38 protein-coding genes (2 of these 38 cut by a window edge) are annotated in these 57671 nt (G+C 68.7%); 20 read left to right on the forward strand and 18 right to left on the reverse strand.

Annotated elements, in window-relative coordinates; all coding sequences use genetic code 11:
• The 4 genes from ACAH41_RS12550 to ACAH41_RS12565 form a co-directional block, all read left to right on the forward strand.
• Nucleotides 1-562, forward strand: the 3' portion of a protein-coding gene (locus ACAH41_RS12550) for a heavy metal response regulator transcription factor (RefSeq protein ID WP_325651175.1). The gene continues 143 nt to the left of window position 1, outside the view; the window shows 562 of its 705 coding nt (coding positions 144-705); its start codon lies beyond the left edge, outside the window; the stop codon is at nt 560-562.
• Complete coding sequence (locus ACAH41_RS12555) at nt 559-1926, forward strand: heavy metal sensor histidine kinase (RefSeq protein WP_325651177.1); 1368 nt, start codon at nt 559-561, stop codon at nt 1924-1926. Before ACAH41_RS12550 ends, ACAH41_RS12555 begins: the two co-directional genes overlap by 4 nt.
• Before the next feature lie 233 nt (nt 1927-2159).
• Nucleotides 2160-2498: a DUF4148 domain-containing protein gene (locus ACAH41_RS12560; protein WP_325651179.1), complete on the forward strand. Its 339-nt coding sequence runs from the start codon at nt 2160-2162 to the stop codon at nt 2496-2498.
• 229 nt (nt 2499-2727) lie between these two features.
• Nucleotides 2728-3798, forward strand: a complete 1071-nt coding sequence (locus ACAH41_RS12565; protein ID WP_325651181.1) for a glycosyltransferase family 4 protein — start codon at nt 2728-2730, stop codon at nt 3796-3798.
• Nucleotides 3799-3805: 7 nt separating this feature from the next.
• Here the strand turns inward: ACAH41_RS12565 and ribA are convergent, their stop codons facing one another.
• The 3 genes from ribA to ACAH41_RS12580 form a co-directional block, all read right to left on the reverse strand.
• Entirely contained in the window at nt 3806-4444 is a 639-nt protein-coding gene (ribA, locus tag ACAH41_RS12570) for a GTP cyclohydrolase II (RefSeq protein WP_325651183.1), read from the reverse strand.
• 385 nt (nt 4445-4829) lie between these two features.
• Complete coding sequence (locus tag ACAH41_RS12575; protein WP_325651185.1) at nt 4830-5759, reverse strand: Gfo/Idh/MocA family oxidoreductase; 930 nt, start codon at nt 5757-5759, stop codon at nt 4830-4832.
• Nucleotides 5760-5849: 90 nt separating this feature from the next.
• A complete protein-coding gene (locus ACAH41_RS12580) occupies nt 5850-8666 on the reverse strand; it encodes a hypothetical protein (RefSeq protein ID WP_325651187.1) in 2817 nt (938 codons plus the stop codon).
• 195 nt (nt 8667-8861) lie between these two features.
• Here ACAH41_RS12580 and ACAH41_RS12585 point away from each other — a divergent pair, with 195 nt between their 5' ends.
• Nucleotides 8862-10229, forward strand: coding sequence for an MFS transporter (locus tag ACAH41_RS12585; RefSeq protein WP_325651189.1), 1368 nt, complete (start codon nt 8862-8864; stop codon nt 10227-10229).
• 3 nt (nt 10230-10232) lie between these two features.
• Here ACAH41_RS12585 and ACAH41_RS12590 read toward each other — a convergent pair whose 3' ends face one another.
• The 3 genes from ACAH41_RS12590 to ACAH41_RS12600 form a co-directional block, all read right to left on the reverse strand.
• Nucleotides 10233-13127 carry a winged helix-turn-helix domain-containing protein gene (locus tag ACAH41_RS12590; RefSeq protein WP_325651190.1) on the reverse strand — a complete coding sequence of 965 codons (2895 nt, stop codon included), beginning with the start codon at nt 13125-13127 and terminating at the stop codon, nt 10233-10235.
• 14 nt (nt 13128-13141) lie between these two features.
• Entirely contained in the window at nt 13142-15364 is a 2223-nt protein-coding gene (locus ACAH41_RS12595; protein WP_370538315.1) for a TonB-dependent receptor, read from the reverse strand.
• Nucleotides 15365-15488: 124 nt separating this feature from the next.
• The gene (locus tag ACAH41_RS12600) at nt 15489-18332 is read right to left on the reverse strand and encodes a winged helix-turn-helix domain-containing protein (RefSeq protein ID WP_325651194.1); all 2844 of its coding nucleotides are present in this window, start codon (nt 18330-18332) and stop codon (nt 15489-15491) included.
• 251 nt (nt 18333-18583) lie between these two features.
• Between ACAH41_RS12600 and ACAH41_RS12605 the strand changes: the two genes are divergently transcribed.
• The 8 genes from ACAH41_RS12605 (at nt 18584) to ACAH41_RS12640 (ending at nt 31375) form a co-directional block, all read left to right on the forward strand.
• A complete protein-coding gene (locus tag ACAH41_RS12605; RefSeq protein ID WP_325651196.1) occupies nt 18584-21064 on the forward strand; it encodes an EAL domain-containing protein in 2481 nt (826 codons plus the stop codon).
• A gap of 160 nt (nt 21065-21224) precedes the next feature.
• Nucleotides 21225-21557: a hypothetical protein gene (locus ACAH41_RS12610; protein WP_325651198.1), complete on the forward strand. Its 333-nt coding sequence runs from the start codon at nt 21225-21227 to the stop codon at nt 21555-21557.
• A 543-nt stretch (nt 21558-22100) separates the two neighbouring features.
• The gene (locus tag ACAH41_RS12615; RefSeq protein WP_325651199.1) at nt 22101-24167 is read left to right on the forward strand and encodes an AAA family ATPase; all 2067 of its coding nucleotides are present in this window, start codon (nt 22101-22103) and stop codon (nt 24165-24167) included.
• Complete coding sequence (locus ACAH41_RS12620; RefSeq protein WP_325651200.1) at nt 24148-26058, forward strand: UvrD-helicase domain-containing protein; 1911 nt, start codon at nt 24148-24150, stop codon at nt 26056-26058. The genes ACAH41_RS12615 and ACAH41_RS12620 overlap by 20 nt, the downstream gene beginning before the upstream one ends.
• Before the next feature lie 723 nt (nt 26059-26781).
• Complete coding sequence (locus tag ACAH41_RS12625) at nt 26782-27900, forward strand: hypothetical protein (RefSeq protein WP_370538316.1); 1119 nt, start codon at nt 26782-26784, stop codon at nt 27898-27900.
• A 31-nt stretch (nt 27901-27931) separates the two neighbouring features.
• Nucleotides 27932-29158 (forward strand): toxic anion resistance protein, encoded by a 1227-nt coding sequence (locus ACAH41_RS12630; protein ID WP_325651202.1) that lies wholly within the window; start codon nt 27932-27934, stop codon nt 29156-29158.
• A gap of 107 nt (nt 29159-29265) precedes the next feature.
• Nucleotides 29266-30732, forward strand: a complete 1467-nt coding sequence (locus ACAH41_RS12635) for a VWA domain-containing protein (protein ID WP_325651203.1) — start codon at nt 29266-29268, stop codon at nt 30730-30732.
• 13 nt (nt 30733-30745) lie between these two features.
• Nucleotides 30746-31375 carry a hypothetical protein gene (locus ACAH41_RS12640; protein ID WP_325651205.1) on the forward strand — a complete coding sequence of 210 codons (630 nt, stop codon included), beginning with the start codon at nt 30746-30748 and terminating at the stop codon, nt 31373-31375.
• A gap of 2 nt (nt 31376-31377) precedes the next feature.
• Here the strand turns inward: ACAH41_RS12640 and ACAH41_RS12645 are convergent, their stop codons facing one another.
• A complete protein-coding gene (locus ACAH41_RS12645) occupies nt 31378-33423 on the reverse strand; it encodes an alpha/beta fold hydrolase (protein WP_325651207.1) in 2046 nt (681 codons plus the stop codon).
• Between the two features lie 122 nt (nt 33424-33545).
• Here ACAH41_RS12645 and ACAH41_RS12650 point away from each other — a divergent pair, with 122 nt between their 5' ends.
• The 3 genes from ACAH41_RS12650 (at nt 33546) to ACAH41_RS12660 (ending at nt 37964) form a co-directional block, all read left to right on the forward strand.
• Nucleotides 33546-34379 (forward strand): SHOCT domain-containing protein, encoded by an 834-nt coding sequence (locus ACAH41_RS12650; RefSeq protein WP_325651209.1) that lies wholly within the window; start codon nt 33546-33548, stop codon nt 34377-34379.
• A gap of 438 nt (nt 34380-34817) precedes the next feature.
• On the forward strand, nt 34818-35801 hold the full coding sequence (locus tag ACAH41_RS12655; protein WP_325651211.1) for an MBL fold metallo-hydrolase: 984 nt from the start codon (nt 34818-34820) through the stop codon (nt 35799-35801).
• A gap of 156 nt (nt 35802-35957) precedes the next feature.
• Nucleotides 35958-37964 carry a serine hydrolase domain-containing protein gene (locus tag ACAH41_RS12660; RefSeq protein WP_325651212.1) on the forward strand — a complete coding sequence of 669 codons (2007 nt, stop codon included), beginning with the start codon at nt 35958-35960 and terminating at the stop codon, nt 37962-37964.
• A 111-nt stretch (nt 37965-38075) separates the two neighbouring features.
• On the opposite strand, the gene ACAH41_RS12665 is transcribed toward ACAH41_RS12660, so the two are convergent.
• Nucleotides 38076-39311: a hypothetical protein gene (locus ACAH41_RS12665; protein ID WP_325651213.1), complete on the reverse strand. Its 1236-nt coding sequence runs from the start codon at nt 39309-39311 to the stop codon at nt 38076-38078.
• A 211-nt stretch (nt 39312-39522) separates the two neighbouring features.
• Between ACAH41_RS12665 and ACAH41_RS12670 the strand changes: the two genes are divergently transcribed.
• Nucleotides 39523-40521: a hypothetical protein gene (locus tag ACAH41_RS12670; RefSeq protein WP_325651215.1), complete on the forward strand. Its 999-nt coding sequence runs from the start codon at nt 39523-39525 to the stop codon at nt 40519-40521.
• 28 nt (nt 40522-40549) lie between these two features.
• Here the strand turns inward: ACAH41_RS12670 and ACAH41_RS12675 are convergent, their stop codons facing one another.
• The 4 genes from ACAH41_RS12675 to ACAH41_RS12690 all read right to left on the reverse strand — a co-directional run bounded on the left by ACAH41_RS12675 (nt 40550) and on the right by ACAH41_RS12690 (nt 48228).
• The gene (locus tag ACAH41_RS12675; RefSeq protein WP_325651217.1) at nt 40550-42079 is read right to left on the reverse strand and encodes a PAS domain S-box protein; all 1530 of its coding nucleotides are present in this window, start codon (nt 42077-42079) and stop codon (nt 40550-40552) included.
• 28 nt (nt 42080-42107) lie between these two features.
• Nucleotides 42108-43130, reverse strand: coding sequence for an ABC transporter substrate-binding protein (locus ACAH41_RS12680; protein ID WP_325651219.1), 1023 nt, complete (start codon nt 43128-43130; stop codon nt 42108-42110).
• 239 nt (nt 43131-43369) lie between these two features.
• Entirely contained in the window at nt 43370-46906 is a 3537-nt protein-coding gene (locus ACAH41_RS12685) for an AAA family ATPase (RefSeq protein WP_325651221.1), read from the reverse strand.
• Nucleotides 46903-48228: a DNA repair exonuclease gene (locus ACAH41_RS12690; RefSeq protein ID WP_325651223.1), complete on the reverse strand. Its 1326-nt coding sequence runs from the start codon at nt 48226-48228 to the stop codon at nt 46903-46905. The genes ACAH41_RS12685 and ACAH41_RS12690 overlap by 4 nt, the downstream gene beginning before the upstream one ends.
• A 562-nt stretch (nt 48229-48790) precedes the next feature.
• On the opposite strand from ACAH41_RS12690, the gene ACAH41_RS12695 reads away from it, so the two are divergent.
• Nucleotides 48791-48958: a hypothetical protein gene (locus tag ACAH41_RS12695; RefSeq protein ID WP_325651224.1), complete on the forward strand. Its 168-nt coding sequence runs from the start codon at nt 48791-48793 to the stop codon at nt 48956-48958.
• Nucleotides 48959-48963: 5 nt separating this feature from the next.
• Here the strand turns inward: ACAH41_RS12695 and ACAH41_RS12700 are convergent, their stop codons facing one another.
• Both ACAH41_RS12700 and ACAH41_RS12705 read right to left on the reverse strand, forming a co-directional pair.
• Complete coding sequence (locus ACAH41_RS12700) at nt 48964-49884, reverse strand: hypothetical protein (protein WP_325651226.1); 921 nt, start codon at nt 49882-49884, stop codon at nt 48964-48966.
• A gap of 240 nt (nt 49885-50124) precedes the next feature.
• A complete protein-coding gene (locus ACAH41_RS12705; RefSeq protein ID WP_370538317.1) occupies nt 50125-51144 on the reverse strand; it encodes an aliphatic sulfonate ABC transporter substrate-binding protein in 1020 nt (339 codons plus the stop codon).
• 116 nt (nt 51145-51260) lie between these two features.
• Here ACAH41_RS12705 and ACAH41_RS12710 point away from each other — a divergent pair, with 116 nt between their 5' ends.
• Both ACAH41_RS12710 and ACAH41_RS12715 read left to right on the forward strand, forming a co-directional pair.
• Nucleotides 51261-52961 (forward strand): AAA family ATPase, encoded by a 1701-nt coding sequence (locus tag ACAH41_RS12710; protein WP_325651230.1) that lies wholly within the window; start codon nt 51261-51263, stop codon nt 52959-52961.
• A 10-nt stretch (nt 52962-52971) separates the two neighbouring features.
• Nucleotides 52972-53679, forward strand: coding sequence for a general secretion pathway protein GspB (locus tag ACAH41_RS12715; RefSeq protein WP_325651232.1), 708 nt, complete (start codon nt 52972-52974; stop codon nt 53677-53679).
• A 23-nt stretch (nt 53680-53702) separates the two neighbouring features.
• Here ACAH41_RS12715 and ACAH41_RS12720 read toward each other — a convergent pair whose 3' ends face one another.
• The 4 genes from ACAH41_RS12720 to ACAH41_RS12735 all read right to left on the reverse strand — a co-directional run.
• Entirely contained in the window at nt 53703-54536 is an 834-nt protein-coding gene (locus ACAH41_RS12720) for a ThiF family adenylyltransferase (protein ID WP_325651233.1), read from the reverse strand.
• Nucleotides 54537-54552: 16 nt separating this feature from the next.
• Nucleotides 54553-55671, reverse strand: coding sequence for a porin (locus tag ACAH41_RS12725; protein ID WP_325651234.1), 1119 nt, complete (start codon nt 55669-55671; stop codon nt 54553-54555).
• 123 nt (nt 55672-55794) lie between these two features.
• The gene (locus ACAH41_RS12730) at nt 55795-56802 is read right to left on the reverse strand and encodes a TRAP transporter substrate-binding protein (protein ID WP_325651236.1); all 1008 of its coding nucleotides are present in this window, start codon (nt 56800-56802) and stop codon (nt 55795-55797) included.
• 56 nt (nt 56803-56858) lie between these two features.
• A protein-coding gene (locus ACAH41_RS12735; protein WP_325651238.1) for a TRAP transporter large permease subunit crosses the window boundary here: on the reverse strand, nt 56859-57671 show its 3' portion. Its footprint extends 468 nt past the window's final position; 813 of the gene's 1281 nt are visible here — the last part of the coding sequence; the start codon falls outside the window, past its right edge; it ends in the stop codon at nt 56859-56861.

Raw genomic sequence — 57671 nt, forward strand, 5'->3', positions numbered from 1 at the left:
GGTACTGGACGTGATGCTGCCCGGCATCGACGGCTTCCAGGTGCTGCGCGACGTGCGCCGCAGCAAGGACATGCCCATCCTGATGCTGACGGCGAGAGACAGCGTCGAAGACCGGGTGCGCGGCCTGCAGGACGGGGCCGACGACTACCTGGTCAAGCCCTTCTCCTTCCTCGAACTGAGTGCCCGGCTGCAGGCCCTGGGCCGGCGCAGCCGCCAGCAGGAGGCCAGCACGCTGGCCATCGGCGACATGGTGCTGGACTTGATGAGCCGCAAGGTGCACCGCGGCGGCGACCGCATCGACCTGACCGCCAAGGAGTTCTCGCTGCTCAGCACCTTGGCGCGGCGCAGCGGCCAGGTGCTCTCGCGCACCGAGATCGCAGAGCTGGTCTGGGACATGAATTTCGACAGCAACACCAACGTGGTGGAAGTGGCCATCAAGCGCCTGCGCGCGAAGATCGACGGGCCGTACCCGAACAAGCTGCTGCACACGCTGCGCGGCATGGGCTACGTGCTGGAGGAACGCCCGGGCCCGAGCCCGGCCGCGGCCACCGCCGCGCCATGACGCGTTCGCTGGCGGTCCGGCTGACCGCGCTGTTCGCGGCCTGCGCCTCGGTGGTGTTCGTCGTTGCCGGCGTGGTGATCTACATGGTGCTGCAGGCCGGCATCCACGACCAGCTGCGCTACGAGCTGGGGCTGCGCGGCGGCTGGGTCGAGTCCAGCGTGCTGCGCACGCAGAGCGAGTCGCAGTGGCGGCTGTGGCTCACGCCGACGATGGACGCGATGGAGGCCGAGCGCAGCGGCATGCGCGTCTGGCTGATCAGCGACCAGCCGGGCTTCCGCTACGGCACGCCGTCGGCGGACGTGATCGCGCTGTCGCGGCAAGGCGGCTTCGGCTTCCTGCAGGACCATGGCCGCGGCCCCGCCTGGATGACCTGGTCGCGCACACTGCCGGCCGATGGCGACCGGCCCGAGGTGCGGCTGGTACTGGCCAAGGACCCGGCGCGTTTCTGGGACACGCTGAACGCCTTCCGGCTGATGCTGATCGTGCTGGGCAGTGCCGGCGTGGTGGTGGTCGCGCTGCTGGGCCACGGCATGGCGCGTTTCGGGCTGCGGCCGCTGCGCCGGCTGTCGCGCCAGGCCCAGGCGCTGGACCCGAACCACAAGGGCCAGCGGCTGGCGCTCAAGCCCATGCCGGCCGAGCTGGACGACCTGACCGCCTCGTTCAACGGCGCGTTGGCCCGGTTGGAAACCGCCTACCAGCAGCTCGAAGGTTTCAATGCCGACGTGGCCCACGAGCTGCGCACGCCGCTCACCAACCTGATCGGCCAGACCCAGGTGATGCTGACCCGCCCGCGCAGCAATGCCGAGCTCGAAGAGGTGCTGCACTCTAACCTGGAAGACATGGAGCGGCTGAAGGCCATCGTCAACGACATGCTGTTCCTGGCCCGAGCCGACCAGGGCGCCGCGGCCTCGCGCCAGTTGGCCGTGTGCATGGCAGACGAGGTGCGCAAGGTGGCCGAATTCCTGGAGCCGCTGTTCGACGAGCGCGGCGTGACGCTGCGGGTCGAGGGCGACACCAAGTGCAGCGTGGAGACCGCGCTGCTGCGGCGCGCGCTCAGCAACCTGATGCGCAACGCGATCCAGCACGCCACGCCGGGCGACGAGGTGCAGGCGAGCATCCTGCGCGAAGGCGCTCAGGTGCGGCTGGCCATCACCAACCCCGGCCCGGAGATTCCTGCGCAGCACCTGCCGCATTTGTTCGACCGCTTCTACCGCGTCGACAGTGCGCGCCTGAACAGCGGCGGCAACCATGGCCTGGGCCTGGCCATCGTCAACGCCATCGCGGTGATGCACCGCGGCACGGTGTTCGTCGAGTCTGCCAACGGCCTGAACACCTTCGGCCTGCTGCTGCCCGCCGAGGGTTGAGCCCCGCCATGCAGTGCCGCCTGGGAAGGTGGCGCTGCCGCCCAGATGACAAATTTGTCATCCAGCCGTCAGCCTCCTGATGCCTCAGGGTTTCTACCATGAAGGCACTGAATCGACGACCGGCTTCCCCGCTCTGAGCCAAACCGCTGGACTGACCCAGCACCCACTGCCTCGCAGTCGGCCGCCATGTCCGTGACCCCGACGGTCACACCTGTCAAGCGAAAGGAATTTCCATGCAAGTCACTCGTTTCCTGGGCGTCGCCGCCCTGAGCCTGGCCGCCCTGTCTGGCGTGGCCCGTGCCGAAGACAACACCGGCAGCGTCAACTTCGACAACCAGCCCACCCTCAGCCGCGCCGAAGTGCAGGCCGACCTGGTGCTGTGGCGCCGCGCCGGCCTGGACATGCTGGCCATCCAGGACGACAGCTACGTCGTCTTCAGCGCCGACTACCAGCGCCGCATGGCCAACTACCAGCAATGGCGCCATGGCCCCGAATACCTGGCCGAAGTGCAGCGCCTGGGCGGCCACGTGACCACCGCGGCCTCGGGCGCCGACAAGGTCTCGCGGAACTGAGCATTCGGCACCTGCATCCAGGCGCTCGAAAGCCCTGCACCGAACCGGCCAATGGCCGGTTTTTTCATGCCTGTTTCCGGTCCGGCAGGTCAAACGGGCGGCCGGCCTGCTGGAGATGACTTCGCAGTTGAAGCTGGGCCGGCAAGCAACCGCCCACACGACCTGAGCAAGCGCGCTGAGTCCTGCGCCGCGCGGCTGGCGCTTCACAGCCCCGGGCGATACTTCGCCCATGAGTGGCTCCCCCCTTCTACCGGCACCCCGCGGCAGCATCGTCTGGCTCAGCACCGACCCGCAAGCACCCTCCTTTCGCCACCGGCTCGCACCGGTGCTGCCAGGGGTCGAAGGACTGGGCTGGCGCAACGAACTTCGGGTGTTGCCCGAGCGCCTGTATGGCTGGCGCATCTGGCAACTGCGGCAGGTGCTGCGCGCAAGTTCGGCGGTGGTGCTGCACAAGCTGCGGCTGGAGCCGTGGGAGATGCGGCTGCTGCAGCATTTGCAGCCGCGCAGCATGTTCGACGTGGACGACGCCATCTGGCTGCGGCAGCCCAAATACATCGGCCATGAGCGGCCAGCCTCGCCGCGCAGGCGGCGCAACTTCGAAGCCGCGTGCCGGCTCTCGCGCCTGGTCACCGTGGGCAATGCCGAGCTGGCCCGCCATGCGACGGCCGGCGGCGCGCGGGTGGAAATCGTGCCCACGCCGGTGGACGCCGCAGCCTACCCGGCGCAGCGCAGCGGCTCAGCCAGCGGCGCCACGCTGGCCTGGGTCGGCCTGCCGCACAACCTGGCCTACCTCGCGCCGCTGCGCCCGGTGCTGGCCAGGCTGGCCCAGCGTCACCCGCAACTGAAGCTGCGCGTCATCAGCTCGGACTGGCCGGACTGGGACGACGTGCCGATCGAGAAAGTGCGCTGGTCAGCCGACGGCGAGACGGCCGCGATTGCCAGCGCCGACATCGGCCTGATGCCGCTCAGCGACGACCCGTTTGCGCGCGGCAAATGCGCCTTCAAGCTGCTGCAGTACATGGCCGCCGGCCTGCCCTGCGTGGCCTCGCCGGTGGGGGCGAACTGTGAGGTGGTCGTCCCGGGCCAGACCGGCTGGCTGGCCAGCACGCCTGCCGAATGGGAACACGCGCTGGATGCGCTGGTCCAGCAGCCCACGCAGCGCCAGGCCATGGGCACTGCCGGCCGCCAGCGGGTGTTGACCCACTACGACCGGCCGCTGCTCACCGGCCGCATGGTCCGCCTGGTCGACCGGCTGGCCACCGGGCAGTTCGACCGGCCTGCCAAGCCCCGGGCCAGGTAGCGCCTGGTCAGCGTGCCGGATCGGCCTCGGGGGCCTCGTCCGGCAACTCCCGCGCCAGGTCGAACAAATGACCCATGCGGTGGGCCTTGGTGTCCAGGTAGGCGCCGTTGCGTGTGGTGCGGCCCACCTGCAGCGAGACGCGCTCCACCACGTCCACGCCATGGGCCTTCAGGCCGGCGATCTTGCCGGGGTTGTTGGTGAGCAGCTTGACCGAGCGGATGCCCAGCTGCGACAGCATGGTCGCGGCAAAGCCGTAGTCGCGGGCGTCTGCCGGCAGGCCCAGCAGGCGGTTCGCATCCAGCGTGTCCACGCCGGTTTCCTGCAGCGCATAGGCGCGAATCTTGTTCAGCAGCCCGATGCCGCGGCCTTCCTGGCGCAGGTACAGCAGCGCCCCGCGGCCCTCGGTGGCAATCGCCTTCAGCGCGCTGCGCAGCTGCGGCCCGCAATCGCAGTGGCAGCTGCCAAAGGCGTCGCCGGTCAGGCATTCCGAATGCAGCCGGACCAGCACCGGCTCCCCCGTGGACAGGTCGCCAAAGCACAGCGCCGCGTGTTCCAGCCCGGTGGCCGGTTCCTTGAAGCCATGCAGCCGGAAGTCCCCATAGGCAGTGGTCAATCGGCAGCTGGCTTGTTCTGGTTCGAGATGCATGGGTGGTCGCTGAAGGATCGCTGGAAGCCGGTTGAAACCCGCTCCGGGCTGCCATTTTCGACCAAGCCGAGAAACGTTGCCGAACAAGGGCGCCTGCAGCCACCGTTCAAATGTGTTCAATGCCGCGCAAAACGGCCGTCTCCAGCTCAGGCGCGCTGGACCGGCAACTGGCAGGCGATCTCGAAATGCGCGTTGCCGTGGGCAAACGGCTGGCCAATCCAGGCCTCGAACGCGTCAGGTACAAAGCCCGCTGGCGTCAGAAGCACCCAAGGTCATTCCCATCCAGAGCACAACAAGGTCGAACTGTGGGAGCCGCCTGCCGGGCAGTGAACCGGGGGCGGCGCCAGGGCACGGCGGGGCGGCCGGATGGCCGGCCCAGGCCTGCTCAGACCTGGTGGGCCGCCACGGTCTGCCGCCGGCCGACCAGGAAGGCATCGGCCACCAGCTGGAACGGCCGCCAGTCGACCTCCGACTCGCCGGCCGCGCACAGCTCGGCAAAGCGCGCGTACAGCCGTGGGTACTCGCCGGCCAACGCCGCGTCGGCCGCCAGCGGTCGACCGTCGATCTCCAGCGCGCCGCCGCCGTGGGTCAGCTTCAGGCGGCCGGAGGTGGTGAACAGCTCGATGTCCCAGGTCTGCTCGCCCTTCTGGCGGAAGTCGAACTCGGCATTCACCGTGACGCCGGCCTCGGTGCGCAGCGCCAGGCGGGCTGCGATGGGCGCCTGCTGGTTCTCCGGGAAATCAAGCGTGGCCTCGTGCACGAAGGCTTCGCCGGGCAACAGCTCGGTCAGCACCGACAGGGCATTGATGCCGGGGTCGAACACGCCCAGGCCGCCGGGCTCGAAGATCCATTGCTGGCCCGGATGCCAGTGATGCACGTCTTCCTTCCAGGTGATGGTGCCGCCGGTCAGCGTGCGCCCGCTCAGCCATTCGCGCGCCGCGTCCACGCCGGCAGCGAAGCGCGAGTGCCAGGTCTGGAACAGCGTGCGGCCCTGCCGCTGTGCCTCGGCCTGCAGCAAGGCGATGTGCCGGGTCGTCGCGGCAGGCGGCTTCTCCAGCATCACGTGCTTGCCAGCCCGCAGCGCGGCGAGCGCGGCTTCGAAATGGGCCTGGGGCGGCGTGCAGATCGAAATGGCATCGAGATGCTTCACCTCGGCCAGCATGGTCTCGACGTCGACAAAGTTCGCCACCCCGTCCACCTGCGCATTGCGGCTGGCACAGGCCACCAGTTCGAAGCGGGGATCGGCAGCAAGCGCCGGAATGTGTTGATCGCGGGCGATCTTGCCAATGCCCACCAGGCCCAACTTCAGTGCCATGCCTTTTCCTCTGGAAGTGATGTCGCATCGCTGGATGCGCGACGCATGAATTCAGCGCGCAACGGGCGGTTTGCCCGGCGAGCCGGCATGTTAAGACAATGCTGCCAACAGCCCCCGCGCGTCGCGCCAGTCGGCGGTCTCAAAGCCCTCGGTGAAGCGCGCAAGCACGGGTTCGAGCAGGGCTCTGGCCTTGTGCGCGCGGTCTCTCGCCTGCCAGTGGCGGGCCAGGCTGGTGGCGGTGCGCAGTTCCCAGGACGCAGTGCCCTGCTGGCGCGCCAGCGCCAGCGAGCGTTGCAGCAGGTCTTCGCCGCGCGCCTGGCTGGCGGGCGTGGCTTCGCGCAAGGCGCGTTCGCCCTGGCGGCGCAGGACTTCAGGGGTGCACCAGCCGACCATGCCCGCCTCGACGCGCTGGACACAGGCCGGCGAGAGCCATCGTTCGTCCAGGGTGGCGAGGTGGTCGGCGAGGATCCAGTCGGGCTCGTCGAAGAAGGCCGCGTCCTGCATCGCCGGGAGGGGACTGCCGGCGCGCAGCGAGAGCACGTCGCCAAAGCGCTTGCCCCAGCGCAGCCAGTAGCCGAAGCCCTGGATGGTTTCGACGTCGGTGACCTGGGTGAGCAGTTCGTGCGCGGTGTCGTCCAGCCCGCTCCACAGGGCGACGGGCATCGAGCCCATCACGATGGCCTGGCATTGGGCGATGGGGGAGTCGGTGAGCGATTGCGCCATGGCTTCGCTCGCCATCGCAGCGGCGCGCTCGGGAAAGCCTTGCATCCACAGCGAACGCGCCAGCACCACCCGCATGGACACGCGCAGCTCCACCGGCGACGGGTTGTAGGCCAGCGGGATGGTGCGCCAGGCCTCGTGCAGGACACGCCGGGCCATTGCAGTGGCTTCGACATGCCGGCCCATGAAGTGCTGGTTCTGCGCCTGGATGCGGCCGGCGACGAGGTCCGCGACCGGGTCGTCCATCAGCTCGGCGGTTTGCGAAAGCCGGTCCGCCCATTCGCCGGCAGACCGGAAGTCGGCCTGCGCGACGGAGAGCGCCCACATGCTGTTGAAGGCGCTGAAGCGGTGCAGCAGGCTGCTGGCGTCCGGCTGCGCGGCGGCCAGGCTTTTCAGCACCGGCACGAGAGCCTGCATGCGGGCACTGCCACCGGTGCCCAGGCAGCCAACGAGGAAGATCAGCCGCATGTGTTGCGAGCTGATCGCGGCGCCCGGCCCCTTGGCCGCCGGGTCCATGCCGCGAGCCACCAGCGCCTCCATCGTCTGTTCCACGCGGCGGGTGAATTCGTCGACCAGCAGCATCTGCCGGGCCAGCGCGAAACTGGAAAGCGTCAGCTCGATGCCGAGTTCGACATCGCCGCCGGGCGTGAAGGCCCAGTCCAGCGCGGCGCGGCTGTCATCGATCAAGGGCGCATACCGCGCCAGCCATTGCGCGCGGCTGATGCCGTCCCAGCTTCGCTCGGCTTCAGCGAGCGCCGAGGCGAGCCACAGCGCATGCCGGCGGCTGACAGCGTTGCGCTCACCGGCTTCGTCCAGCTTGGCGCCGGCGTAGGCGCGTGTGGTGTCCAGCAGGCGCAGGCGCCCAGGCTCGCTGCCGCGCACCGGCGCCACCAGCGACTTGGCGACCAGATCCAGCAGGTCTTCCTGCACGACGGTGGCATCGGCCCCCGGGCCCACGGCAACTTCGTTGGCGGCATCGAGCGTGAAGCCGTTGCGAAAGACCGCGAGCCGCCGCAGCACCTGCTGCTCGCCGGGCGACAGCAGCTGGTAGCTCCAGTCCAGCAAGGCGGACAAGGTGGTGTGGCGGGCAGGGGCAGCGGTTTGCGGGCCTGGCAGCTGCAGCAGCCGCTGCTCGACCTTGTGGGCCAGCGCGGCAAGCCCCAGCGCGGCTGCGCGGGCCGCGACGATCTCGATCGCCAGCGCGATGCCGTCCAGCCGCGTGCACAGCGCAACGAGCAGCGGCACGTCCGCATCGTCCAGCGCAAAGCCGGCACCTGAGGTATCTGAAACGCCTGCCCGTTCGATGAACAGGCGCAGCGCGGGGAACGCCAACGCCTGGCTGGCCGACACCAGCTCGCCCGGTTGCGGCAGCCGCATCGGCGCGAGCCGGTACAGCCACTCGCCTGAGGCGCGCAGCGGCTCGCGGCTGGTGGCGAGCACGGCAATCGCCGGCCCGGCGCCCAGCAGCGCCTCGGCCACCTGCGCCGTGGCCTCGATCAGGTGCTCGCAACTGTCCAGCACGAACAGCGCACGCCGGCCGCTGGCCCAGCGCTGCAAGGCCGCCAGGGCCGTGACGCCACTCGCCGCGCAGCCGAGCGCGGTGGCCACGCCTTGCACAGCCAGCTCGGCGTCGACAAACGGCGCCAGGTCGATGAAATGCACACCGTCCGGGTGCTCGCTCGCGGCCAGGTGGGCTGCCGCCAACGCTACCGTGGTCTTGCCCATGCCGCCAGCGGCCAGCACCGTGACGAAGCGGTGCGCGCGCAGCTCGGCAACGACGCGCTGGATCGCGTCCTCGCGGCCGATGATGTCGGTGCGAGGGGCCGGCAGCGCGGCCATGGCGGTGGACCGCCGGGTTGCGTCGACCAGCGCGAAGCGAGGCACCTCGTCATCGGGATACCAGGCGATGTACCAGGCCGGCGTGCAGCGGCCCAGCGCGGTGTTGACGCGGCCGACCCACTCGCCCAGCTGCTCCTCGTCGACAGCGGGCTCGCCGGACACCAGCGGCCAGAGCTGCGCGGCAGTGGCACCGTGGGCGCTGCGGGCGATGGTGGCCAGCAGTTCGAGCGCAGCATGCTCGAGCTCGACCGCCTGCGTGCCGAACCACAGGCCACGCGGCGCTGCGGTCAGCACGAAGGGCCCGAAGGAGAGTGTGTCCGGGAGGTTCCCGGAGAGGTTCTCGCGCACGCTCGTTCCGCCTCGTGGGGTGGGTGGTCAGACAGGAAGGCCGGATCAGATCCTCCCATGCCGCCGCAGGCCGGGGGGAACGGCGGGTGTGAATTTGCGTGAATCCGGCGCTGGCACGGTGCCGCACGGCGGGCGTAGCACGTATGGTGGACACCGAAGCCCAGGCGTCCGGACCTGGCCCCAAAACGAGAGCCGATGACTGCCCTTTCCTCTCACCACCCCGAGCGCGTGCTCGAAGGCGACATCGCCGCGCGCATGGACCGCCTGCCGGTGACCTGGCTGCACGGCCTGGCGATGCTGATCTGCGCGCTGGGCATGATGCTGGACACGCTGGAGATGGCCTTTGGCGGCGTGCTGGCCGCCGTCTTCTCGGCACCACCGAACCCGGTGCCCGCGGGCGAGCTGTCGCTGCTGCTGGCCGCGGTCTTCCTCGGGGCGATGCTGGGCGCGCCGCTGCTGGGCTGGTGGGCGGACAGGAAGGGCCGGCGCACCGCGCTGGTCAGCCTGATGCTGTGGATCGCCGCCGTGTCGCTGGCCGCCGGCATGCTGCACGGCGTGATGCCGCTGACGCTGTGCCGTTTCCTCTCCGGGCTGGCGCTGGGCGGCTATCCGCCCATCGTCATCGCCTACCTGACCGACCTGCTGCCACCGCGGCGCCGCGGTACGCTGATTTTTTGCAGCCTCTCGCTCTCGCTGCTGGGCCCGCCGGCCGCCATCTTCCTGGTGCGCTGGCTGACGCCCCTGCAGCCCCTGGGGCTGGAAGGCTGGCGCTGGGGCTTCCTGCTGGGCAGCGCGGGCGCACTGCTCTCGGGGCTGATGTTCCTCGCGCTGCCCGAGTCGCCGCGCTGGCTGCAGGCCCGCGGGCGCAGCGCGCAGGCCGAGGCCGGCTGCCAGGCCTTCGAGCGCTCACGGCGGCTGGCCGGCACGGCAGCCATGCCGGACCTGCCGGAAACCGAGGTGCGCACCGAAGCCAGTGCCGAGCACGACGGCGCAGCCCACACCGGGCGCCGCTGGCCCTGGGTGGCCGGCCTGTTTTCGCTGAGCCCGTGGGCCACCGTGGCGTTCCCCTTGCTGACCGGCGCGGTGCTGACCCAGCGCGGCTTCAAGCTCGACGCTGCGCTGCTGATCTTCGGCCTGTCGTCGCTGGGCCCGCTGCTGGGCACGCTGCTGGCGTCCACCGTGATGGACCGCTTCGACCGGCGGCTTTCGATGGCCGCCTGCGCCGTGGCCATGCTGGCCTGCGGCGCGGCCTTTGTCTTCAGCAGCGGCACGACAGCGCTGATCGTCGCGATGGCGCTGTTCAACCTGGCGATCTCCTTGTACGTGACGCTGCTGACGGTCTACGGCGCGGAGCTGTTCCCCACCCGCTCGCGCGCCTCGGCCACCGCCGGCGCCTGGGCGCTGAACCGCACCGGCGCGGCGCTGGGCCCGCTGCTGCTGGTGCCGATGCTGCGCGACGCGGGGCCGGCCGCGATGTTCGCGGTGGTGGCCGCCAGCCTGGTGGCCACGCTGGTGCTGCTGTCGCTCGCACCCCGCGGGCGCGAGCGGCGGGCCGTGAGCTGAGGATCAGCCGCCGTCCCAAAGCACCAGCAGGCGCCGGGCTCGCTGGACGTCCACGCAGCCCAGGCCTTCGGTGAAGCCGGCCACGACGGGCGCCAGCAACTCGCGCGCGGCCTGGCCCCGGCCGGTGGCATGCCACAGCGTGGCCAGGCTGCAGGCGGCGCGCAGCGCCCAGGCGCGGGCGCCCTGCTGCCGCGCGAGGGCCAGCGCGCGCAGCAACACCGGCTCGGCCTGCGCCGCCAGGGCCGGCTCGGCGAGCAACTGTTCGCCATGGGCCCGCAGGACCTCCGGCGCGCACCAGCCCACGCTGCCGGCCTCGACGCGCGCTAGCTGCGCCGGGCCGGCCAGCGCGGGCACCAGCGTGGCCAGCATGTCGCCCTCGATGGTGCTGGTCCAGCCCCGCTCGGCCCCAATGCGCCGCCGCTGTGCATCGACCGCCTGTCCGCGCAGCGCCAGCACCTTGCAGTAGCTGTCGCTCCAGCCCAGCCAGAAGCTTTGGCCATGGCCCAGGGCGCTGTCGACCAAGCGATCCAGGAAGGTGGCCGCCTGCGCGTCGTCGCCGCGCCAGAGCAGGATGGGGATGACCGCCAGCGCCAGCGCCTGGCTGACTGCGAAATGTTGCCCGCCTTCGACAATGGCCAGCACCTCCAGCGCGCGCTGCAGCGCGCGGTCCGACGCGCCCTCCAGCCACAGGATGCGCGCCTGCTGGACGCCCATCGACATCTGCACCGGCATGTGGGGGTAGCGGCTGCCCCGCAGGAGGCTGCCCGCGTGCTGGAGCAAGTAGGCGCTGTCCGCCCATGCCGCGCGGTGGTCGCCCAGGTAATGCCGGGCCAGTGCGTCAAAGCGACGCCCGACCAGCGTGGCGCCAAGGTCAGTGGGGTCGTCCGGGTCCGGTGGCAGGCTGGCGTAGCGAGCGGCACACTGGGCCACGCGCGGATAGTCACCGCGAGCGAAGGCATTGGCACAAAGGCACAGCAGCGCCGTGCGCCGCTCATGTGCCGAGCCGATGCGCCGGGCAAGCGCTTCCAGGTGGGCAGGAATCTCGGATGACGGGTCGCGTGCCGTGCTGCACTGCCCGTCCAGGGCGCACGCAAACGTCAGCAGCCCCAGTTCGAGCCGGGCCGGCATGCCGCCCTCTGCGCGCACGAGGGTCAACGCCCGCAGGGTTCGAGGCAGGAACTCGTCGTTCAAGCCGAGTTCCTGCACCAGGCGGCCTGACTCGACCAGCAGCGCAGCACCGAGCAGCCGGTCGCCGCCAGGGCGCTCGGCCCAGTCAAGCGCCGCGCGGACATCCGGCAGCAGCGGCGCGTGGGTCGCCAGCCACGCAGACAGCGTCGCGCGTTGGCCTTCCAGATCGGCGTTCGCAGCCGCCAGCAGGTCCAGGCAGCAGATGGCATGGCGGCGGCCAACCTCGTGCGCATCGCCGTCGGCCGCCAGCATGCCCGAGGCATAGAGTCGTGCGACGAACAACAGGCGATAGCGCGGCACCTTGCCGGCCTCGCCCACCTCCAGCTCCAGCAGGGACTTGGAAACCAGGTTGAGCATGCTGGCCATGACGCGCTGACGCCCGACGTGCTCGCAACTCGCAAGCTCGCCTGCGACCTCCAGCGTGAATGACGAGCGGAAGACGGACAGCCGGTGCAGCACGCGTTGTTCGTCCGGTGCCAGCAGGCCATGGCTCCAGTCGAGCAAGGCCTGCAAGGTCTGGTGGCGCGGCAGCACGGTGCGGCGGCCGCGCCGCAGCAGGCGGAACAGGTCGTCCAGCCGCTCCGCCAGCGCGTGGATGCCCAGGCTGCCCACGCGCGCGGCCGCCAGCTCGATGGCCAGCGGCAGGCCGTCCAGATGGCGGCACAGGCGCACCACGGCCGGCAGGTTGGCGGGCGACAGTGCAAAGCGGTCGTCGCTCGCGGCCGCCCGTTCGACGAACAGGCGCAAGGCCGGATAGGCGAGCGCGGCCTGCACGTCCAGCGCCGGCCACTCGGGCGGCACGCCCAGCGCTTCGAGGCGAAGAATGGCTTCGGATTCGGCGTCCAGCGGTTCGCGGCTGGTGGCCAGCACCCGCACGCGCGGCGCCGCGGTGAGCACGCGTTCGGCCAGCGCGGCAGCGGCGGCGATCAGGTGTTCGCAGTTGTCCAGCACGATCAGCAGGTCCCGCGCGGCCAGCGTCGCCTCCAGCGCGGGCCACGGCGACTGGGCCGGCACCGGAATGCCCAGCGCGGCGGCCAGCGTCGCGGGCACCAGCGCCGGGTCCACCAGCGGCGCCAGGTCGACAAACACGGCGCCCTCGGCGTGGCGCCAGGCGATGTCCTGGGCGACGGCCAGCGCGACGGTGGTCTTGCCGATGCCACCGGGCCCGACGACGGTCACCAGCCGGCCCTGCTGCAGCTTGGCCGACAGCCTGGCCAGCACCTGCTCACGGCCGACGACGCCGGTCAGCCGCGACGGGAACGGGCGAGGCAAGGACGCGGCCAGGGGGACGGCCCTGGGTGCTGGCACAGCCTTTGTCTCCACCTGCGCCTCGGCGTCGGCGATGTCCATCACGAAGCAGTAGCCGCGCCCAGGCAGGCTGGCGATGTAGCGCAGCTCGCCGTTGCCGCTGCCCTCGCCCAGCGCCCTGCGCAGCGCCGACATGTGCACGCGCAGGCTGGACGCTTCCACCACCGTGCTCGGCCACACGCGGGCGAACAGCTCGTCGTGGCTCACGACCTCGCCGGCCCGCTCCACCAAGGCAATCAACAGGTCCAGCGCGCGGCTGCCAAGGCGCACGGCCTGGCCGTCGTCCAGCAGCAGCTTGCGGGCAGGATCGAGCGAGAAGCGGCCAAAGCGCAGCGGCCGTTCGAAGGACTGCGGCTGCTGTGGCAGCGACAGCGCCGGGTCGCTCGCCAGGCCGGGATTCATGGCTCGCCCCCGGGTCAGAAATCGTGGCGCACGGTGGCGAGAACGGTGCGCGGCGCGTTGTAGAACGCGGCGTCGACGTCGGCCGGCGGGATCCTGGTGCGCAGCAGCACGTAGCTGCGGTTGGTGAGGTTGCGCACGCGCAGCGAGAAGGTCCAGCCGCGCTCGGGGGTCAGCCAGCTCGCGCCAAGGTTGATGCAGGTCTGCACCGGCACCGAGGTGAGCGCCGTGTTCTGCACATCCGAATACTGCCGCGACAGGTGCTGGACCGAGGCCGAGAGGCCCAGCGATGAGCCGTCCGGCATGGGCTGGACGTGCTCCAGGCTCGCACCCAACGAGAACTGCGGCGCAAACGGCAGCTGGTTGCCGACGTAGTTGCTGGCGGCCGCGCCGGTGGGGTTCTCGAACTGGTCGAAGCGGGTGCGCAGCAGCTCGGCCGACAGCGACAAATCGGTGTGCTCGGCGAGCTTGATGCCCAGGTCGATGTCGGCGCCATAGGTCTTGGCCTTGCCAGCGTTGACCAGCACCGGCTCGGCGACGTGCACCCCGTCGATCACGGCATTGCTCAGCGAGGCGAGGTAGTCGCGGTAGTCGTTGTAGAACAGCGCGATGTCCAGCTTCACCTGCCCGCCGGCCAGGCGCGACTTGCTGCCCAGCTCCCAGCTGGTGACCTTCTCCGGGTCGGTGGCAAATTCGGCCGAGCGCTGCGACTGAGCCGCGCGGTTGAAGCCACCGAACTTCTGGCCCATCGCAAAGCTGGCGTAGAAAAACAGGTCGCGGTCCTGCTGCCAGTCCACACCCAGCCGCGGCAGCAGGCCCTTGCTCGAAGTGGACAGGTGCGGCGCCTGGTAGACGTTTTGCGTGTGCCCGCCCTGCTCGTCGGCCAGCCAGTACTGGTTCGCGCCGGTCTGCCCCGTGCGGTAGGCGCGCAGGCCGGCGGTCAGGCCCAGGCGTTCGGTCCAGCGGTAGTGGGCCTGCCCGTAGAGGCCGAAGTCGGTGGTCTCCAGGTGCGTGATCGCGTCGGAATTCGACGAAGCCGGTGCGCCGGGTGGCGTCATGCTGACGAAGCGCTCGAAGTGGAAATCGTCCGACACCAGCATCGCGCCAGCGGTCCAGTCCAGGTCGCTCTGCCTGGCCTGCAGCTGCAGCTCCTGCGAGAAGACCTTCTGGTGCACCTTCTGCGCCAGCAGGTAGCGCTGGATGGCCAGGCCGCCGATGTCGGCCACGGTGGGATCGTCCTTGAAGGCGCGGTAGCCGGTGATCGCGTGGAACTGGATCCCGTCTTCCAGCGCATGGCTCAGCTTGAGTTCGAGGCCGCCGGCCAGGCGCTTGAACGGGCCGGAGGTGGAGGACGTGAAGTTGACGCGCGGCGCGGCCTTCGGGTCGTTGAGCGGGAAGTTGCCGGTGTTGGTGTCGGAATGGTCCAGCAGGCCGTCGACCGCCAGGATGGCGTCCCAGCCGGCCGGTTCCTGCCAGCGCAGCTTGGCGCGGAACTGGCTCGCGTCCAGCTTGTTGTCGTGCTCGTCCAGCGTGGCGTTGTAGCCAAAGCCTTCGTTGCGGCGCCGTGAAAGCGCCAGGCTGCCGGACAGCGGCCCGTCGCCGATGGGCCCGTTGAAGTAGGCATGCGCCTGGTATTCGTCGTGGTTGCCCAGCGAGCCGGAGACCCAGGCCGCGCGCTCGGCGCCGGGGTCGATGGAGATGATGCGCACCGCGCCTGCCGTGAGGTTCTGGCCGTACAGCGTGCCTTGCGGGCCGCGCAGCACTTCGATGCGTGCGATGTCCGGCAGGTCCCACAGCGCGCTGGCATAGCCGCGCACGATGGGCACGTCGTCCACATAGATGCCCACCGCCTGGCTCATCGCCGCCGACGACACGCCCACGCCGCGGATGCCGACCGCCTGCGGCTGGTTGCTGAAGCCGTTGGGCACGGTGACACCGGGCACCACGCCGACCAGGTCACTCAGCTGGGCCGTGCCGCGGGTCTCGATCTGGTGCTGGTCCAGCACGCCGACCGACAGCGGCGTGCGGCCGAGCACCGTCTGCACGCGCTGCGAGGTCACGATCACCTCCTGCACCTGCGGCGGCTCGGACGCCGCGGCCGCGGGCGGCGCAGCGGCGTCCTGCGCGAACGCGGGTGAGGCTATGCCGGCGGCGACCAGGGCAACGGCAGCCAGCCGGCCACATGGCCTGACACACCGCCAGCCTTGCCGCGAACCCGTGCCCTTGCCCCGCTGCGCCATCGAAACTCCCCTGTCTTGTGCCGGGCGCGCACCTGCGCAGCCCCTGGGGAATGATGATCGAGCCGCGGCCGGCGCCGCGTGAATTGGTGTGAAATCTGCTGACCCGGGCGCGGGGCGGGCAGCCTCAATTCAGTTCGTCGACCAGCGCCCGCGCGGCCACCAGGTCGGCCGTCGCCAGGCCTTCGTCGAAGCGGCCGTAGGTGCCTGACAGCAGGCGGTGCGCCTCCTCGCGCCGGCCCTGGTCGCGCCACAGGCGGGCCAGGCTGGTGGCGGTGCGCAGTTCCCATGACAGCGCGTTCTGCGTGCGGGCCATTGCCAGCGAGCGCATGAACGTGGCTTCAGCGGCGGCCACCGCCTGCGTCCCGTCGCGCAAGGCCTTCTCGGCGTCGGCGCGCAGGACCTCCGGGCCGCACCAGCCCACCATGCCGCCATCGACCCGCTCGACGCCCAGCGGCGACACGGCACCCACGGCCAGGGTGCCCAGCATGTCCAGCTCGGCCGGGCCGGACAGCATCTCGACGGGCGACAACGCCAGGCCCAGGCCCAGGCCCGGCGCGGCACCGTTGACACGCGCGTCCAGCACCTGCCGGTAGCTGCGCGCCCAGGACTGCCAGTAGCCTTGCGAGTGCCGCGTGGCATGCGCCTGCAGCCGATCCAGCAGCCCGCCGGCGCGCTCGTTCTCGCCACGCCACAGGGCGATCGGGAGGGCGCCCATCGCGAGCGCCTGGCTCAGGGCCAGGGGGTTGACGCCTTCGGCATCGGCCTGCGCCAGCGCGGCCACCGCCACGGCCTGGTCGCACGCGCCCTGCAGCCACAGCGTGCGCGCCATCAGGATGCGCATCGAAACCGTCTTCGGAATGTGGCCGATGTATTCGCGGTAGGCGTTGCCCGCCGGATAGTGCAGCACCCTGTCGGCCAGCGGGCGGGCCTCGTCGTGCCGGCCGAGGTAGTGGTAGCTCAGCGCCAGGAAGCGGTCGGACAGCAGCACGGCCACCGGCTCGTCCGGATCGGGCGCGTGGTGCTTGATGCGCATGGCGACTTCCGCCACGTCACGGTAGTCGCCCGTGCCAAACGCGTTGGCGCACAGGCTGAACATGGCCTCGATGCGTTGCGGCACCGAGTCGAGCTGGTCGGCGAGTTCCAGCGTGCGCGCGAAGTTCGCACCGCGCGAATAGTCGCGCCCGGTGGTCTGCGTGTGCAGGAAGTTGCGGGCGGCGCGCAGGCGCAGCTCCAGGCCGGCTTGCGGCGGCTGCAGCGAAGCCACCGCCTCCACCGCGGTGTCCACGCGGCTGCGGTATTCGTCCAGCAGGCCCAGCTCGTAGACCAGGTCCAGCGCCGCGGCCGTCAGCCGCACGCCCTGCAGCGTGTCCCCTTGAGGCGAGAAGGCCCAGTCCAGGCCCGCACGCACGTCGTCCATCATCCGGCCGTGGCGCTGCAGCCATTCGGCGATGGGCAGCATGTCGCGGTCCCGCAGCGTGCGCGTCAGCAGGTCTTCGAAATGCCTGGCATGGGCGGCGGCGATCCGGTGGGCCTCGCCGCTGCGCTGCAGCTTGTCGGCGGCGTAGGTTCGCGTCGTGTAGAGCAGGCGGTGCAGCACCGCGTCGCCGCTGACGTCGACGGCCACCAGCGACTTGGCCGCCAGGCCGATCACGCCTTCAACGACCGCCGTCGCCGGCAGGTCCTCGCTGGCAAGCACCGCCGCTGCCGATTCGAGCGTGAAGCTCGAGCGGAAGACCGACAGCCGGCGCAGCACGACACGCTCGACCTCGGTCAGCAGCGCATGGCTCCAATCCAGCAAGGCCTGCAGCGTGACATGGCGCGGCAGCGCGGTGCGGCGCCCGCGCGTGAGCAGCGCGAACATCTCGTCGAGCCGGGCCGCAAGGCCTTGCAACCCCAGGGTGTCGATGCGGCCCGCGGCCAGCTCGATCGCCAGCGGCATGCCGTCCAGCTGCCGGCAGAGGTGGCAGACGACACCGAGATTGGCCTCGGTCAGCGCAAAGCCGTCCGAATTGGCGGCAGCGCGCTCGGCGAACAGCTGCACCGCCGGGAACAACCGGCATTGCGCGACGTCTGTTGCGTCCTCCGGCACCGGCGCCTCCAGCGCCGACAGGCGATGCACCCATTCGCCTTCGGCTTCCAGCGCCTCGCGGCTGGTGGCGAGGATGTGCACGCCCGGCGCTTCGCGCAACACACGTTCGACCAGGCGCGCCGCGGCATCGATCACATGCTCGCAGTTGTCCAGCACGATCAGCATGCGGCTGTTGCCCAGTGGCTCCGCCAAGCTGGCCCAGGGATCTTCGGCACACACCGAGATTCGCAGCGCCGAGGCCAGTGCCAGCGGCACGCGCGCCGGGTCCGACAGCGGCGCCAGGTCGACGAACCACACGCCGTCCGGGTGGTGGCCCAGCTGCGCCTCGGCAACGTCCAGCGCCACCGTGGTCTTGCCCATGCCGCCCGGGCCGACGATGGACACCAGGCGCCGCGTGAGCAGCCGCTCGCCCAGGGCCAGGGTGACGGCGGAGCGGCCGATGGTGTGGTTCAGCCGGGCCGGCAGGTTGTGCGCGCGCCGCGGCGGGTTCGCCGGCGTGACAGCAGCAGCGGCCGCCAGGGCCGGCACCGCGGCCTCGGGCGCCGGAGCGAGCACCGTCACGGGGACCACGAAGCTGTAGCCGCGGCCGGGCACGTTGGCGATGTAGCGCGCGCCGGCCACGCCGTCGCCGAGGATCTTGCGCAGGGCCGAGATGTGCACGCGCAGGCTGGTCTCCTCGACGATGGTGTGCGGCCAGACCCTGGCTTCGAGCGCCTGCCGGCTCAGCACTTCGCCCGGCCGCTCCGTCAGCGCCGCCAGCAGGTCAAACGCCCTGCCACCCAGGTGCAGCGGCCTGCCGGCTTCCAGCAACTGTTTGTGAGAGCGGTCAAGCACAAAAGGGCCGAAGGCCAGCGCCGGCAAGACTCCACGCGCATCCATCGACAACATTCCTCGTGGGTGAGCCCAGTGGGGGAGGCGCAAACGCCTCGGAAGAGAGGGGCAACTGTACGCGCTGAAGGCGGGGGGCTGGCGAACTGCGCCGGCAGCCGCTCAAGTCTTGACGCATGTCGCCGAAAAAAGCGGATGTACGTCGTTCAGCTTGATGTCGATGAACCAAGCGCTGCGCACCACGGCGATGCGCAGCGGCGACCGTCCTGCTTTCCTGTCAATCCATCCGCAGAGCTGCCGCGATGAGCCTGCGTTCCCGCCTCCTGTGCCTGGTATTGCTGGCCACACTGCTGCCGGCCTTGCTTCTCGGCTGGCGTTTCTTGAAGGAAAGCGAAGCCGAGATCGCCGACGCGGTCAGCAACCTGGCCCTTTCGTCCAACAACGTGGCGGCGGCGCTTGATCAGCGCGTTCAAGGCACTGCGCAGCTGCACTACGGTCTGGCGCACTCTCAACTTCTCGACAGCGCCGACCGCGTTCTGTGCTCCGCCCACCTTTCGTCGGTTCGCGAGACTTACCCGCAGTACACCGGCATCGTGACGGTGCTGCCCGATGGGCAACTGCATTGCGACTCCTTGCAGAGCGGACGTGTGGTCAACCTGTCCGACCGAAACTATGTGAAGCGTGTGCTGGCCGGCGCAACCGGCGTCTCGACCGAGCCCGCATTCGGTCGCCTCACGGGCACCGCGGTGCTGCAGGTCGTGTATCCGGCCCGAGCCGACGACGGTGCACTTCGCTACATGTTGGTGGCCTCCTTGAACCTGCAGAGCTTCGCCGAAGACGCACGACGGCAGTCTCTTCTGGAGGCGGCCGAGCTGCTGCTGCTGGACGACAAAGGCACCGTGCTGGCCTCGGTGGGCGGCAAGGAAGTTCTGCACACACCCGGCGCGTCGATGGCGGGCAGTCCCATCTTCGCCCTCGCACAGTCCGGCGGCATGGGTGAGATCATTGGCGTCGACGGCCTGCGTCACGTTTGGGCCGTGGCGGACGCTCCGACGATGCAGGCAGCGGGCTTGCGCGTCATGCTTGGCCAGCCTCACCAGGTGCTGGTGGCAAGTTCGAGACGACACCTCCGCGAGGGTCTGGTTGTCCTGACCGGGGCAGCGCTGCTGTTGTTTGCTGGGGTCTGGTCGCTGGCGGAATGGGGAATCCGGCGCCCGGTGGCACGCATCACGTCGATGGTTCGCAACCTGGGCGCGGGCGACCTGAACGCGCGCATCGCCATGCCCTATCCACGCGGCGAGCTGGGTGGGCTGATGTCCGCGCTCGACAGCATGGCCAACTCCTTGGGCCAGCAGCGCTCGGCAATCGTCGAGCTCACCGAACACCTGCGCGAAGCGCACAGCCGCGAAATCTCGGAGCGAGAGACGAACGAGAAGCAACTGACCCGCATGGCCAACTTCGACGGCCTGACCGGCCTGCCGAACCGAGCGCTGTTTCGTGACCGCCTCCAGCAAGCCATCACGCGCTCGCGCCGTTCATCCAAGCGACTGGCATTGATGTTCCTGGACATCGACCGTTTCAAGGTCATCAACGACAGCCTGGGCCATGAAGTTGGCGACCAATTGCTGGTGGCCATCGCCGACGTGCTGGCAGACTGCCTGCGCGACAGCGACTCGATCGCCCGCAGTGGCCAAGCAGCGGCGACAGACGAAGTCTTTCGCCTGGGTGGCGACGAGTTCATGATCCTGACCGAGGACGTGAACGCTGGCGAAGCGGCGGCCATCGCCAGGCGAATCCTGAGCGCGCTGGCGCGCCCCATCATGGTCGGTGCACATGAGCTCTTCGTCACGGCAAGCATCGGCATCACGCTGAACAGTGATTCAGGCGTGGACCTCGATGGTCTGATCAAGCAAGCCGACATGGCGATGTACCGGTCCAAGGAAATCGGGCGCGACACCTTCTGCTTCTTCGAAGAGAAGATGAACCAGGCCGCCACCGAACGCCACGCGCTCGAGGTCCAGCTGCGGCAGGCGCTGGAACGCGGCGAGTTCCAGCTCCATTACCAGCCCAAGGCCAACATCCGGACAGGCCAGGTCATCGGTGTTGAGGCACTGCTGCGATGGAAGCCTGCAGGCCAGGCGCTGGTCGCACCCGACCGTTTCATTGCCATCCTCGAAGAGACCGGGCTGATCGTGCCGGTGGGCGCATGGGTCTTCCGCGAAGCCTGTGGGCAGATGATGAAGTGGCAGCGTGCGGGCATGCGCCCGCTGCAGCTTGCGGTGAACGTTTCGGCCAGGCAATTCAGGCACCCCGAATTGGTCCAGCAGATCGCAGGCGTGCTGGGCGAAACCGGCCTGGCACCGCAACTGCTGGAAGTCGAGCTCACAGAGAGCATGCTCATCGACGACTCGGAGGTGGTCACGCGCACGATGGCCGAGCTCGGCCGCATGGGCGTCGGCATCGCGATCGACGACTTCGGCACCGGTCAATCGTCGTTGCGCTACCTCAAGCGCTTCAACGTGGACACGCTCAAGATTGATCGCTCATTCGTCAAGGACACGCCCAACGACTCCGAAGACAGTGCGATCGCCAAAGCCGTGATCGCACTCGGCCATGGCCTCGGCATGAAGGTCGTCGCCGAAGGCGTCGAGACACAGGCGCAGCTCGACTTCCTGTGCGCGCACGGCTGCGACGAACTGCAGGGTTACCTGCTGAGCCGCCCAGTCGAGCCCGATGCCTTTTCCGCATGGTTCCGCCGGCTCGACGCGCCTGCGTCGCCATGACGACATTGGCTTGACCTATTGAGGTCGCTCTTATCCAAAGAAAATTTTGATCCGTTCGCACTGAGACGGCCCTTGATCCATCCGCACTGAGACAGTTCTGGATCCGTTCGCACTGTTTTGGATCCGTTCGCACTGAGCCTGTCGAAGTGCCTGCATCGAGGTGCGCGCCGACTCCCCTCGACAGCCTCAGCGTGATCGGGAATTCCAGCTCAACCCGAACGTGGGCGATGTCATGATTGCGTCCGGCGGCGCTGAGAACACGGCCAATGTCTACGCATCACTGGCGCGGCGCGCGTCACGGCCCGACAGCACCTGCAGCTCTCCGCGGCGAAGCGGCGGCGGCCAATGCAGCGGCACCGTCAATGCCATCGTCCCGAACGCGTTCAAGCCCGGCACCGCCAGCCTTGCCCTCAGCGCCAAGGATTGCGGCAGCAATTTCAACCAGACCGCTGCTGCGGCGCTTGTCCAGTTGAAGCTGGTGACGGGGCCCTAAAAGCGCCGCCTGGGCGCTCAATAAACCGCGCCCCCGCCACTTGCGCCACCGTCTGCGCAACGCGCACCACCGGGCCGGTGCCCAGGAAACACCTGCATGGGCGAACGCGTACCGAAATTTGCGTGGACGTCGAGATGACCGCTTCGCAGCGGCACTGATCGTCGGGACTGGAGACTCGGCCGGCTGCTTCCGCTGCAAAGCAGGCGGCCCGATGCATCCACCGTCCCAAGATCCCGTATGAAAAATGGGCGGAGCCTCATCAAAGCCCAGGAGGTCAGGAAATTCGACGTCCGTGATGTTGTCAGTCACGAAGCGAGCTGTGAGATATTTCCGTGCAGCGACTTTCGCGCCCAAAAGTTTGCCGAAGGTCGAATGCAGCAAGAAGTACGAAGTGTCGGTCAGGCCCATGAGGCTAAGTGACTTACACCACTGCTCTGGACATCACCCTAGCCCGGGCCGCGGGTGGCCCATGGCGCACCGCCGTTGCGCGCGTTTCGCCTGGAATCGAAAGTGCGCTGGGTAACCAGTCTTAAGAATGCACGTATGTACCTGAAAAAGATCCGAGCTGAGAACTTTCGCGCCTTCGGTGAGTCCGCGACCGCCCCTGCGCTAGATTGGTCGCTCAATCCTGGGATGAACATCCTTATCGGCGAAAACGATGCCGGAAAGACGGGGCTCATCGACGCGATACGTATGGCCCTGTGGACGACCAGCTTTGAATCAGTGCGACTTGCTGACCACGACTTTCACGTCGGGCCTGCCGGTAGGGCTGAACGGTTGGTCATCGAGGCGACGTTCTGCGGCCTGTCAGATCCACAAGAGGCGGCGGTACTCGAATGGCTCACGTACGAAGCCGATGGCTCGCGAAGCTTGGTGTTGAACCTGCAGGCAAGGCGTCACGCGCCGCAGCCTGGCCGTCGGCCTCGGGTCGAGTCAATCACGCGCGCGGGTGCTAACGGGAGTGGTCCGGAGATTGGCTCCGCGGTACGTGACCTGGTGCGTGCGACTTACCTGCGTCCGCTACGGGATGCGGAGGCCGAACTTCGACCTGGCAGGCAGTCGCGGCTGTCCCAGATTCTGAGTGCCCACGACCTGATGGCTGGCCAGGAGACCAGCGACTTCGACCCTGCGAATCCGCACGCGGCCTCCACGTTGGTAGGCGTGATGAATCAAGCGCAGCATCACATCGGCCAGAACGCCGCGATCACTGCCGTACAGAAGGACATCAACGAGAACTACCTGGGCCAGATGGCGTTTGCAGGGGATAGCCTGACCTCCCAGATTCGCTTGGTGGGCGAGGCCAACCTCTCGCAAATCCTCGAGCGGTTCGAACTCGGTCTCGCACCTCCCAATGGGGTTCCCGCCGATGAGCGCTGTCTGCGCGGGCTCGGCTACAACAACGCGCTGTTCATGGCTACCGAGCTCGTACTGCTTCGCTCGGGAGACGACCTCGGCCTGCTGCTGGTCGAAGAGCCCGAAGCCCACCTCCATCCTCAGCTGCAGGAGTTGGTCATGGATCTGCTGCAGATGAAGCCGGTCGCGAGTCAAGCGCCGGTTCAGGTCGTCCTGAGCACTCACAGCCCGTCTCTCGCGGCGGGCGCGGCGATTGAGGCGATGACGCTCGTGCACCGCGCCAGAACGTACCCGCTACGGATCGGCGAGACCAGGCTTGCCAGGGCCGACTATGAGTACCTGCGCAGGTTCATCGATGCAACGAAGTCCAACCTGTTCTTCGCCCGTGGTGTTGCCATCGTCGAGGGGCCTGCAGAGGCGGTTCTGCTGCCGGCCATTGCAGAAATGTGCGGGTTGTCGTTCTCGAAATACGGAATCTCCGTCGTCAACGTCGGCGATGTCGGGCTGTACCACTACGCGCGGGTCTTTCAGCGGCAAGCTGCTGGGGAGTCGATGCCGATTCCGGTCGCTTGCATCACGGACCGGGACATCGTCCCGGACGTTGCTAGCTACGTGACGATTCCCTCGGACGGTCGCAAGCGCTTTGATAAGGACTACGCGGCGGGAGAGGCGGGCTTGGCCGTGGCGGCAAAGAAGGCAAGGGTCGAATCTGGCAGCGATCCGATGGTGATGGTGTTCGTATCGGACCGTTGGACGCTTGAGTTTGACTTGGCAATCAGTCCACTCAAGTCGATGATGCACGTCGCCATCTCGATGGCGAAGGCTGCCAAGAGCCGAGATGAACGCATGACGGAGCAAGACGAGGTGGCTGCCAAGAAGGCGGCTACCGATGGGTGGGACGCGTTCGAAAAGATGCAGAGCGATGCCATCGTCCTCGGGTCACTGATCTACCAGCCGCTGTACCAGAAGAAGGCGTCCAAGGCTGTAGCGGCACAGTACGCAGCTGCGCTGATTCGCTCTGGCGCCTATGGGGCTGGCCAGGCGCTCCTGGATAAGCTGCCCGCATATCTCAAGGCGGCGCTTCGGCACCTAACAGGGACGGTTGACGCGCCCGCTACCCTTGCCGCTTCCGCCGCTGCGACCGCCCCAGTCCCCCATACCGCGCCGGCGGCTACTTCCGCGCCCGCAGCAGCAGCCGCGGCGGCACCGTCTGCGACCGCCGTGGGGAGGCCTGACGATGCCACTACCCATTCTTGATGAGGACGACCTCTGCGAGCTGGCAAGGTCGTTTCCCTCGCTCGACTTCTCCGACGTGCAGCGGCAGGCGGTCCTTCTAGAGATGGGCCCTCGCGACGTCCAAGCAGCGCCCGGAAGCGGGAAGACGACGCTGCTTGCCGCGAAGCTGGCGATGCTTGCGAGGAAGTGGAAGCATCCGCGCCGCGGCATATGTGTGCTGAGCCACACCAACGTCGCCCGAGACGAGATCGCGAAGCGCCTCGGCGCCACGGCGACAGGTTCGAACCTTCTTGGATACCCGCACTTTGTCGGGACTATCCACGCGTTCGTGAATCAGTTCCTCGCGCTCCCCCATCTCAGGAGTCGTGGCGAGCTGGTGGATGTTGTAGATGACGATGTCTTCGCTGCTCGGGCGTTTTCCCTGCTGAACCACAAATGGAAGCTCAAGGGCTGGGTTCAGATGAACCCCAACAAGGGGCCGGCTGCCATAGCGAGCCTGCGGTACCAGGGCAAGGACGTTGAGTTCGGCTGGGAATTTGGAGAGCTCCCAGGGCCCGGGTCGCCGTCCTACAACCAAGCCAAGGAGATCAAGGACGAACTCAGGAAAAAGGGGGTCTTCCGCTACTGCGACATGTTTGCTTTCGCGGAGAACCTCCTTGCCAAGTCTCCCGAAGTCGCCAAGCGCCTCTCGCACCGCTTTCCTTTGGTGCTAATTGATGAGATGCAGGACACGAGCGCCGAGCAGGAGAATTTGCTTTCACGCATCTTCGAAACGGATGTCGTGATGCAACGGTTCGGCGACCACAACCAGCGTATTCTGATCTCCAGCAAGGCCGATGTACTCTCGTTCCCGCGCACGGGACACCTGAACGTCAGCTCCACAAAGCGCTTTGGCGAGTCCATCGCGGAGGTCGTGCGGTCTGTGCAGGTTCACGGCGAAGCGGTAACGGCCAACGCGTCGGCCAACGCGAGACTGCCAGTACTCTTCCTTTACGAGACCGCGTCTGTTGAGACCGTGATCGACGCATTCGGAAAGCATGTGCTGGCGACGTTCACTGACGCGGAGCTAGAGGGAGCCAAGGTCAAGGCAATCTGCGCGCGCAAGAAGAGCGAGGCGAACACTGAGCCTGGTCGGCACCTTGGGGACTACTGGCCTGCCTACAACGGGTTCTCGAGCACGCCCAGTGGCGCCGAGAGCGTTCATAGGCTGCTAGCGAATCCGGCGGGAATGGGGGCAAGCAGCTTCGCGCTGCAAGCACGGGTGCGTGATGTTCGGCGGGCGATCCTGCTCGCAATGCGCGCGGGCAAGGCGGCTGCTGTCCGCGACGTGAGGGACTCGACGTTCCTCCTTCGTCGGCTGGAGGAGCGGGGTGTGGCTACAGAAAATGTCCGGAAACTCTGTCACACGCTGACTGTATCCCGCGATCTGACGCTACCGGCAAACTGGGAGAGCACGGTCGACGCCATGTATGTCTGCCTTCAGCATACGTTCGAGGATGGTCATGATCGGGGTGAATTCGGTAAGGCCCCATGCTTTGAGGTGACCGCTGACGCGAGCGAGAAGCGGGCTGCCATGGATGAACATACCTCCGAAGAGGGCGGCCGAAAGGTGCGAATCTCACTGGGAACGATCGCTTCAGTAAAGGGGGAGACGCACTTGGCGACGCTGGTTCTGGAGGCACATGCTCACCCAGCAAGGTCACATGACATCGAGGCGGCACTAGCCAGCATCGCCAATCAAACGCTCCTGCCCAAGAAGGCCGCCGATTCGAGCAAGAGTCTGTATCGGAACCTGTACGTTGCTTCATCCAGGCCAACTGATCTGCTGTGCTTGGCGATGCATCGCAATAGGGCGATCTCTGAATGCGTCGAGACGCTGGCCAAGAGGGGCTGGGCGATTGTCCGGGTCTGATTGGTCTGAAGCGGCAAGAAGGCTCGTTGCCCGAGCTGATCTCGCTTCTTCTCAGGGTCTTCTGCCAGGCCGCCCTCGGCGGTTAATATTTCAACGGGAGAAGCGAATGATGGCCGAGAAAGGTGCGCGGCACTTTGTCCTTCCGGAGAAGCTTCCGCGCGAGAACGTGAAGGGCACGAGACCCGGAGAATCGCCTACTCGCACTGCACTCCATGAGGGCGCGCGGCCTGAAGTTGCGCACCGGTAGCGCCGGCGGTGACTGCCCCCAGGTCGTCGAACATCGACCCTCAGCTCTGCTGCCGGGTAGGTATCCCACAACCCTAAACAGAAGCAGTCCAACAGCGCCGCCCTCAATAAACCGCCGCCCCCGCCACCTGCGCCACCGTCTGCGCAAACTTCGCTTCCGTCCCCGTCCCCAGGACACCAGCGCAAACGGCTGCAGGTTCTGCTGGTTGAACGGGTCCGCCGGGAAGGCATCTGCCGAGACTTCGACTTCGTACTCGCCTTGGGCGGGGTTCTCCAGCACGACCTGCTTGAAGGTCTGGATGCCTTCGTGGGCGTCGGCCGCATGGGGGCGCAGCTTGCCAGCCTGCTCTTCGGTCCAGCAGCAGGAATACGCGGCACGCAAATGACACCAGGCATGTGGTGTCCTGTCACAAAGCGCCGCTAGCGTCGCGCGCAAGCACCATCGTCGTGGTGCGTGAGGAGCGCAAATCTTTGGCAGTGCGTAAGTTGTTGGCGCCCGTGCTGGGAGTGGCCTTGCTGGCCGCCGTCGGCGCAGGCGCGTGGTACTCCCACACCCGTTTGCAAGGCGATGCCGTGGCCAGTGCCGCAGCGCAGCAGGTCCAGGCGCAGCAAGTCACGCTGCGCGGGCTGATCGGCTCGGAGAAAGAAGCGTTTTTCGCGGACCCGAAGGTGCAGCAGGCACTGGCGGCCCAGGGGCTGCGCGTGACGGTGGAGACAGCCGGCTCCCGCGCGATTGCCGCCGGCTTCGACCCCGGCCGCTACGACTTCGGCTTTCCGTCCGGCGCACCGGCCGCGCAGCAGCTCAAGTCCAAGGCCAAGGCGGCGGCGGTCTTCAACCCCTTCTACACGCCCATCGTCTTTGCCAGCTGGCGGCCCATCGCCGAAATCCTGGTGGCCAACGGCATCGCCACGAAACACGGCGACTTCTACGAGCTGACCGACCTGCCGGCGCTGATGAAGCTGGTCGAAAACGGCACGCGATGGGACGAGCTGAAGGCCAGCGCAGCCTTTGCCACCCGCAAGTCGGTGCTGGTGAGTTCGACCGACGTGCGCACCTCGAACTCGGCCGCGATGTACCTGGCGCTGGCCAGCTACCTGGCCAACCGCCAGCAGATCGTGCAGAGCCAGGAGGACGTGGACCGGGTGATGCCGCTGGTCGCGCCGCTGTTCCTGCGCCAGGGCTTCCAGGAGCAGTCGTCTGCCGGGCCCTTCGAGGACTACCTGGCGCTGGGCATGGGCAAGGCGCCGCTGCTGGTGGCCTACGAGTCCCAGCTGGTGGCCTTCTGGCTGAAGAACCCCGCCCAGCGCCAGCGCGACATGGTGCTGATCTACCCGCGCCCCACCGTCTTCTCCAAGCACGTGCTGGTGCCCTACACCGCCGCTGGTGCAAGGCTGGGCACCGCCCTCGAAAACGACCCGGCGCTGCGCGCGCTGGCCCACGAGCACGGCTTTCGCACCGGCGGCGACAGCCATGGCCCCGAAGGCTGGGCCAAGCAAGGCGTGAACGTGCCCGAGGTGCTGGTGGACGTGATCGACCCGCCCAGCTTCGAGTGGCTGGAACGAATGATCGTGGGCATAGACGCCCGCTTCAAATGAACACGAACCGAACAACGAAAGGGAGCCGAACATGAACAACGTCGACAAGCCGGCCGACACGCTGCAGCCGCCCGCATCCTTCACGCTGGAGCCGCCCGCGCCCGTGGTGGCGTTGCCCATCGAATCGGCCAGCGGCAAGGTGCGCCTGAAGCCGGAAGAGGTGTCTGAACTGGACGAGCAGGTGCGGCAGTTCATCGACGACATCAGCGCGCACGACAGCCAGCACCCGCAGTTCAAGCTGGCGGTGGAGCGCATCCACAGCATGGGCAACAAGGACGTGGAAGCTTCGGCTTCGGTGTCCAACCGCATGCTGGAGCGGCCGGTCGGGTCGCTGAAGAACGGGCTGTTCGACCAGGGCTCGCAGATCGGCCAGTCGCTGGTCGACCTGCGCCGCCAGGTCGAGGCGCTGGACCCGTCCCGGCAGGGCGACCTGTTCTCGGCCCGCAAGCTGCTGGGCTTCATCCCGCTGGGCAACAAGCTGGTCGACTACTTCGACCGCTACCAGTCCTCGCAGGCGCACCTGAACGCGATCATCGAATCGCTCAAGCGCGGCAAGGACGAGCTGCTGCGCGACAACGCCGCCATCGAGCAGGAGAAGACGAATCTCTGGGCGCTGATGACGCGGCTGGAGAAGTACGTGCACATCGGCAAGGCGCTGGACAGCCAGCTCGCCGCGAAGGCCGCCGAGCTGGATGCCAGCGACCCCGAGAAGGCCCGTGTGGTGCGCGAGGAAATGCTGTTCTACGCGCGCCAGAAAGTCACCGACCTGCTGACCCAGCTGGCCGTCAACATCCAGGGCTACCTGGCGCTGGACCTGATCCGCAAGAACAACCTGGAGCTGACCAAGGGCGTGGACCGTGCGACCACCACCACCGTCTCCGCGCTGCGCACCGCCGTGATCGTGGCCCAGGCGCTGGCCAACCAGAAGCTGGTGCTGGACCAGGTGAGCGCACTGAACACGACCACCGGCAACCTGATCGCCAGCACCAGCGAGCTGCTGCGCGAGCAGAGCGGTGCGATCCACCAGCAGGCCGCCAGCAGCACCATCGAACTTGCCAAGCTGCAGCAGGCCTTCGCCAACATCTACCAGACCATGGACGCGATTGCCGAGTTCAAGGTCCAGGCGCTGGATGCCATGCAGACGACCGTCAACACCCTGAGCGACGAAGTGGCCAAGAGCCGCAGCTACCTGGACCGGGTGCGCCAGCAGGACGGCAGCGCAGCACTGCAGGCACCGAGCGGCGGGGTCACGCTGTGAGGCTGGGCCGGTGGTGGCTCTTCGCCGCCGTGCTGCTGGCGCTTGCCGCCTGCGGCAAGCGGCCCGCAGCGTCAGCCGACAACGGCGCAAGCGCCACCCCATTCACCGTGCTCGCCGGCTCCGAGCTGAAGGACCTGGAAGCGCCGCTGATCGAAGCCGCGCGAGCCGCGGGTTTGGACCTGAAACTCTCGTATGCCGGCACGCTGGACATCGTCGAGCGCATCAACGCCGGCGAGCATTTCGATGCCATCCTGCCGCCCAACGGTGCCTACCCGGCGCTGGCGCTGCAGGTCAAACCGTTGGCGCGCGACAAGCTCTTCTACTCGCGCATTGCGCTGGGCGTGAAGGCCGCGAAGGCGGCCGAGCTGGGCTGGGACCGGCAGGCCCCCGGCTGGGCCGAGATCGCCCAGGCCGCGGGTGACGGCAAGCTGCGCTACGGCATGACCAATGCCGCCAGCTCCAACACCGGCATGAGCGCGCTGTTCGCCGTGGCCGCGGCCCTGGCCGGCAAAACCGAAGACCTGACCGAGAAGGACGTGGACGAGGCCAGGCTGAAAGCCTTCCTCAGCGGCCAGCAGCTGACTGCCGGCAGCTCCGGCTGGCTGGCCGAGGCCTACATCAAGAACCCGGCCGCCATCGACGCGATGGTCAACTACGAGGCCGTGATCCTGCGCGCCAACGCCCGGCTGGCACCGGCCAACCGCCTGGTGCTGGTCTACCCGCGCGACGGCATGATCTCGGCCGACTACCCGCTGATGCTGCTCAACGAGGCCCAGCGCGCACCGTACAACCAGCTGGTCGCCGCGCTGAAGGCCCTGCCCTTCCAGCGCGATGCGCTGGCCGCCGCCTTCCTGCGCCCGGCCAACCCCGCAGCGCCGCTGGCCAGTGCATTGCCCGCCACCGCAGTGGCCGAGCTGGCCTTCCCGAACAGGCTGGAAGTGATCGACGCGGTGCTGGCCGCCTACCAGGCCAAGTGGCGCAAGCCGGCCACCTCCATCTTCGTGCTGGACCTCAGCGGCTCGATGCAAGGCCAGCGCCTGCAGGCGATGCGCAGCGCGCTGAAGCAGCTGACCGGTGCGGACGCCACGAGCGCCACCAACACGACCGCCAGCGCCCGCTACAGCGCCTTCCAGAGCCGCGAGCGCGTGGTGCTGATCACTTTCGCCAGCGAGGTCGCGCCACCGGTCTGGGTGCGTTTCGACGCCGGCCAGATCGACAGCGCCCGCGCCAGCCTGCTGCGCCAGGCCGACGCGATGAGCGCCGACGGCGGCACCGCGATCTACTCGGCCCTCAGCGAGGCCGAGGCGCTGGCAGCCCAGGAGATGAAACGCGAGCCGGAGCGCCAGGTCAGCATCGTGCTGCTGACCGATGGCGAGAACAACGCGGGCCTGAAACTGGCCGACTTCCGCGCCAGCCACGCCGGCCCGCTGCCGGCCCGCATCTTCCCCATCCTGTTCGGCGAAGGCAACGTCACCGAGATGCAGCAGATCGCCCAGCTCTCCGGTGGCCGCGAATTCGACGGCCGCAAGCTGCAGCTGAGCCAGGTGTTCAAGGAAATCCGGGGGTATCAGTGAGGCCGGTGCCGCGATGCCTGAACGCACGCTGAAGCTGCGCCTGCTGCTGTGGCTGTACAGCAGCGCCAACATCGCCGGCTGCGCACTGGCGCTGCTCGGCCCCGCGCTGCTGTTCGCCGGTGTCATCGCGCACGGCTGGCTGCTCATCACCGCCGGGCTGTACGCGGCCGGTTGGCTGCTGGGCCGCCGCGCGCCGGCGCTGGAGCGGCACATCGAAGACAGCCTGACGGTCGCGCAAACGCTGGACCGCCTGGACACCGTCATCGCCCAGGCCAGCCCGCACCTGAACGACGAGATGCGCCAGCACCTGGCCCGTGTGCGCGAGTCCGCCGCCGAAGTCCTGCCCCGCCTGGTCGGCGTGCAGACGCACGGCGACAACCTCTTCACCGTGCGCGAAACCGTGCTGCGCTACCTGCCCGAAACCCTGGCCAACTACGCCGCCCTGCCCCCTGCCTTCCGCCTCAACCACCCGTTGAAAGACGGCAAGACCGCGCGCCAGCTGCTGGCCGAACAGCTGGACCTGCTGGACAGCCAACTGCGCGAAATCGTCGCCAACGTGGCCTCGCAAGACGCCGCCGCGCTGGTCGCCAACGGCCAGTTCCTGGCCGCGAGGTTCAGGCAGGCGGACTTCCTGGCGGGGTGAGATCAGGGCGCAGGCATCTGCGCCTCGATGCGGCGGCCGGCCAGCGTGCCGCGCAGCGTCGCCAGGCTGCCGGCCTGCTGCTCGGGCCAGCTGACGGCCAGTTCACCGCGCTCGCCAGTGGGGGTCGTGAAGCCGATCTGCGCCGACGCAGTGCCGCGGCCCCAGGGCCATGTCAACCTGCCGTCAACGGCCACGTCGTCGGTGAAGCGCGCTTGGGCGAACGTCAGCTGGTAGATGCCTTCGCTGAACTGGTGGGCCACGCTGCCGCCGCGCAGCGCGGGGCTGAGCGAGCCGCCGGCGCTTTCGAGGCGGGCTGTGGCGTCGCCCAGTTCGAGCACGGCCGAAGCCGCGGCCTTCAGCGCGGCTTCGCCGGCCTGGTTGCCGGGCTGCGCCACGGGCAAGGGCAACGCGGCTGACCGCAGCGCGAACAGCGGCGTGGCGCGGAATGGCGCAATGGCAGCGGCACAACTGGCATCGCCTGCGTCCAACGTCGTGAAGAAGCGGCGCACCAGGTTTGCGCCGCAATCGTCGCGCATCGGCGGCAAGGCGCCGACGTGGAACTCGTTGGCCAGCACGATGTGACGGGCGTTCGGGAACAGCGAGGCCGCCGCGGCGCCTTCGGGCGGCGTGGTGATGGTGTCCAACTCGCCGTTCAGCACCAGCACCGGCACGGCAGGCATTTGCGGGTGTTTCGGCAGCAGCGGCCCGGGCGGGTGCGCCGCGGAAGGCGCAGGCCAGCGCACGCAGGCGTCCAGCAGGCTGTAGTCCAGCGACATGCCGCGGAACTCGTCGATGCTGAACGGCGCGTAGGTGTCGGGCGCGCGGCGCTGGCGGTCTGCGATGCGCCGGTCGTGTTGCTGCTGGCGAGCGGCGGGTGGCAGCGTCATGTCATAGACCTGCGCATAGTCCTGGCAGCTGACGGCCCAGAACAGGCCTTCGCTGTAGGCCTGCGGCAGGTCGTGGGCATAGCGTGGGTCCTGCGAGCTGATGGCCTCGGCCATCAGGCGCAGCAGCGGCGCCTGATCGCCCTGCACGAACGCGCGGGAAGCCGCGTCCAGCTCCCTGGCCACCGCGTACGGCGGCGCGCCGGCCAGCATCACCAGCGCCAGCGTCGAAGCGTCGGCGCGGAAACTCGTCATCTCGCCATCGGCATTGCGCGCTTCGGCGTCGAAGGGATGGGCGCGCAAGGCGTCCAGCGCCGGCTGGATGTGGTCCATGCTGCTGCCCGGCAAGGCCGCGCAGGACGGCGAGCGAGCGCACACGGCATTGAAGGCCGCGTTCATCGTCGGCGCGAAAAACGGGTACCACGGCGACTCGCCGCCGACCATGGGCACCGGGTAGGCCGAGTCCAGCACGACGGAGCGCAGCAAGGACGGATGCCGGTAGGCGAAGACCTGGCTGAAGTAGGTGCCGTAGGAGTCGCCATACAGGTCCACCTGATCGCGCTGCAGCGCGGCCAGCACGGCAGCCAGGTCGTCGGCCGCGTAGGCGCTGCTGTAGAGCGGCGCGGTGGCACCGAGCTGACGGCCGCAGGCGGCAATGTCGGCGACAGTCGGCCCGCCGCTGCGGTGTTCGGTCTGCAGCCGCGGGCAGTCGATGGCTTGTGAGCCGCCGGTGCCGCGGTTGTCCACCAGCAGCAAGTCCTTGCTGTCCATCAGCGGCCACAGCAGGCGCAGGTAGGCACTGCGCGTGCCGCTGGACGGATAGCCCGGGCCGCCTTCGACCGCGACAAAGGTACCTGTGGCCGGCTGGTCCGCCAGGTGGCGGCGGTAGAGCTCGAAGCGGATGGCGATGGTGCCGGGCACCGCGCCGGTGGGGTCGAGCGGGCGGTCCAGCCGGCCGCAGTAGGCGACTTGCTGGCAGCGTTCCAGTGTCAGGTTGCCAACCTGGATCTGGTCGGGACCATGCGCGATGTCCGGCAAGGCTGAAGCCGGATTGGCGGCGCGGGGTACCGCAGCGGCGGCGCCGGCGCCAGCGACAGCCAGGGCCAGCAGCAGCACGAGCAGGGATCGGCAACTGGCTGTCTTCGGGAACTCATGCAGGCGCATGCGGGGCTTTCGGAGGAGATGCGGGGACCGGCGCCAGTATCAACGCGACACGGAAATGGACAGCGCTGTGAAATCCCGGGTGGGCTCGAAGGCTGCCGGGCCACGGTGCTATCGTTTGCAACATGAAGACGAAGCTCAGTCAAACCACTCGTGCCGTGCTGCTCGCAGGCACCACCATCGCCGCCGTTGCCCCGGTGCACGCCGGCATCGCGCCGCTGTTCAGTGCTGCACAGCAGGCCGCATCGAGCGCATCCAAGGGCCCGCGCCTTTGGACGGTGGGCGAGTACTCCGAGGTGCGGCTCGTGCCGATCGAGGCCGGGGCGCCGCCAAATCAGCACCCCGCCCGGGTACCTACCGAGTTGCTGTTCGCGCAACTGCGGGCGATCCGCACGCCGGCGGCAAGCGCCGACGTGCCATTGTTCAGCGACAGCGAACTCAAGGATCTCGTCGATCCGCTTTCGAGGGCACTCGCCACGGCCAGTCCGTCCGACGATGTCGTCTTTGTTTCGTCGGCCCGGCGGGATGACGGAAGCTTCTTCGCCCCGATCGCGGTGACCGCCCGCTTGTTCGTGGCAAACGGCGCATTGCAGTTGATCGTGCACGATGCAAGGTTCGATTTCTTCGACCGGGCACGCGGCACGCACACCCGGCCCGCGTTCGAATTCGGCAGCCGCGCCGCGCCCGGCAGCGCCAAGCTGCAGAGCGCTTCCGCGGCGGCCAAGCGGTCCGATTGGCTGGAAATGCCGCTGGCGATGCCGGCAGCCGTGGCACCCGCCGCCGCTGTGCCGTCCACCGCGCCCGCGGCCGCCGCCTCTCCTGCCCCGCGCGCACGCGAAGCCGTGTCGGCCGACGAGGCGGAGCAGCGATTGCTGACCCTGAAGCGGCTGCGCGAGCGTGGCCTGATCAGCGAAGAGGAATACCAGCAGAAGCGCAAGGAGATCCTGTCGCTGCTGTAACCCGCGTCACCCGCGCGGCACGCGGGATCGGGCAAAACAACCCCCATCCAGGCTGAACAAGCCTGTGGACAAGCGTTGCGCGGCCGTCGCAAGTGCTTGATGCACAAGACGAACCGTCACATTGCTGTAAAAAAGGGCACGCTTTCCGGCCTGTTCATCGGGTCAGTCCCCAGTGACGTTGGACAAGCCTGTGGATAAGCCGGTGACGGCCGCGCCAAGCCCTTGTCACGCCTGGGCGGGCACTGGATTGCGGTAAAAAGCGGCAACCAGGATCTGCCTTTTCTGTCCTTGACTTTTGCGCGATTTCCGAGCTGCTTGAATCCCCACGTCGCAGCGGGTCGGGCCATCTGGGATAGCGTGCCCCCCGACCAGATGCCAGTGGCGGGCAACAAGCCCGGCCGGCAAGCTGGCGTACCAATCATCAGAGGGGCATCCCACATGCAAATTCAAGCACGCGCCAGCCGCGCCATCCTGCGGGCCACCATGGCCGCCATCGTCGCTGCCGCTGGCGGCGTCGCGCTGCTGCCGGCCGCGCACGCCGCAGCACCCCAGGTCAAGACCAGCGCGCCCGGCTACTACCGCGTGATGCTGGGCGACTTCGAGGTCACCGCCTTGTCCGACGGCACGGTGAACCTGCCGGTCGACAAACTGCTGCACGAACCCGCGCCCAAGACCACCAAGGCGCTGGCGCGCAGCTTCCAGCAGGCACCGGTGGAAACCTCGATCAACGCCTACCTGATCAACACCGGCAGCAAGCTGGTGCTGGTGGACACCGGCGCGGCCGGCCTGTTCGGCCCGACGACCGGCAAGCTGCTGGCCAACCTGAAGGCGGCCGGCTACTCGCCCGAGCAGGTCGACGACGTGTTCATCACCCACATGCACCCGGACCACATCGGCGGACTGGGCGGCAATGGCGAACGCACGTTCCCGAATGCCACCGTGCATGCCGACCAGCGCGACGCCGACTTCTGGCTCAGCCAAGCCAACCTCGACAAGGCCACGGCGGAGAACAAGGGCTCGTTCCAGGGCCCGATCAACGCCATTGGCCCGTACCAGAAGGCCGGCAAGTTCGCACCCTTCAGTGGCGACACGACCTTCATGCCCGGCATCAGCGGCCACGCCGCCTACGGCCACACGCCTGGCCACACCACCTACAAGATCGAAAGCAATGGCCAGACGCTGGTGCTGTGGGGCGACCTGATGCACGTGGCCGCAGTGCAGTTCGACGATCCTTCGGTGACCATCGAGTTCGACTCGGACTCGAAGGCCGCCGCGGTGCAGCGCAAGGCGGCCTACGCCGAAGCGGTGAAGACCGGCGAGCTGGTCGGCGCGGCCCACCTGTCCTTCCCCGGCCTCGGCCATCTGCGCGCCGAAGGCAAGGGCTACCGCTTCATTCCGCTGAGCTACGGCCTGATTCGCTGAACTTGCACTGAAGGCTTGACCCAGGCGGCCCGCGAGGCCGCCTTTTTCATGCTGGCGCGAGTCCCCCCAATCTGCGGCTCGCCGCTGGCGCAGCGCGCTGGCATCATGGCCCGCCGCTTCGGGCCATCCGGCCCGGCGGCGCCACAGGAGACTGGCATGGGACGAGCACGTACACGCAAGATCGGCCAACTGGCCATGGCAGCCGGGCTGCTGCTGGGCATCGTGGGGGCGGGACTGCCGCAGTCGGCCATGGCGCAGGCCGCGGCCAGCGCGCTGGCCGCCGATACCCCCAGCACCACCACCCGAGGCAACCGCTTCCTCGCGCCGCAAGGCTGGAAGCTGAGCGTGCGCGGTGGCGCCACGCTGCTGGAAGCGCCCGAGGGCGGCTCGTTTGTGATGCTGATGGACGTGACCAACGCGGCTGATTCGGACGCTGCGGTGGCCGCGGCCTGGGCCGCCTACAAGGGCAGCGCACCGTGGCCGCTGCGCCTGGCCTCGCCGGTGGCCGCCAAGGACGGCTGGACCGAGCGGCGAAGCCTGGTGTACCAGACCAGCCCGAACGAGGAGCGCGGCGTGAGCGCGCTGGTGCAGCGCGCCAACGGCGTGTGGACCGTGGTGCTCGAGGACATCGCCAACGCGGTGGGCGAAAAGCGTGGTGCGCAGCTCAGCCAGATCTTCGGCAAGCTGTTGCCCAAGGGTTATGAGCGCGAGACCTTCGCCGGCAAGAAGGCCCAGCCGCTGACGCCTGAGCGCATGGCCATGCTGAGCCAGTTCGTGCAGCAGGCGATGGCAGAGACCCAGGTGCCCGGCGTGGCTTTCGGCCTGGTGCAGGACGGCAAGTTGGTGTTTGCCGGCGGGCTGGGCGTGCGCGCGCTGGGCCAGCCGGAGAAGGTGGACGCCGACACGCGCTTCCAGATCGCCTCCAACACCAAGGCGATGACCACGCTGATGCTGGCCAAGCTGGTCGACCAGCAGAAGATGGGCTGGAACACGCCGGCCGCGCAGTTGTTGCCGTCGTTCAAGCTTGGCAGCCCCGAGACCACGCGCCAGGTCCTCGTCAAGCACCTGATCTGCGCCTGCACCGGCATGCCGCGCCAGGACCTGGAATGGCTGCTGGAATTCAGGGACCTGACGCCCGAAGGCGCAATGAAGCTGCTGGGCACGATGCAGCCGACCAGCGGCTTTGGCGAGCTGTTCCAGTATTCGAACCCGATGGCCGCTGCGGCCGGCTACATCGGCGGCCACGTGGCCTACCCGGCACTGCCCATCGGCCAGGCCTATGACCAGGCGATGCAGGCGCTGGTGTTCGACCCGCTGGGCATGCGCCGCACCACGCTGGACTATGCCGCGGCCCAGGTGGGCAACACCGCGATGCCGCATGCGCCGAACGAGGACGGCAGCATGGTGGCCGCCGAGCGCCGCATGAACCTGTCCATCGTGCCGATGCGGCCGGCCGGCGCTGGCTGGAGCACGGTCAACGACGTGCTGAAGTACGTCTCGATGGAGCTGGCCGAGGGCAAGCTGCCGGACGGCAAGACCTACGTCTCGCGCGAGCCGCTGCTGGCCCGGCGCGCGCCGCAGGTCACCGTCAGCACCGATCTCACTTACGGCATGGGGCTGGAGGTGAATACCGTCTACGGTACGCCGGTGGTGCACCACGGCGGCGACATGATCGGCTACCACAGCGACATGATGTGGTTGCCCGAGCATGGCGTGGGTGCGGTGGTGCTGACCAATGGCGACCTGGGCTGGATGATCCGCAGCCAGTTCCGCCGCAAGCTGCTGGAGGTGCTGTTCGACGGCAAGCCCGAGGCCGACGCGGCCGTCGCCGCGCAGGCCAAGGCCTACTACGGCGACCTGGCGGTGGAGCGCAAGCTGCTGACGGTGCCGGCCGACCCCGCGGTGGCCGCGAAGCTGGCCAAGCGCTACGTGAACGCCGCCGTCGGCGCGGTCGAGGTCAGCCGCATCGGCAATCGCCTGCACTTCGACTTCGGCGAGTTCGACAGCGACATGGCCACGCGCCGGAACCCGGACGGCACGATCACCTTGTCAACCCTGGTACCCGGCTTCAGCGGCATGGAATTCGTCGTCGGCCAGCAAGGCGACAAGCGCACCCTCACACTGCGGGATGCGCAGCATGAGTACGTCCTGTTGGAACAGTGATGGGGCACCCGGCTCGGTGAGTACACCGAGCCACCCGCCGGGCGGGTTCGCTGGCTGCCTTGGGGCGGCCCGGCGCCGGCCCGCGGGTGCGGTGCCCAGCCGTCACCTTGATCAGACGGGCAAGGTGAACGACAAGCCGATCTGCGAGCCATAGATCGGGTAGCGCACCTTGCAGCGGTAACCGCGCAGCTTGTTGACGTCCCAGCCCAGCGTTTCGCAGGCGTGGCGGATCAGCTCCGGGTATTGCGGGAACTCGGGCATGCGCAAGGCCGACGGGCCGCGGCCCAGCGACTGCACGCTCTCCAGCATGTCCAGCCGATCGCCAGTCCGGGCCGGATCGTCCGGGTGGGCAATGCCGCGCACGACGGTGTCATAGAGCCGCACTTCGGGTGCCACGCCGGGCCACACGTCGTCGTGCAGCAGCGCGTCGACGATGTAGACCTCGGACGGCGGCTCGGCCTGGCCGCCCAGGCCCGCGGTGGGGCCTCCGGCGCCCCGGCGGGCGCGGTGCAGGTTGCGGTAGAGCTGGCCGAAGACGAGGTCGCCGCCGTGGCCGTCGGCCCGGCCCAGCGGCAGGCCGGAGACCGCGGTCTCGACAATGTGGCCGTGGCTCGCTACCTCGATCTCGTCGGTCGAGATGGTGGAGAACTGCGGCAGCAGCATGTCGGCCATGGTGTGCACCGGCTGGCCGTTGATGCCCGACGCAATGAAGCGCGAACCCTCGGCCACCATCGACGAGCTGCAGACCCGCAGCACGCCGGACGGCCGGGTGCGCCGGCAGCCCAGCAGCGCGTCGATGCCCACGCAGTCGTGGAAGTCCGCATTGGTGGCGGACGGGTACAGGATGCCGGTGTTCAGCACCAGTTGCGCCTGCACGCCGCGCAAGGCACTGACCGACTTGAAGGCCGCCGTCTTGTGGCGCAGCTCGAAGGTCGCACGCGACTCCTGGGCCCAGTCGCTGAGCACGGCCTCCAGCGTCGCGCGGTCGCCCATGTCCACGTCGATGAAACGCTCGAAGCCGCTGATCGCTTCATCGACCCGCGCGATGGCGTCGCTGCTCGCGCCGTGCTGCGCGGCACCCTTGAGCATCTGCCGCAGCGCTTCCTGACCGGGGATGGCGAACAGCGTGGCCAATGGGTCGCTGCTGCGTGTGGACGTCATCAAGCGGCTGACGGCCGACTGGCTGAGCTTCAGCACCGCTTGCAGGCCCTTCTGGTCACGGGCACCGGCACGCGCCAGCTGGCCCAGCAACGCATCGATGGAATGCTGCAAGGCCAGACCGGTGGCCTCGGCGCGTTGACGCAGCGCCACGTCGGCCAAACGGCTCCGGGGGATGTCCGAGTTCATCTCGGCAGCATACCGCGACCCGACGGAAAAATATTCTGAGAATTTCTTTCAGAATTGTTGCCTTGATTTCGACACATCGATATGCTGCATTCACTTCTCGTTCATGTTCGGCCGGCACAGCACGCCAACCGAGCCGGGCGAAAGTGCCAACCTCACCCGCCTGGCCACCACCCGGTAGCTGTCCCCGACCGAATGCATGGAGTTTGCTGAGATGACCGTTTCCCGTTCGACCTCTTTGGCCTTGGCCGCCGCTGCCGCCCTGATCGGCGGCCAGGCCGTGGCAGCGCGCCCGTTGCCAGCGGCCATGCAGTCGCCAGCCCAGCGCATGGCCGCCATCCAGCAACAAGCAAGCCAGCAGCATGCCGCGGCCCAGGCTGCCGGCACCGCCGACAACACCGCACCGGTGCTGACCCGCTTCTCGCTGGTGGGCGACGTGAACGCGCAGTCCGTCAATCCCAAGGAAGACCTGGACGTGACCATGTCCGACGAGATGTCGGGCCTGACGACCTACATCATCAACCTGAAGGGCCCGTCAGGCCAGATGGTGCAGCGCGTGGAGACGATGTACGGCCAGATGAAGGTCGATGGCCGCATCTCCATCGGCGCGCAGTTGCTGGGCACGCCTTCGTTCAGCCGCTTCTCCGAGCCTGGCACCTGGCAGGTCGATTCGGTCTTCCTGTCCGACGGCAACTTCAACATGAAGATGTATTGGCCCGAGGACATTGCCACGTTGGGCGGCCGCACCAGCTTCGCGGTGAAGAACACCAAGGGCTACGACATCACGCCGCCGACGCTGACCAGCGGCAGCGTCGAGACGCCCAAGCTCTCGCTGTCCACGCCGCCCGCCGGTACCCCCGTCGGTACGTTGCCTTATGCCAGCGTGAAGCTGGGCACGGCCGACTCCGGCAACGGTGCGGTCGCCGGTGTGCTCGAGGCCATCGTCGAACTCTGCCTGGCCAACCAGTTCGCCGATTGCGTGGACACCATCGAGCTGCACGGCCACGTGGGCCAGGTCGGGCAGGACGCCGCCACGTTCCGGGCGCTGGCCCAGCTGCGTTCGGACCAGACGCCGGGCGTCTACCAGATCCTCAATGTCTTCGTGATCGACAGCGCGCAGAACAACGTGCTGTTGCAGAGCGACAAGCTCGGCGGCGGCGATGACCTGAGCAAGTACTTCCCCGGCGGCATCACGCTGAAGGTCTCGAAGTAAAGTCGTCGGCCCGGGCAGCACCACCAATTCATCCCTCGCCAGGCGGGTCACGCTGTCGGTCTTGCGCCTGCGGCTGGTGTCTCTCGGCCACGCGACCGGAGATGTCGCGCAGGAAAGCATTCGCGACATGGCCTTCGGGCTCGCGCACCGCGCCGACGGAGAGCTCGATCGGGATTTCGTGGCCGTCCCGGTGCAGCGCGGTGATCTCGATGCGCTGGTTGACCACCGGCCCATCGCCGGTTTCGCGGAATCGGTCAAAACCGGCCAGGTGGGCCGCGCGATGGCGCTGGGGGATCAGCAGCTCGTGCATCGGACGGCCCAGCACCTCGGCTTCGCGCCAGCCGAAGGTGGCCTCGGCCTGGCGGTTCCAGCGCGTGATGCGCCCGTGGATGTCCAGGCTGACGAAGGCGTCCGGCGCATGGCGCAGGATGTTGCGCACCCGCTCCTCGCTGATGGCTTGCGCCGCGGCCACCTGCATGCGCTCGGTGATGTCGGTGGTCATCGCGAAGAAACCGCGCACCTGGCCGCGCTCGTCCAGGTCCGGCAGGTAGACCGACTGGAAATGGCGCGGGCCCCGCGGCGTGCCGCGCACACTCTCGAAGACCGTGGACTCGCCGCGCAGCGCGGCCTCGGCCTGCGGGCGCATCTGTGCATAGGCCGCCCTGTCGTCGGCCCAGAACTGCCGCAGCGTGCGGCCCAGCAGCCGCTCGGGCTCGACGCCAAACACCACGCGGTGGTGGGCATTGGCAAAGCGGTAGACTTGGTCGCGGTCCACGTAGGTGATCAACACCGGCACGTTGTCGGTCACCGCGCGCAGCTGGGCCTCGGACTGGCGCAGCTGCTCGCCGCGGCTCGTCAGCGAGGTGGTCATGCGGTCGAAATGGCGGGCCAGGTTGCCCAGCTCGTCGTTGGTGCTGTTGTTCAGCCGCGTGGCCAGGTCCCCGCTGGCCACCGCCTGCGTGGCGCGCTCCAGCGCCTGCAAGGGCTGCAGCACCCGCATGCGCACCACCAGCCCGGAGCAGATCATCACCAGCAGCATCAGCAGCGGCCCGCCCAGCGCCGCGAGCCGCAAGCGCGAGCTGGCTTCCAGCCGCTCCTGCACGGCGTCCTGGTGCCACTGGTAGGCGTAGTCGCTCATGGCCTGGGTGTTGGTGAGCAGCCGGTCCAGCACCATTTCCTTGCGCCGCTCTGAGAAGGCATCGGCCTGGGCCGAGCCGGCCTGCAGCGTGTCGAACAGCGGCGGCAGCGCGTCAGCCACGGCCTTCAATTCCTGGAAGGCCGGACCGTCGGCAACCGACGAATGCTCCTCGGCCAGTGCGGCCTGGATCGCCTGCATGCGCGCCTGCCACTGCTCGGCCGCGCGCGGCTCGGCATGGCGGGCATATTCCTGCGTCACCACCAGCAGGCCGGTGACCTCGTGGGCCATCCGCTGCGCCTGGGCCTGAGTGCGGCTGGCGGCGTCCTCGGCCCGGTCGGTCGCCGCCACGACCCACACCGTGCCGAGGCTCACGAGCACCGACACCACGATGGCGGCCTGCAGCTGGAAGCGGATGCGCATGGTCTGTGCCTTCTCGCCTGGCTGCGGCCTACTTCAGCGAACCGGCCGCATTCGGCACGGCCTGGCGCAAGGGCCCGGCATGCACCAGGCCGAGGAAATTCGGCAGCTCACCGCTGGCGTGGCCCTCGCGCAGGGCCCAGCGGGCCTGGCCTTCCATGGTCGTGATCAGGGACTGGTCCAGCCCGAGGCGGAAGGCCAGGCCCTTCCAGACCCATTCCACCGACTTCGGCTCCAGCTGCAACTGCTCGCGCAGCAGGCGCTGGGCCTCGGCAGGGTTTTGCTGGATCAGCCGCTCGGCGCGGTCGATGGCCCGCAGCAGTTGCTGCAGCATCGCATCACGCGGCACCAGCAGCCTGCGCTGCGCGACCAGGTTGAAGGTGCCAAGGTAGCCACCGGCGCTGGGCAGCAGAGCGGCGCCGCCGTCCAGGCCATTGACCACCGCATGGGCAAACGGCTCCCAGATGCAGACCGCGTCCACCTTGCCGGCGCGCATCGCCGGCAGCATGTCCTCGGGCTGCAGCGGCAGCACCGTGACCCCGCGCGGGTCCACGCCGGAGGTGAGCAAGGCCAGGTCCAGCACATACTGGCTGGACGTGCCGACCACCACGCCCACGCGCTTGCCGGCCAGGTCCTGCAGGGCCTTGGGGGCAGGCGCGCCGTTGCCGCCACGGGCCACCAGCTTGACGTCCTCGGCCGTCGTGGTGAGGGTCGCGATGACGGCATAGTCCTGCCGCCTGAAGGCATTGAAGACCACCGGCAGCTCGCCGGCGGTGGCCACGTCGGCCTGGCCTTCGAGCATCAGCTGCAAGCAGCGGTGGCCGCCAATGCAGTCGATCAAGCGCACGTCCAGGCCCTCGGCCGAGAAATAGCCCTTGCTTTGTGCGACATAGACCGGCAGCGACAGCGGCGTGCGTGACACCGCCAGCGTGACCGGTTCGGCTGCGTCGGCCATTGCGGGGGCGAGCAGCAGCGCGCCGACGGCCGTCAGCAAGTCGAGCCCGGCCCAGCGCCAGAAGCTGGCAACCGACGATGACGACACTTCACAGCCCATGCTTGCCTTCCCGCGTGACGAGCCAGCGCCAGCGCGAAACCAGCGCCCGGAAACCCCGGCGATCGCGACGCATTGTGACGTGCGGCCCGCCATTTGAAGGCAGGCAAAACCACCGCTTATGCGGCGGAATTCAGGGCTTCAAAAACCGGTGTCCCGTTCATTCCGGCAGCGCAAAAGCGATGCCGATCTGCGAGCCGTAGACTGGACGAGCCACGGCGAGCGCCGCGGGGCCGGTGGTTTCAGCCCGCCGCGAAGGCGGGCAGCAGCCGGTGGACCTTGAAGCAGCCGGCCGGCAAGGCCTGGGCGGCAATGTCCAGCAGGTGGCGATGGTGGGTGAAGACCAGCACCTGGCCGCCTGCGGCGAAACGCGCCAGTGCCTGCAGCATGCAGGCGGCACGCTGGTCGTCGGCCGTCATCAGCACATCGTCCAGCACCAGCGGCATCTGGCGCTCGGGTGTGCGCTGCAGCTCCAGCGCGGCCAGGCGAAGCGCGAGGTAGAGCTGGTCAGCCGTGCCTTCGCTCAGGCCGGTCACGTCCATCGGCTGGCCGCCTTCGGGCTGCAGGCGCAGCGCGGGTGGCTCGGCTTCGGTGTCGACCTGCAACCGTGCGAAGCGGCCGCCGGTCATCAGCCGCAGGTAATCCCCTGCCAGCCTGACGACCGGACCCTGGGCTTTTTCACGGTGGCGGCGCAAGGCGTCGGCCAGCAGCGCCTCGGCCAGCTTCAGCTGCGCCCATGGCCGCACACCGGCACGGTAGCGGGCCAGCGCGGCTTCCATGGCCTCGCGGGCCTGCGCGGCTTCGTCGGAGGTGTCGACCGCAGCCAGCGCGGTGCGGGCAGCGTGTTCGGTGTTGATCGCCACGGCCTCGGCGGCTTCCAGCCGTTCGATGCCGGTGGCCAATTCCTCTCGCTCGACGTCCAGCGCCACTGCGTCACCGTCGGCCAGCGCCAGGCGCAAGGTCGCCGCGTCACGCTGGCTGGCACGGGTGAGTTGGGCCTGCAGGCTCAGCAAACGAGCCTCTGCCTCGCGGCGCTGCGTGGCGCGGGCTTCAGCCTTCGGCAGCTCGGCCTCGGTGGCCACGCCGGCCTGGGCCAGCAGTTGGCCCAGTTGCGACAACGCGGCTTCCAGCGCCTGTTCGGCGCGCGCCTTGCGTCGGCCTTCGGTTTCCTTTTGCTGCCGCAGCGTGGCCTGGGTGCGCGCGGCAGCGCGCGCTTCGTCGAGCCGGCGCGTCAGGCCGTCCCACCAGCCATCGAGCGCATCACCGCGGGTGTCGCTGGCCGACTCCTCCAGCGCCTCGCCCAGCGCCGCCAGCTGCGCACGCACGGCCGCTTCTGTGGCCTCGCCCTGGCGCAGCCGGGCCTGATGTTCCTGATGCCGCTGGTACTGATGCGACCACTCGCGCAGCTCGGCCAGGCGCGCATGCACGGCCTTGGGCGGCGCGCCATCCGGCAGGTGCAGGCGGCGCGTCGCGGCGTCAAGCACGCGCTGGGAAATTGCCTGGCGTTCGGCCCAACCGGCCTCGGCTGCCTGGGCGCGCAGCAACTCGGCCTGCAGCGTGGCAGCCGTCTCCTGGCGGTGTTCGGCCGCAGCCTGCCGCGCCTGCAGCGCCTGCTGGCAAGCGCTGGCCTGGGCGATCAGCGCCGGCAGGGCGGCTGCGGGCGGGTCACCGGGTTCGACCGCGGCCAGGGCCTGGGCCAACGCAGTGGCCGCCTGCGCCACCTGCAGCCCGAACGCGCCAGCCTGCTGCTGCGCGGCCAGCCAGCGCTCGTGTGCATCCAAGGCTGCACTGCGTTGGCCCAGCCACTCCCGCAAGGCGGCAGGCGGCAGGCCGGGCAGCGACAGCGCGGCCAGGCGCCCGGCCCAGCCGGTGCTCGCCTGCGCCAGTCGTTCATTGAGATCGACCGACTGTTGCGCCTGCAGCGCCAGCGCTTCACGCATCTCGGCGATGCGCGCTTCGCACTCGGCGACTTCGGCGGCGCGCTTGGCACCGGCACGCAGCAGGTCGGCCTGACGGTCGGCGTCGGCCTGGGTGCGTTCGAACTGCGCGGGCAGACGGCCCGCATCGGTCGCGGGCCTGGCGTCGGCGCTGTCGATGAAGGCCTTGCGCACGGCTTGCCAGTCGGCCTCGCGGGCCGCACGGGCCTGGCGCAGGGTCTCGGCCGTGACGAGCTCACCTTCCGCCGCCAGACCCTGCAGCCGGCGCTGCTGCACCGCCAGGTCGGCCTCGACGCGTGCCTGCGTGGCCTTGCCGACCGCAAGTTGGTCACGCACTGCCCGGCCCTCGGCCTCGGCCGTGTCGATCTCGGTGGCTGGCAACGGGCGGGTGGCCAGCAGCGTTTCGACGTCGGCCAGGTCCAGCTCGGCCAGTGCGCGCTGCAATGCACGCTGCGCGGCCTCGGCCGCCTGTGCCAGCGAGGCCGCCAGCCGGTCGCTGTCGCCCAGCGCCTGCGCACGCTGCAGCGCAGCAGCCAGCGCCTGGCGCGCGGCCGCACTCGGCAGCGGAGCCTCTGCCTGTTTGAGCGGCGCCAGGCGTTCCGCGGCCTCGTCGCGCTGGCGGCGCAGGTGCTGCAGTTCGCTGGCGGCCGCCTGCGCATCGTCCAGCGCCTGTTGCCAGAAGGCCTGGTCAGCGGCCGAGGGCAGGCGGGCGAAGAAGCTGTCGAGCTCACCGTCGAAAGGCAACGGTGCCAGCAGGCGGCTGGCCTGCAGCGCGAGCTGCGTGGCCTCGACCTCGGCCACCGCGGCCAGCTGCACACGCTGCGCGCGTTCGCGGCGCACGGCGCCCCAGTCCGCGTCCAGCCGGTCCACGCTGGCCGCCTGGGCCAGCAGCGCAGGCGCCAGCGCCAGCGCGTCCAGCGCCTGCTGGTGCGTGGCCAGTGCTTCTTCGGCTTCGTCCAGCGCGGCGCTGGCCTGCGCCTGCTGCTGCGCGGCGGCCAGGCGTTGCTCGCGGGCGGTTTCGGGCAACGCGCGATGTTCAGCAACCGCATCCCATGCGGCCTGGGCCGCGTCCAGCTCGCGCAGCAGCGGCGCCACCGCGCGCAGCTCGGCCAGCTCGGCCTGGCGGTGGCGTGCTTGCGCCAGTTGCTGCCGCACCTGGGCCAGTTGCTGGCCGGCTTCGTCATGGGCGCGCTTCAAGGCCTTCCATTGATCCGGTTTGGTCAACGCGTCCTTGTAGCGGCGCCGCGCCTCGTCCAGCTGGCGCGTGGCTTCGTTGAGCTGGGCCGTCTGGCTGCGGGGGCTGAACAGCTGCTTGGCGTCGGCCTGCAGCGTGGCGAGCAAGGCCTGGATGCCCGCCGTGCCGGTGCTGGCCTCAAACAAGGCCGCGCCGAGCTCGCCCTTGCCCTGGATCAGCTGTTCGCCGCCTTTGCGCAGGCGCGCCGGGTCCAGCCCGTGCATGGTCTCGAAGGCTTCGCGGGCGACGCCACCAGTCAGCGCCTGCAGCAGTGCGGCAGACAGCGGCGCAGCCGGCAAGGCAACGCCTGTGGCCGGATCGGCCGGCGTCAGCGTGTCCTTCAGGCCTTTGCGACGGGCCAGCGTGTGCAGCTGCCCGGACGAATCCTCGAACGTGCCCGCGAGCTGCATGTCGCGAAAGGCATGCACGAAGTCGTCGGCACTGCGCGGCGGAATGCCATAGCGCAGGTCGCCCATCGCGCGCAGCGCGGACGATTTGCCGGCCTCGTTGGGCCCGTACAGCAGGTGCAGCGAAGCCGGGCCGGAGAAGTCCAGCGTGGTGGCGGTGAACGGGCCAAAGGCGTTCAGGAACAGCGTGCGCAGCTTCATGGCCGGGCCTCCCGAATCTCGGCGGGGCCCAGGCGGGCCAGCAAGGTGGCCTCGGCGTCGCGCAGCAAGGCCTGCAGGCTGGCCACATCGGCCAGTCTCGGCACATCGTCCTGCCCGGCACCTTGCGCCTCTTCTGCCACCAACGCGGCGCTGAGCTCGGCCGGCAGCTTGTCCAGCACGTCGGCCAGCGTGGCCTGGCACAGCGCGGCCAGCGACGGGCCGTCGGCTGCCAGCGTGTCCACGCCGCGCACCAGTTCGGCCAATGCGTCGCTGCCTTCGGCCAGTCGCTGGCGGTCCAGCGGCGAGCGCAGCTGCAGCTGCACTTTCTCGATCCACAGCTCGACGCCCATCACGTCCTGCGCCGCGGCCTGCACCAGCGCGGCCAGCGCGCCGGGTTGGCGAGCTTCGAAGGCCTGCAGCACCGTCTCGCCGGTCAGGGTGACGCGCAGCGCGTGCAAGGCATCGTCGGCAGAGGCGGCGTCGTCCCCCGCCACCACGGCAGTGCGCAGCGCCCGGACCACCCGCGCCGACACCTCGTCTGCCGCCACCGCGCCCGACAAGTCCACCGCCACGCGGTGCCAGCGCACGACATCCAGCGGCACGAAGCGGGCGTTCAGCTGGCCGCCTTGCACGTCGACCAGCTCGCAGCCCTTGGGCCCCGTCTCGCGCGCATGCCGGCCCTGCAGGTTGCCGGGGAAGACGACGCGCGGATGGTCCTCGTTGACGACCTGGCGCGCATGCAAATGGCCCAGCGCCCAGTAGTCGTAGCCCCTGGTCTTCAGCGTGGCCAGCGTGGTCGGGGCGTAGGTGTCATGCCCTTCGGCGCCAACCAGGCTGGTGTGCAGCAGGCCGATGTTGAAGAAGCCCGGCACTGCCGCAGGGTAGCCCGGCACCAGGTCCTCCGGCACCTCGCGATTGGGGAAGCTGTGGCCATGCAGGGCCACCTGCAGCTCATCGATGCGCAGTGTCTCGGCGCTGCGGCTGGAGAAGACCTTGACGTTGTCCGGCCACGGCACCTCGCGGCTGATCACGCCGCGCGCGTCGTGGTTGCCCAGCACGATGAAGACGCGGATGCCGGCGCGCTGCAGCCGCACCATCTGCTCGCGCACAAAGAGGCCGGTGTGGAAGTCCTGCCAGTCGCGGTCGTACAGGTCGCCGGCGATCAGCACGAAGGCAACCTGCTCGTCCAGCGCCAAGTCCACCAACCGCACCAGCGCGCGCCGCGTGGCGCCGCGCAGGCGCGCCAGCGGTGCGCCGTCGAAACGGCCCAGGCCGCGCAAGGGGCTGTCAATGTGAAGGTCGGCGGCGTGAAGAAAACGCATGCGGGCGTGAGAACTCAAGGCAATGATGAGAGGCCCCGCGACAGCGCGCGGGGGCCTACACGCTAGCAGACGCCAGCGCGGCGCCGCGTGCGCCGGTGGTGCAGCCGAGTTCGCATCAACCGATGCGGATCCGGCAGGCATGAATATCCCGGAAATGCCCGGCAGCTTTGGCGAAACCCCGTCAAGCACAAAAGTATCAAAGATATTCCATCGCCGAGAATGAATCGACATGTGCCGCAGCCGGCTTTCGTGACGAATCGATGACAGCAAAACCTTCAGCGAGGGTTTGCACTGCGGGCAGTTACCCGAGTACTGGGCAGGTGTTGCAAAGAATCTTCACACCCCCCAAAAGAGCGATGTCTGAAGCCGGCCAAAGATGGTCAGATCGGTATTCTCCCCAGGGAAAACTGTTACCAAAATGCTGCAAAGCGTGGCGTGTGGGCGAATTCCTACACGCGGCATGGGGATGATCTGATGCGCGGCCAGCGAGGTTTTTCTTAAAGTGACACCATCAACTCGAACATACCTCCGGAGACGCCTCATGGACCGCTCGGAACGCCAAATGAGAATTTCTGCCCCTACCAGCATGATCGGCCGTTGGCTGTCCGCCCGCAGTGCGCCCTTCATGGCGCCGGACAACAGTGAACTCGACCTGGGTTACGAATCGGCCCTGCCGTGGTTTGCCAGCCAGCTCGAAGAAGCCGCGCCGGAACCCTCGGCCGAAGCCTGAGCGCATCAGCGCAATTCGAAACGCGCCAGCAATGGCTTGTAGCGCTCGTGCCAGCTGGCCAGCGCCACTGGCTGCAGCCCGAAGACCTGCCGCACAAAATCCAGCGCCAGCTCCTGCGTGGCCTGTTTGACCTGCTGGTTCAATGCTTCTCCGCCCGCGACGATGCGGTCCGTGAAGATGCCGTGCGAGCCCTGCTCGAACACCGCCAGCGCCTTGTGCTCGCTGCCCATGGCTTCAAAGACCGCAATGCGGTCGCTGGGCGGGCTGTGATAGCCAGGCACCTTGATTTCGTCTTCTGCCGTGGTGATGTGCAGCGCCGGCACATCCATCTTGCCAACGATGCCCACGGGGCTGCCCTCGCCATAAAACGGCGGTGAAGACAGCAGCAGCGCGGCCTTGAACCGTGCGTCCCGCAACGGCAGTTGTTTGCCGGCGCGCCAGATCTGCGCGCCGGCCGCCAGCATGGCGGTGTTGGCACCATACGAATGGCCGGCCACGACCACCTTGTTCGCATCCAGCCGCCCGGCCCATTCGGGCGCGGCCAGGGCCTGGTCCAGCGCGAAATGCAGGTCCTGCACCCGCGCCATGGCTTCCCGCTCCATCGCCGCGCTTTGCATGCGGAAGGCCAGCAGCATCAGGTTGCCGGTCCAGATGCTGCCGTCACTGCCCACATGCTGCACATGCAGGCTGGCCACGCCATGCGCTGCGAGGTAACGGCCCAGGTAGCTGTAGCCCTGGCGCGTGCCGCCCAAGCCGTGCGAGAAGACCAGCAGCGGCACCGGCGCTGTGCCGGCTTCCGCCTTCTTGGGCAGGTACAGCCGCGCCGGCACCGCGCGGTCGCGCGTGGCATCGAACCAGTCCAGGTCACGCGTCTCGTAGTCGCCGGTGGGCGCAAGCTCGGCCGGCAGCGCGACGGCCAGGGGCATGGTCACCGGCTGCGCGGTTTCGGCCCACGCAGGCTCGCCAGCCCCGGCCAGTGCCAGGCACATCCCCATCCCCATCCCCATCCAGACTGTTGCCAGACCCCGCTTCATCGCCACCCACCTTCCGCTTCGATCCCCGGTGGCATCGGCCACCGCACGCGCGATTGCAGCAGATTCAGCGCCGACCGCAAACCCGGCGTGGGAAAGGGCCGCGGCAGCGAAAGGACTCCGGCTCTCCGCCTCTCAGGATTTCGGCCAGCGCCAGACGGCTGCAGCCACGTCGATCTTCTTCGGGATCAGCTTGTGCTCGAAGAACAGGTCGGCCACCTTCTGCTGCGTCGCAACCGTCACCGGGTCCATGGGCTGCACGCCGTAGCGGCTGCGCTGCTGCCAGACCAGCACCACCTCCACCGGCAGGCCCACCAGCGGCGCCAGTTGCTCGGACACCTGCGCCGGGTTGGCTGTGGCCCAGGCGCCCAGCGCCGCCAGTTCGTCCAGCAGCAGGCCGGTCTCGTTCGGGTACTGGCTAACGAAGCGGCGAGAGGCCTCATAAAAGGCGTTGGGCCGCAGCAGCTGGCCATAGTCGGCCAGCACGCGCACCTTCAGCGTGGCCTGCACCGCCGCCAGGTACGGGTCCCAGATCGCCCAGGCATCGACCCGGCCGGACTCGAAGGCGGCGCGCGCATCGGCCGGCGCCAGGTAGACCGGCTGGATCTCGGCAAAATCCACGCCGGCCTTGCGCAGTGCGGCCAGCAGCAGGTAGTGGGAACTGGAGCCCTTCTGCACCGCGACACGCTTGCCCTTCAGCTCGGCCACGCCGTGCAGCGACGAGGCGGGCAGCACAACCACGGATTCGGTGCTCGGCCCGCCCGGCTCGGCGCCGATGTAGACCAGGTCTTTCTCGGCCGCCTGGGCGAAGATCGGCGGCGGCGCACCGGTGTAGCCCACGTCCACGCTGCCAGCGTTCAGCGCCTCCAGCAACTGCGGCCCGGCCGGAAACTCATGCCAGCTGACGGTCCAGCCCAGCGGACCGAAACGCTTCTCCAGCCTGCCCTGCGCCTTCAGCAGGCCCAGCAGTCCGCCCCCCTTCTGGAAGCCGATGCGCAGCTGCTTCGCGTCGTCTGCGAGCGCGGGCCAGGCGCTGGCGGCCAGTGCGCCGAAGGCCGCGGCCTGCAGCAGGCGCCGCCGTGGCAAGGCCCAAGCATCGCCTTCTTCGGAAACAGGTGCCGCAACAGGCGAAAAGGGGATCGATCGAATGGACATCTGGACAACGCACGGGGTGACAACCTTTTGACCGTACCGCAGCGCCTGCGCCCGCAGAAGCGACCGATTCAGATGAGTTCATGACGGCTGCGCCGGGGCAGTTATCCTGCCGCCCCATGTACGCGCCCTTCTTCGGCTTGAAACAAGCGCCGTTCTCGATCGCGCCTGACCCGCATTACCTGTTCATGAGCGAGCGCCACCGCGAGGCGCTCGCCCATTTGCTGTACGGTCTGGGCGGCGGGGGCGGCTTCGTGCTGCTGACCGGCGAGATCGGCGCCGGCAAGACAACGGTCTGCCGCTGTTTCCTGGAACAGATCCCGCCCAGCTGCAACGTCGCCTACATCTTCAACCCCAAGCTCACCGTCACCGAGCTGCTGCAGGCGATCTGCGACGAGTTCCATCTGCAGGTGCCGCCCGGCGCGAAAACGGTGAAGGACTATGTCGACCCGCTGAACGCCTTCCTGCTGGCCCAGCACGCGGCCGGCCGGAACAACGTGCTGATCATCGACGAGGCGCAGAACCTCTCGGCCGACGTGCTGGAACAGCTGCGCCTGTTGACCAACCTGGAGACCAGCGAGCGCAAGCTGCTGCAGGTGGTGCTGATCGGCCAGCCCGAGCTGCGCGGCATCCTGGCGCGGCCCGAGCTGGAACAGCTGGCGCAGCGTGTCATCGCCCGCTTCCACCTCGGCGCGCTTTCCGAAGCCGAGACGGCGCAGTACATCCGCCACCGGTTGACGGTGGCCGGCCTCACTGGCGCGCTGCCGTTCGACCGCGGCGCGCTGCGGCTGATCCACCAGCTCACACGCGGGGTGCCGCGCCGCATCAACCTGCTGTGCGACCGCGCGCTGCTGGGCGGTTATGCCGGCGGCCAGGTGCAGATCACGCCTGCCATCGTGCGCCAGGCCGCGGCCGAAGTGTTCGATGCGCAGCTCGTGCCGCCACCACCCAATCGCGGCGCGTCGCCGCTGGGCATGGGGCTGATGGTGCTGGCGGCGGCCGTGGCCGGCGCCGGGCTGACCTGGTGGCTGCAGCAGCAAGGCACGCGCAGCGGCACGGCGCTGGCGGCCAGCAGCGCCCGGCCGGCCAGCGGCGTCGCGCCTTCCGCATCTGCCGCACGCGCCGCTTCGGGTGCACTCGTCGCAGCCAGCGCCGCTTCGCAGGGTGCATCGGCCGCCAGCAGTCCAACGGCAGCCGCGCCCCTGCACCTGGCCGACTGGACGCCGCAGGACGGCGCGGCCTGGCAGGCGCTGGCCCAACGCTGGGGCCTGCCGCTGGCCAGCCAGGCAGAGCCGTGCAGCGTCGCCGCGCAGCAAGGCCTGCAGTGCTACCGCAGCGCCAGCGGCAGCCTGTCGCTGATCCGGCTGATCGACCGGCCGGTGCTGCTGACGCTGCAGCGCACAGGGCAGCCGCCGGCCCTCGCCGCGTTGGTCGGGCTGGACGGACAGCAGGCCACGCTGTGGGTGGACGGCGCGCCGCGCCGCATCGCGCTGGCCGAGCTGGCCGGCGCCTGGCGCGGCGAGTTCACCACCTTCTGGCGCGTGCCGCCGGGCTACGCCAGCCGGGCCGACAACATCGGCCCGCTGCGCGACTGGCTGGCCACCCAGCTGGCGCTGGTGCCTGGCCTTGCCGCCAGCGCCGCAGCACCAGCGGGCGGCGCCAGCGCGCCACCGCCCAGCTGGGCCGAGATGACGCGCCAGGTCCAGGCCTTCCAGGCCAGCCAGGGCCTGCAGCCGGACGGCCGCGTCGGCCCCATCACCCTGATGCAGATCAACCGGGCGTCCGGCGTGGCCGAGCCGCGCCTGGACACCGCACGCTGAGCCTATCGCCATGTCCTACATCCTCGATGCCCTGCGCCGGGCCGAAGCCGACCGCGAACGCGAGCGCGGCCAGGTGCCAGGCCTGCACACCCAGACCCTGCCCGGCAGCGAGCCAACGCGCGCGGCCAGCCCGCGCCGCTGGCTGCCCTGGGCCGGCGGCGGCCTGCTGCTGCTGGCCGGCGTGGGGGCAGGCAGCTGGTGGACCCAGCGCGAACCGGCGACGCCACTGCCTGCCCCCGCACCGCAGGTCGCGGCGCAAACCGAAGCGCCGGTGATCTCGCCTGCGCCCGTGCCCGTGCCCGTGCCCACCGCACCTCCCGCCGCGCAGCCCGTCGTCAGCGTGCCGGCGCCAGCCGCGTCGTCGATCTACCTGCCGCAGACCCCGCCAGCCGTGGCCGCCAAGCCGCGCACCGTCGCGCCCGAACCGGCCCCGGCGCCTCCGCCCGCAGTGGCCGCCACGCCAGCGCCTGCGCCGGCCGCTGCCGAAGGCCGCCCCCCGCTGGTCTCGGAGCTGCCCGAGAGCCTGCGCCGCGAACTGCCCAAGCTGGCCATCAGCGGCTCGGTCTACTCCGACGACCCGGCCAGCCGTTTCCTGATCGTCAACGGCGAGGTGCTGCACGAAGGCGCCAAGCTCGGCGCCGACCTGGTGCTGGAACAGATCCGCCCGCACGAGCTGGTGCTGCGCTTCAAGGGCCAGCGCTACCGCCAGCCGGTGTAGGCCTTCGGGATCCCGGTCTGGACTCAGCCGCCCAACCTGGCCAGCGAGCGCAGCACCTCGGGCGTGGTCGACGCAAAGCCGAAGAATTCCAGGTAGGCCGGGATCTGCTCGAACAGCATGTCGGTGCCGACCTGGATGCGGCAGCCGCGGGCCTGGGCGGCGCGCAGGAAGGCCGTCATCTCCTGTTTCATCACCACCTCGCCGACAAAGGCCGAAGGCGCGATGCGCGAAACGTCCATCGGCAGCGGGTCGCCATCGTTCATGCCCATGGGCGTGGCGTTGACGACCACGTCGTGTCCGGCCGGGTCGTTCGAGCCGGTGTGCACGCTCAACTGGGGGTAGTGCTGGCGCAGCCGGCCGGCCAGCGCCTGGGCGGCCTCAGCCCGCGCGTCGAACAGCGTGACCGTGCCGATGCCGGCTTCCGCAAGCGACGCGGCAATGGCCGAGCCGACGCCGCCACAGCCCACCACCAGCGCCCGCGCGCCGGCCAGCACGCAGCCCTTGCGCAAGGCGCCGCGCACAAAGCCCTCGCCGTCGAACAGGTCGCCCAGCAGGCTGCCATCGGGCCTAAGCAGGACGGCGTTGCAGGCACCGGCGATCTGCACCGCCGGCGTCACTTCGTCCATCAGGGCCACGGTGCTGACCTTGTGCGGCATCGTGATCAGCGCGCCTCGGATGTTGGTCAGCTGGAACAGCGACTTCAGCAGTGCAGGATATTCAGGCACCTGAATACCCATTGGCACCACCACGGCGTCAATGCCCGCATGCGCGAAATACGGGTTGTAGATCATCGGCGACTTGAAGCTGTGCGTCGGGTAGCCGAGGTGGGCAATCAGCGTGGTGCTGCCGCGGATCATCGCTGCGCCCCTGTGCTCAAAACGCCATGCGCAGGCCGGCCTGCAGCACCTGCTTCTGGCTGATGTATTCCTTCAGCTCGCCGGTGGCGATGGAGCCGCCGGCATAGAGGAAGGTGTTCTTGGACAGGCCGTAGCGCGCGGTGAGCGCCAGCTTGCCCAGGTCCGCATTCGCGCCACCGCTGGCGGCCTCGTACTTCATGCGGGTGAAGTTCAGGCCAAACACCAGCGCGGTGCTGGCCGGCACCTCGGCGCCGATGGTCCAGCCGTCGATCTCGTGCGCGGTGAACGTGCTGTCGCCGGTCACCAGCAGGTTGGTAACGCCGGAGGCCGCGCCGTTGACGCTGCCGGTCGCCAGGTCGGTGTTGCGCTGCAGGCCACCCTCCAGCTTCATGAAGCCGAAGTTGTAGTTGGCGGTGAAGCTGAGCGACTTGTTGGTGTTCTCGCCGGTCGTGCGCGACTTGTTCCACTCATAGGTCAGGCCGGTGTAGAACGCGCCGCTGCTGTAGACCACGCGCAGGCCGTGGAAGCGGTCCGCCGTGCCTTCGCCGGGGGCGATCTGGCCGGCCGCAGTGAAGCCGGCCCAGTTCGGCGTCTGGTACTGCACGACGTTGTCGGCACGCGGTGCGTTGAACCACATGGGCAATGCCTTGCCCATGTTGGTCACCGCGGTGGTCGGGTTGTTGACCAGTGCATTGGCAAAGGGGTTGCCCTGGCCGACCACCGAGTCGCTGAGGATGTACTGGCGGCCCAGGCGCAGCTCGCCGGCATTGGCCGCGCTCAGCGCAATGAAGGCCTGGCGACCAAACGCCCGGCCGCCCTGGCCCAGCGCGCCAGTGTCGGCACTCAGGCCGGACTCCAGCAGCACCGAAGCCTTCAGCCCGCCGCCCAGGTCCTCGGCCACGCGGATGCCCCAGCGCGAGCCGTTCAGGCCGTTGACCACGCCGTCATTGATCACGTTCTGTACGCCGCCGCCGGCATGGCTGCCGGGCGAATAGCGTGACATGTTGACATCCAGCAGGCCGAACAGCACGACGCTGGACGTGGGCGGCGTGGCCTGCGCCAGCGCGCTGCCATGGCCGGCGGCCAGCAACGCGGCAGCGGCGAACGCCGGTTTCAAGGTGTGGCGGATTTTCATGTGGGTGCCTCTTTGGGATTGGCTGTGGTTTTGAGCGGGAGGGAAAACGCGGGCGCAGGCCGGCCCAACGCGCCGCCTGGCAGCGGCGCACGAGCCGTGGAAAAGGGAGTGTGGTGCTGCGGCTTACTTGCGCAGCTTGGCCAACTCGGCCTGCAGCGCGGTGACCGTCTCGACGCCTGCGATGGCCGCGTGCTTGTCGATCACCGGCTTCAATTTCTCGCGGATCTTGGCCAGCTCGGCCGGGCTGAATTCGCTGACCTGCATGCCAGCCTTCTTCAGCGCCTCCAGCGCCTGGCCGGTCTGCTCGCTGGCCACCTGGCGCTGGTATTTCGCAGCCTCGGCGGCGGCATCGCTGAAGAGCTTCTTCTCGTCATTGCTGAGCGCACCCCACAGCTTCTGGCTGACCAGCACCGCCTGGTGGTTGTACTGGTGGTTGCTCAGCGTGAGGTACTTCTGCACCTCGTAGAACTTGTTGATGTTGATGACCGACAGCGGGTTCTCCTGGCCGTCGATCGCCTTCTGCTCCATCGCGGCGTAGACCTCGGGGAAGGCCATCGGCGTGGGGTTGGCACCCAGCGCGCTGACCCAGTCGACGTTGATCGCATTCGGGATCACGCGCAGCTTCAGGCCGGCAATGTCCTCGGCCTTGGTCAGCGGCCGCTTGCTGTTGGTGAGCTGGCGGAAACCCAGGTCGAAATAGGTCAGGCCGTGCAGGTTCTTGGCGTCCAGCTTGGCCAGCATCGTCTGGCCGAACGGGCCGTCGACCACCGCGTCGGCCTCCTGCGCGCTGCCGAACATGAACGGGAAGTCGAACACCGCGAATTCCTTGACCTGGGAGGCCAGGATGCCGGCGTTAAGCGTCACCATCTCCAGCGTGCCGCCCTGCAGCGCCGAGACGTTCTGCGCGTCCCCGCCCAGCACGCCGCCGGGGAACAGCTTGACCTGCAGCTTGCCGCCGCTCCTGGCGGCCAGCAACTCGGCGAACTTCTCCATGCCCATCACCAGCGGATGGCCCTTGGGGTTCTGCGTGGCGAACTTGATCGTGCGTTCCTTGATGTCCTGCGCCGAGGCGGTGCCAAGGACGGCCAGGCTCAGTGCGGCCAGCGTGGCCTTCAGAAAGAGTCGCTTCATGTTGTCGTGTCTCCGTTGTTTTCGGGTCTGAATCTTGGGGAAAGGAGGTCAGGTGTTCAGCTGTGGAACCAGCGCGCAGGGCCGGTGACCAGCCAGGGGAAGAACACCATCAGGAACATCACGATGAACTGCGCGGTCATGAAGGGCAGCACGCCGCGCGTGACCTCGTCCATCTTCATGCGGCCCACGCCGGCCACCACGTTGAGCACCGTGCCCACCGGCGGCGTGATCAGGCCGATGGCGTTGTTGATGATGAACAGCACGCCGAAGTAGACCGGGTCGATGCCGGCGGCCCTGACCACCGGCATCAGCACCGGCGTCATGATCAGGATGGTGGGCGTCATGTCCATCGCCGTGCCCACGGCCATCACCAGCACCATCATCGCGATCAGCAGCAGCGTCTGGTTGCCCATGAAGGGTTCGAGCAGCGCGATCATCTTGGACGGGATGTCGGCCACCGTGATCAACCAGGCCGAGACCATGGCCGCGGCGACCAGGAACATGATCACTGCGGTGGTCTTCGCGGCGGTCACGAACACATCCTTCAGCTGGCGCCAGTGCAGCTCGCGGTACACCAGCGTGGAGACCAGCAGCGCATAGACCGCCGCGACCACCGCCGCTTCGGTCGGCGTGAACACGCCCATCTTCAGTCCGACGACGACGATCACCGGCAGGCCCAGCGCCCAGGTCGATTCCTTCAGCGCATGCAGCCGCTCGGCCATGCTGGCCTTGGGCGGCGGCACGATGTTCTCGCGCTTGGCCACCCACCACCAAGCGATGGCAATGCTCAAGGCCATCAGCAGCCCCGGCACGATGCCGGCGAGGAACAGCTTGCTGATCGAGACGTTGGCTGCCACGCCGAAGATCAC

Origin of the sequence: Ideonella sp. (genome assembly GCF_041287625.1) — a bacterium.
Taxonomy (GTDB): Bacteria; Pseudomonadota; Gammaproteobacteria; order Burkholderiales; family Burkholderiaceae_C; genus Ideonella.

Bases quoted from the DNA above. Each gene is read 5' to 3' on its own strand.
- ACAH41_RS12665 (WP_325651213.1), bottom strand. From the start codon at position 39,311: ATGAACTCGGACATCCCCCGGAGCCGTTTGGCCGACGTGGCGCTGCGT.
- ACAH41_RS12590 (WP_325651190.1), bottom strand. From the start codon at position 13,127: ATGAATCCCGGCCTGGCGAGCGACCCGGCGCTGTCGCTGCCACAGCAG.
- ACAH41_RS12640 (WP_325651205.1), top strand. From the start codon at position 30,746: ATGCCTGAACGCACGCTGAAGCTGCGCCTGCTGCTGTGGCTGTACAGC.
- ACAH41_RS12705 (WP_370538317.1), bottom strand. From the start codon at position 51,144: ATGTCCATTCGATCGATCCCCTTTTCGCCTGTTGCGGCACCTGTTTCC.
- ACAH41_RS12595 (WP_370538315.1), bottom strand. From the start codon at position 15,364: ATGGCGCAGCGGGGCAAGGGCACGGGTTCGCGGCAAGGCTGGCGGTGT.
- ACAH41_RS12715 (WP_325651232.1), top strand. From the start codon at position 52,972: ATGTCCTACATCCTCGATGCCCTGCGCCGGGCCGAAGCCGACCGCGAA.
- ACAH41_RS12660 (WP_325651212.1), top strand. From the start codon at position 35,958: ATGGGACGAGCACGTACACGCAAGATCGGCCAACTGGCCATGGCAGCC.
- ACAH41_RS12720 (WP_325651233.1), bottom strand. From the start codon at position 54,536: ATGATCCGCGGCAGCACCACGCTGATTGCCCACCTCGGCTACCCGACG.
- ACAH41_RS12565 (WP_325651181.1), top strand. From the start codon at position 2,728: ATGAGTGGCTCCCCCCTTCTACCGGCACCCCGCGGCAGCATCGTCTGG.
- ACAH41_RS12655 (WP_325651211.1), top strand. From the start codon at position 34,818: ATGCAAATTCAAGCACGCGCCAGCCGCGCCATCCTGCGGGCCACCATG.
- ACAH41_RS12670 (WP_325651215.1), top strand. From the start codon at position 39,523: ATGACCGTTTCCCGTTCGACCTCTTTGGCCTTGGCCGCCGCTGCCGCC.
- ACAH41_RS12725 (WP_325651234.1), bottom strand. From the start codon at position 55,671: ATGAAAATCCGCCACACCTTGAAACCGGCGTTCGCCGCTGCCGCGTTG.
- ACAH41_RS12605 (WP_325651196.1), top strand. From the start codon at position 18,584: ATGAGCCTGCGTTCCCGCCTCCTGTGCCTGGTATTGCTGGCCACACTG.
- ACAH41_RS12650 (WP_325651209.1), top strand. From the start codon at position 33,546: ATGAAGACGAAGCTCAGTCAAACCACTCGTGCCGTGCTGCTCGCAGGC.
- ACAH41_RS12615 (WP_325651199.1), top strand. From the start codon at position 22,101: ATGTACCTGAAAAAGATCCGAGCTGAGAACTTTCGCGCCTTCGGTGAG.
- ACAH41_RS12710 (WP_325651230.1), top strand. From the start codon at position 51,261: ATGTACGCGCCCTTCTTCGGCTTGAAACAAGCGCCGTTCTCGATCGCG.
- ACAH41_RS12555 (WP_325651177.1), top strand. From the start codon at position 559: ATGACGCGTTCGCTGGCGGTCCGGCTGACCGCGCTGTTCGCGGCCTGC.
- ribA (WP_325651183.1), bottom strand. From the start codon at position 4,444: ATGCATCTCGAACCAGAACAAGCCAGCTGCCGATTGACCACTGCCTAT.
- ACAH41_RS12620 (WP_325651200.1), top strand. From the start codon at position 24,148: ATGCCACTACCCATTCTTGATGAGGACGACCTCTGCGAGCTGGCAAGG.
- ACAH41_RS12680 (WP_325651219.1), bottom strand. From the start codon at position 43,130: ATGGGCTGTGAAGTGTCGTCATCGTCGGTTGCCAGCTTCTGGCGCTGG.
- ACAH41_RS12675 (WP_325651217.1), bottom strand. From the start codon at position 42,079: ATGCGCATCCGCTTCCAGCTGCAGGCCGCCATCGTGGTGTCGGTGCTC.
- ACAH41_RS12690 (WP_325651223.1), bottom strand. From the start codon at position 48,228: ATGCGTTTTCTTCACGCCGCCGACCTTCACATTGACAGCCCCTTGCGC.
- ACAH41_RS12575 (WP_325651185.1), bottom strand. From the start codon at position 5,759: ATGGCACTGAAGTTGGGCCTGGTGGGCATTGGCAAGATCGCCCGCGAT.
- ACAH41_RS12645 (WP_325651207.1), bottom strand. From the start codon at position 33,423: ATGCGCCTGCATGAGTTCCCGAAGACAGCCAGTTGCCGATCCCTGCTC.
- ACAH41_RS12695 (WP_325651224.1), top strand. From the start codon at position 48,791: ATGAGAATTTCTGCCCCTACCAGCATGATCGGCCGTTGGCTGTCCGCC.
- ACAH41_RS12685 (WP_325651221.1), bottom strand. From the start codon at position 46,906: ATGAAGCTGCGCACGCTGTTCCTGAACGCCTTTGGCCCGTTCACCGCC.
- ACAH41_RS12730 (WP_325651236.1), bottom strand. From the start codon at position 56,802: ATGAAGCGACTCTTTCTGAAGGCCACGCTGGCCGCACTGAGCCTGGCC.
- ACAH41_RS12600 (WP_325651194.1), bottom strand. From the start codon at position 18,332: ATGGATGCGCGTGGAGTCTTGCCGGCGCTGGCCTTCGGCCCTTTTGTG.
- ACAH41_RS12560 (WP_325651179.1), top strand. From the start codon at position 2,160: ATGCAAGTCACTCGTTTCCTGGGCGTCGCCGCCCTGAGCCTGGCCGCC.
- ACAH41_RS12630 (WP_325651202.1), top strand. From the start codon at position 27,932: ATGAACAACGTCGACAAGCCGGCCGACACGCTGCAGCCGCCCGCATCC.
- ACAH41_RS12585 (WP_325651189.1), top strand. From the start codon at position 8,862: ATGACTGCCCTTTCCTCTCACCACCCCGAGCGCGTGCTCGAAGGCGAC.
- ACAH41_RS12700 (WP_325651226.1), bottom strand. From the start codon at position 49,884: ATGCCCCTGGCCGTCGCGCTGCCGGCCGAGCTTGCGCCCACCGGCGAC.